This is a genomic window from Nonomuraea sp. NPDC005983, assembly GCF_040614375.1.
In the GTDB taxonomy this organism is placed as follows: domain Bacteria; phylum Actinomycetota; class Actinomycetes; order Streptosporangiales; family Streptosporangiaceae; genus Nonomuraea.
This window is the reverse complement of the sequence record NZ_JBEXUP010000005.1, coordinates 1-56,492: the sequence shown is the minus strand read 5'-3', so window position 1 is coordinate 56,492 and position 56,492 is coordinate 1. Positions and strand designations below refer to the sequence as shown.

The 56,492-nt window shown below is 71.3% G+C and carries 54 protein-coding genes (1 of these 54 running past the window's edge); 29 read left to right on the top strand and 25 right to left on the bottom strand.

From position 1 onward, the window contains the following. Positions 1-358, bottom strand: partial view of a hypothetical protein gene (locus ABZ297_RS04360; protein WP_355339195.1) — the beginning only. 362 nt of this gene lie to the left of the window's left edge; only the first 358 of its 720 coding nucleotides appear in the window; its start codon is at positions 356-358; its stop codon lies off the left edge, out of view. A gap of 132 nt (positions 359-490) precedes the next feature. On the opposite strand from ABZ297_RS04360, the gene ABZ297_RS04355 reads away from it, so the two are divergent. Beyond that, positions 491-1,972: an MFS transporter gene (locus ABZ297_RS04355; protein ID WP_355339192.1), complete on the top strand. Its 1,482-nt coding sequence runs from the start codon at positions 491-493 to the stop codon at positions 1,970-1,972. A 119-nt stretch (positions 1,973-2,091) separates the two neighbouring features. Here the strand turns inward: ABZ297_RS04355 and ABZ297_RS04350 are convergent, their stop codons facing one another. After that, positions 2,092-2,466: a helix-turn-helix domain-containing protein gene (locus ABZ297_RS04350; protein WP_355339189.1), complete on the bottom strand. Its 375-nt coding sequence runs from the start codon at positions 2,464-2,466 to the stop codon at positions 2,092-2,094. Positions 2,467-2,575: 109 nt separating this feature from the next. On the opposite strand from ABZ297_RS04350, the gene ABZ297_RS04345 reads away from it, so the two are divergent. From ABZ297_RS04345 to ABZ297_RS04335, 3 genes are all read left to right on the top strand, one after another. Further along, a complete protein-coding gene (locus tag ABZ297_RS04345; protein WP_355339186.1) occupies positions 2,576-4,072 on the top strand; it encodes an FAD-dependent monooxygenase in 1,497 nt (498 codons plus the stop codon). 400 nt (positions 4,073-4,472) lie between these two features. Then, entirely contained in the window at positions 4,473-6,596 is a 2,124-nt protein-coding gene (locus ABZ297_RS04340; RefSeq protein ID WP_355339183.1) for a transglycosylase domain-containing protein, read from the top strand. Between the two features lie 15 nt (positions 6,597-6,611). After that, positions 6,612-8,903 (top strand): xanthine dehydrogenase family protein molybdopterin-binding subunit, encoded by a 2,292-nt coding sequence (locus tag ABZ297_RS04335; protein WP_355339180.1) that lies wholly within the window; start codon positions 6,612-6,614, stop codon positions 8,901-8,903. Between the two features lie 34 nt (positions 8,904-8,937). On the opposite strand, the gene ABZ297_RS04330 is transcribed toward ABZ297_RS04335, so the two are convergent. Together ABZ297_RS04330 and ABZ297_RS04325 are read right to left on the bottom strand one after the other, a co-directional pair. Beyond that, positions 8,938-10,116, bottom strand: coding sequence for a glycosyltransferase family 4 protein (locus tag ABZ297_RS04330; RefSeq protein WP_355339177.1), 1,179 nt, complete (start codon positions 10,114-10,116; stop codon positions 8,938-8,940). After that, entirely contained in the window at positions 10,113-10,955 is an 843-nt protein-coding gene (locus ABZ297_RS04325; protein ID WP_355339174.1) for a sulfotransferase, read from the bottom strand. The genes ABZ297_RS04330 and ABZ297_RS04325 overlap by 4 nt, the downstream gene beginning before the upstream one ends. 138 nt (positions 10,956-11,093) lie before the next feature. Between ABZ297_RS04325 and ABZ297_RS04320 the strand changes: the two genes are divergently transcribed. Next, on the top strand, positions 11,094-12,572 hold the full coding sequence (locus ABZ297_RS04320; protein WP_355339171.1) for a glycosyltransferase 87 family protein: 1,479 nt from the start codon (positions 11,094-11,096) through the stop codon (positions 12,570-12,572). On the opposite strand, the gene ABZ297_RS04315 is transcribed toward ABZ297_RS04320, so the two are convergent. The 7 genes from ABZ297_RS04315 to ABZ297_RS04285 form a co-directional block, all read right to left on the bottom strand. Then, positions 12,505-12,918, bottom strand: a complete 414-nt coding sequence (locus ABZ297_RS04315) for a hypothetical protein (protein WP_355339169.1) — start codon at positions 12,916-12,918, stop codon at positions 12,505-12,507. The two genes, ABZ297_RS04320 and ABZ297_RS04315, sit on opposite strands and share 68 nt — an antisense overlap. 218 nt (positions 12,919-13,136) lie before the next feature. Next, a complete protein-coding gene (locus tag ABZ297_RS04310; RefSeq protein ID WP_355339166.1) occupies positions 13,137-15,917 on the bottom strand; it encodes a DUF5682 family protein in 2,781 nt (926 codons plus the stop codon). Beyond that, positions 15,914-17,029: an AAA family ATPase gene (locus ABZ297_RS04305; protein ID WP_355339163.1), complete on the bottom strand. Its 1,116-nt coding sequence runs from the start codon at positions 17,027-17,029 to the stop codon at positions 15,914-15,916. Before ABZ297_RS04305 ends, ABZ297_RS04310 begins: the two co-directional genes overlap by 4 nt. A 13-nt stretch (positions 17,030-17,042) precedes the next feature. Beyond that, entirely contained in the window at positions 17,043-18,353 is a 1,311-nt protein-coding gene (locus tag ABZ297_RS04300; protein ID WP_355339160.1) for a VWA domain-containing protein, read from the bottom strand. Next, a complete protein-coding gene (locus ABZ297_RS04295) occupies positions 18,350-19,738 on the bottom strand; it encodes a hypothetical protein (RefSeq protein ID WP_355339157.1) in 1,389 nt (462 codons plus the stop codon). Before ABZ297_RS04295 ends, ABZ297_RS04300 begins: the two co-directional genes overlap by 4 nt. Further along, complete coding sequence (locus tag ABZ297_RS04290; protein ID WP_355339154.1) at positions 19,738-20,229, bottom strand: hypothetical protein; 492 nt, start codon at positions 20,227-20,229, stop codon at positions 19,738-19,740. Before ABZ297_RS04290 ends, ABZ297_RS04295 begins: the two co-directional genes overlap by 1 nt. Positions 20,230-20,371: 142 nt before the next feature. Next, positions 20,372-20,581, bottom strand: coding sequence for a heavy-metal-associated domain-containing protein (locus ABZ297_RS04285; protein WP_355339151.1), 210 nt, complete (start codon positions 20,579-20,581; stop codon positions 20,372-20,374). A 242-nt stretch (positions 20,582-20,823) separates the two neighbouring features. Between ABZ297_RS04285 and ABZ297_RS04280 the strand changes: the two genes are divergently transcribed. The 6 genes from ABZ297_RS04280 (at position 20,824) to ABZ297_RS04255 (ending at position 27,260) form a co-directional block, all read left to right on the top strand. After that, entirely contained in the window at positions 20,824-21,195 is a 372-nt protein-coding gene (locus tag ABZ297_RS04280; protein WP_355339148.1) for a BlaI/MecI/CopY family transcriptional regulator, read from the top strand. 134 nt (positions 21,196-21,329) lie between these two features. Next, entirely contained in the window at positions 21,330-23,054 is a 1,725-nt protein-coding gene (locus ABZ297_RS04275; protein WP_355339145.1) for a VanW family protein, read from the top strand. Positions 23,055-23,079: 25 nt separating this feature from the next. Beyond that, a complete protein-coding gene (locus tag ABZ297_RS04270; protein ID WP_355339142.1) occupies positions 23,080-24,312 on the top strand; it encodes an alpha/beta fold hydrolase in 1,233 nt (410 codons plus the stop codon). A gap of 49 nt (positions 24,313-24,361) precedes the next feature. Next, a complete protein-coding gene (locus tag ABZ297_RS04265) occupies positions 24,362-24,736 on the top strand; it encodes a hypothetical protein (protein ID WP_355339139.1) in 375 nt (124 codons plus the stop codon). 75 nt (positions 24,737-24,811) lie between these two features. Next, positions 24,812-25,906 carry a PLP-dependent cysteine synthase family protein gene (locus ABZ297_RS04260; RefSeq protein ID WP_355339136.1) on the top strand — a complete coding sequence of 365 codons (1,095 nt, stop codon included), beginning with the start codon at positions 24,812-24,814 and terminating at the stop codon, positions 25,904-25,906. A gap of 88 nt (positions 25,907-25,994) precedes the next feature. Continuing rightward, positions 25,995-27,260, top strand: coding sequence for an MFS transporter (locus tag ABZ297_RS04255; protein WP_355339133.1), 1,266 nt, complete (start codon positions 25,995-25,997; stop codon positions 27,258-27,260). On the opposite strand, the gene ABZ297_RS04250 is transcribed toward ABZ297_RS04255, so the two are convergent. After that, complete coding sequence (locus ABZ297_RS04250) at positions 27,217-28,380, bottom strand: FAD-dependent monooxygenase (RefSeq protein WP_355339130.1); 1,164 nt, start codon at positions 28,378-28,380, stop codon at positions 27,217-27,219. The two genes, ABZ297_RS04255 and ABZ297_RS04250, sit on opposite strands and share 44 nt — an antisense overlap. A gap of 115 nt (positions 28,381-28,495) precedes the next feature. Here ABZ297_RS04250 and ABZ297_RS04245 point away from each other — a divergent pair, with 115 nt between their 5' ends. Continuing rightward, the gene (locus ABZ297_RS04245; RefSeq protein WP_355339127.1) at positions 28,496-29,092 is read left to right on the top strand and encodes a TetR/AcrR family transcriptional regulator; all 597 of its coding nucleotides are present in this window, start codon (positions 28,496-28,498) and stop codon (positions 29,090-29,092) included. A 192-nt stretch (positions 29,093-29,284) separates the two neighbouring features. Here ABZ297_RS04245 and ABZ297_RS04240 read toward each other — a convergent pair whose 3' ends face one another. The 5 genes from ABZ297_RS04240 to ABZ297_RS04220 all read right to left on the bottom strand — a co-directional run bounded on the left by ABZ297_RS04240 (position 29,285) and on the right by ABZ297_RS04220 (position 32,486). Beyond that, positions 29,285-29,911: a DUF305 domain-containing protein gene (locus ABZ297_RS04240; RefSeq protein ID WP_355339124.1), complete on the bottom strand. Its 627-nt coding sequence runs from the start codon at positions 29,909-29,911 to the stop codon at positions 29,285-29,287. A gap of 72 nt (positions 29,912-29,983) precedes the next feature. After that, positions 29,984-30,379, bottom strand: coding sequence for a hypothetical protein (locus ABZ297_RS04235; RefSeq protein WP_355339121.1), 396 nt, complete (start codon positions 30,377-30,379; stop codon positions 29,984-29,986). 101 nt (positions 30,380-30,480) lie between these two features. Then, entirely contained in the window at positions 30,481-31,023 is a 543-nt protein-coding gene (locus ABZ297_RS04230; RefSeq protein WP_355339118.1) for a carboxymuconolactone decarboxylase family protein, read from the bottom strand. A 75-nt stretch (positions 31,024-31,098) separates the two neighbouring features. Continuing rightward, a complete protein-coding gene (locus ABZ297_RS04225) occupies positions 31,099-32,298 on the bottom strand; it encodes an FAD-binding protein (RefSeq protein WP_355339115.1) in 1,200 nt (399 codons plus the stop codon). Continuing rightward, the gene (locus ABZ297_RS04220; protein WP_355339112.1) at positions 32,298-32,486 is read right to left on the bottom strand and encodes a Beta-galactosidase C-terminal domain; all 189 of its coding nucleotides are present in this window, start codon (positions 32,484-32,486) and stop codon (positions 32,298-32,300) included. The genes ABZ297_RS04225 and ABZ297_RS04220 overlap by 1 nt, the downstream gene beginning before the upstream one ends. Positions 32,487-32,638: 152 nt before the next feature. On the opposite strand from ABZ297_RS04220, the gene ABZ297_RS04215 reads away from it, so the two are divergent. The 3 genes from ABZ297_RS04215 (at position 32,639) to ABZ297_RS04205 (ending at position 34,997) form a co-directional block, all read left to right on the top strand. Further along, the gene (locus tag ABZ297_RS04215) at positions 32,639-33,433 is read left to right on the top strand and encodes a cupin domain-containing protein (protein ID WP_355339109.1); all 795 of its coding nucleotides are present in this window, start codon (positions 32,639-32,641) and stop codon (positions 33,431-33,433) included. Between the two features lie 117 nt (positions 33,434-33,550). After that, positions 33,551-33,868 carry an STAS domain-containing protein gene (locus tag ABZ297_RS04210; RefSeq protein WP_355339106.1) on the top strand — a complete coding sequence of 106 codons (318 nt, stop codon included), beginning with the start codon at positions 33,551-33,553 and terminating at the stop codon, positions 33,866-33,868. Positions 33,869-33,890: 22 nt separating this feature from the next. Beyond that, positions 33,891-34,997: a YbdK family carboxylate-amine ligase gene (locus tag ABZ297_RS04205; protein WP_355339103.1), complete on the top strand. Its 1,107-nt coding sequence runs from the start codon at positions 33,891-33,893 to the stop codon at positions 34,995-34,997. Positions 34,998-35,027: 30 nt separating this feature from the next. On the opposite strand, the gene ABZ297_RS04200 is transcribed toward ABZ297_RS04205, so the two are convergent. Then, positions 35,028-35,447, bottom strand: coding sequence for a CBS domain-containing protein (locus ABZ297_RS04200; protein WP_355339100.1), 420 nt, complete (start codon positions 35,445-35,447; stop codon positions 35,028-35,030). Between the two features lie 189 nt (positions 35,448-35,636). On the opposite strand from ABZ297_RS04200, the gene ABZ297_RS04195 reads away from it, so the two are divergent. Next, positions 35,637-35,885 carry a cell division protein SepF gene (locus tag ABZ297_RS04195; RefSeq protein WP_350811752.1) on the top strand — a complete coding sequence of 83 codons (249 nt, stop codon included), beginning with the start codon at positions 35,637-35,639 and terminating at the stop codon, positions 35,883-35,885. A gap of 440 nt (positions 35,886-36,325) precedes the next feature. Then, positions 36,326-38,818 carry a LuxR C-terminal-related transcriptional regulator gene (locus ABZ297_RS04190; RefSeq protein ID WP_355339096.1) on the top strand — a complete coding sequence of 831 codons (2,493 nt, stop codon included), beginning with the start codon at positions 36,326-36,328 and terminating at the stop codon, positions 38,816-38,818. Between the two features lie 12 nt (positions 38,819-38,830). Here ABZ297_RS04190 and ABZ297_RS04185 read toward each other — a convergent pair whose 3' ends face one another. Then, complete coding sequence (locus ABZ297_RS04185) at positions 38,831-39,088, bottom strand: hypothetical protein (protein WP_355339093.1); 258 nt, start codon at positions 39,086-39,088, stop codon at positions 38,831-38,833. Between the two features lie 183 nt (positions 39,089-39,271). Here ABZ297_RS04185 and ABZ297_RS04180 point away from each other — a divergent pair, with 183 nt between their 5' ends. After that, positions 39,272-39,655: an SHOCT domain-containing protein gene (locus tag ABZ297_RS04180; RefSeq protein WP_355339090.1), complete on the top strand. Its 384-nt coding sequence runs from the start codon at positions 39,272-39,274 to the stop codon at positions 39,653-39,655. Between the two features lie 100 nt (positions 39,656-39,755). Then, positions 39,756-40,352, top strand: coding sequence for a hypothetical protein (locus tag ABZ297_RS04175; RefSeq protein WP_355339087.1), 597 nt, complete (start codon positions 39,756-39,758; stop codon positions 40,350-40,352). 27 nt (positions 40,353-40,379) lie between these two features. On the opposite strand, the gene ABZ297_RS04170 is transcribed toward ABZ297_RS04175, so the two are convergent. Beyond that, on the bottom strand, positions 40,380-40,580 hold the full coding sequence (locus ABZ297_RS04170) for a hypothetical protein (protein ID WP_355339084.1): 201 nt from the start codon (positions 40,578-40,580) through the stop codon (positions 40,380-40,382). A gap of 42 nt (positions 40,581-40,622) precedes the next feature. On the opposite strand from ABZ297_RS04170, the gene ABZ297_RS04165 reads away from it, so the two are divergent. Next, positions 40,623-41,231: a copper resistance protein CopC gene (locus ABZ297_RS04165; protein ID WP_355339081.1), complete on the top strand. Its 609-nt coding sequence runs from the start codon at positions 40,623-40,625 to the stop codon at positions 41,229-41,231. Between the two features lie 383 nt (positions 41,232-41,614). Here ABZ297_RS04165 and ABZ297_RS04160 read toward each other — a convergent pair whose 3' ends face one another. The 4 genes from ABZ297_RS04160 to ABZ297_RS04145 form a co-directional block, all read right to left on the bottom strand. Continuing rightward, on the bottom strand, positions 41,615-42,394 hold the full coding sequence (locus ABZ297_RS04160) for an AfsR/SARP family transcriptional regulator (RefSeq protein WP_350811758.1): 780 nt from the start codon (positions 42,392-42,394) through the stop codon (positions 41,615-41,617). A 155-nt stretch (positions 42,395-42,549) separates the two neighbouring features. Next, a complete protein-coding gene (locus tag ABZ297_RS04155) occupies positions 42,550-43,752 on the bottom strand; it encodes a ketosynthase chain-length factor (protein ID WP_355339078.1) in 1,203 nt (400 codons plus the stop codon). Beyond that, a complete protein-coding gene (locus ABZ297_RS04150) occupies positions 43,749-45,011 on the bottom strand; it encodes a beta-ketoacyl-[acyl-carrier-protein] synthase family protein (RefSeq protein ID WP_355339075.1) in 1,263 nt (420 codons plus the stop codon). Before ABZ297_RS04150 ends, ABZ297_RS04155 begins: the two co-directional genes overlap by 4 nt. Continuing rightward, positions 45,008-45,421, bottom strand: coding sequence for a cupin domain-containing protein (locus ABZ297_RS04145; RefSeq protein WP_350811761.1), 414 nt, complete (start codon positions 45,419-45,421; stop codon positions 45,008-45,010). The genes ABZ297_RS04150 and ABZ297_RS04145 overlap by 4 nt, the downstream gene beginning before the upstream one ends. 80 nt (positions 45,422-45,501) lie before the next feature. On the opposite strand from ABZ297_RS04145, the gene ABZ297_RS04140 reads away from it, so the two are divergent. Both ABZ297_RS04140 and ABZ297_RS04135 read left to right on the top strand, forming a co-directional pair. Next, complete coding sequence (locus ABZ297_RS04140; RefSeq protein WP_355339071.1) at positions 45,502-46,650, top strand: sensor histidine kinase; 1,149 nt, start codon at positions 45,502-45,504, stop codon at positions 46,648-46,650. Beyond that, positions 46,647-47,312, top strand: a complete 666-nt coding sequence (locus tag ABZ297_RS04135) for a response regulator transcription factor (protein WP_350811763.1) — start codon at positions 46,647-46,649, stop codon at positions 47,310-47,312. The genes ABZ297_RS04140 and ABZ297_RS04135 overlap by 4 nt, the downstream gene beginning before the upstream one ends. Before the next feature lie 3 nt (positions 47,313-47,315). Here ABZ297_RS04135 and ABZ297_RS04130 read toward each other — a convergent pair whose 3' ends face one another. Beyond that, positions 47,316-48,497, bottom strand: coding sequence for a cytochrome P450 (locus ABZ297_RS04130; protein WP_355339068.1), 1,182 nt, complete (start codon positions 48,495-48,497; stop codon positions 47,316-47,318). A gap of 147 nt (positions 48,498-48,644) precedes the next feature. Here ABZ297_RS04130 and ABZ297_RS04125 point away from each other — a divergent pair, with 147 nt between their 5' ends. The 7 genes from ABZ297_RS04125 to ABZ297_RS04095 all read left to right on the top strand — a co-directional run. Beyond that, positions 48,645-50,153 (top strand): peptide MFS transporter, encoded by a 1,509-nt coding sequence (locus ABZ297_RS04125; protein ID WP_355339065.1) that lies wholly within the window; start codon positions 48,645-48,647, stop codon positions 50,151-50,153. Further along, positions 50,150-51,166: a methyltransferase gene (locus ABZ297_RS04120; protein ID WP_355339063.1), complete on the top strand. Its 1,017-nt coding sequence runs from the start codon at positions 50,150-50,152 to the stop codon at positions 51,164-51,166. Before ABZ297_RS04125 ends, ABZ297_RS04120 begins: the two co-directional genes overlap by 4 nt. Then, positions 51,163-52,638, top strand: a complete 1,476-nt coding sequence (locus ABZ297_RS04115) for an FAD-dependent monooxygenase (RefSeq protein ID WP_355339060.1) — start codon at positions 51,163-51,165, stop codon at positions 52,636-52,638. The genes ABZ297_RS04120 and ABZ297_RS04115 overlap by 4 nt, the downstream gene beginning before the upstream one ends. 82 nt (positions 52,639-52,720) lie before the next feature. Continuing rightward, complete coding sequence (locus ABZ297_RS04110) at positions 52,721-54,244, top strand: MFS transporter (protein ID WP_355339057.1); 1,524 nt, start codon at positions 52,721-52,723, stop codon at positions 54,242-54,244. Continuing rightward, positions 54,189-54,446, top strand: coding sequence for an acyl carrier protein (locus ABZ297_RS04105; protein ID WP_350811769.1), 258 nt, complete (start codon positions 54,189-54,191; stop codon positions 54,444-54,446). Before ABZ297_RS04110 ends, ABZ297_RS04105 begins: the two co-directional genes overlap by 56 nt. A 90-nt stretch (positions 54,447-54,536) precedes the next feature. Beyond that, complete coding sequence (locus ABZ297_RS04100) at positions 54,537-55,799, top strand: cytochrome ubiquinol oxidase subunit I (RefSeq protein WP_355339053.1); 1,263 nt, start codon at positions 54,537-54,539, stop codon at positions 55,797-55,799. 11 nt (positions 55,800-55,810) lie between these two features. Next, positions 55,811-56,492: cytochrome d ubiquinol oxidase subunit II (locus ABZ297_RS04095; RefSeq protein ID WP_355339050.1), on the top strand; the 682-nt coding region annotated here is incomplete at its 3' end.

Sequence of the window (56,492 nt, the reverse complement as noted above, 5' to 3'; positions counted from 1 at the left end):
GGCCGGTGGTCTCCGCGTGCAGGGCGTACAGGGCGTCGAGGAACGCCAGCGTGCGGGGGGTCGCGTGGAGCAGGCCGTCCGCGTCCTCCTCCAGGGTGCCCTGCGCCAGGTGGGCCTGGATCTCCGGCTCCAGGCCGGACGGGTCGGCGTAGCGGTAGAGGGTGGCCAGGCCGTGGCGGGTGATCGGGCGCAGCGGGAGCGTGCAGCGCAGGTCGATCAGGACTCCTGGCTCCAGGCCGGAGGCCGTGGCGAGGTCGGCGCCCGCCCGGCGGGCGGAGGCGTGCACGTTGACGTGTACCGCGTCGATGACCGGGGCGATCGAGGCCGCGAATAGCGACGCGTCCTGAAATTTCGGCATTGCGGGGCATTATGCCCGCGTCCGTAGGCGATCCGCAGCAAATCGTAAGCGTCCGGTTTCAGAGTGGGCTCAACCGTTTGCTCCCCTCCGGTGTTCTCTCACCGAACCGCCCCCTCGCCCAGGAGCCCTCTCATGCCCGTCACTGCCCCGCACCGCTGGTGGGCGCTGCCTGTGGTGCTGGTCGCGGTCTTCATGACCACCCTCGACTTCTTCATCGTGCACGTGGCCATCCCGTCGATCCGTGCCGACTTACCCGCCGGGGGTGCGGCCGTCCAGCTCACGATCGCCGGGTACGGGCTCGCCTACGCCGCCGGGCTGATCGTCTCGGGCAGGCTCGGTGACCTGTACGGGCCGCGCCGCGTCTTCGCGTCCGGGCTGGCGCTGTTCACCGTGGCGTCCGCCGCCTGCGGCGTGGCCCCGTCCGTCGAGGCGCTGGTGCCCGCCAGGGTGGCGCAGGGGGTCGCGGCGGCGCTGCTCGCGCCGCAGGTCCTCACTCTGCTCGGCGTCCTCTACCAGGGCGAGGACCGCGCCCGGGCGTTCCGCTGGTACGGCACCGCGGTCGGCCTGGCGGGGACGAGCGGGCAGATGCTCGGCGGCCTGCTCGTCAGCGCGGCCCCGGTGGAGCTGGGCTGGCGGGCCTGCTTCCTGATCAACGTGCCCATCGGAGCGGCGGCGCTCTGCCTGACAACCCGTCTCCTCCCCGTAACAGGCAGCGGCGACCCGGCATCGCACGGGCGAGGGTTGGATGTGGTGGGAGCGGTGCTGGTAGCGGCCGGGCTGGTGGCCGTGGTGCTGCCCCTGGCGCAGGGGCGCGAGGCGGGGTGGCCGTGGTGGGCGTGGGCGTGCCTGGCGGCGTCCGCGCCGACCCTGGCGGGGTTCGCGCGACGCCAGCGGCGCCTCGCCGCCGACGGGCGGGAGCCGCTGCTGGACCTGCGGCTGTTGCGGGAGCCGCGGTTCGTGGCGGGGCTGGTGGCGGTGGCGCTGCTGTTCGGCTGCTCGGCGGGGCTGTCGTTCGTCCTCGCGCTCTACCTGCAGGACGGGCTGGGGCTGTCGCCGCTCGCCGCCGGGGGCCTGTGCACGGCGCTGAACGCGGGGTTCTTCGTGGCCTCCCTGCGTGCGGGGAGGCGGCCGCCGGTGGTGGGCGCGGTGGCGCTGGTGATCGGGCTCGCGCTGCTCTGCCTCGCCTTCGGCGCGTCGCCGTACTGGCTGGTCGTCGGCTCGCTGGTGGCCGGGTTGCTGGTGGCTGGGGCGGGGATGGGGCTGGTCATGTCGCCACTGGTGTCGGACGCGCTGGCCGGGGTGCGTCCCGAGCTGGCCGGGGCGGCGGCGGGCGTACTCGGCACGGTGCAGGAAGCGGGTGGGGTGCTCGGGGCGACCGCGACCGGGGCGGTCTTCTTCGCGGCGCTCGACGGCGGCTGGCAGGCGGCGGCGCAGGCCGGGACGGCGGTGACGCTCGCATGCGCCCTGGGCGTGGCCGCGCTGACCCGCGCCAGTTCGCTGGGGCGAGGTCTCCGCCGTCGAGAGTGTGGCCAGGCAGGCGCTCGCCGCGGCCGACGAGAAGGCCAACGGGCTGACGCCGCCGTTGTTCACCCCCGGGTTGGCACATGCCGATGACAGGCCGCTCGCCTGATCGAGTTCCTGCTGACCGAGGCGGTCGCGGTGGCCTCGACCTTGCTGCCGGCGCCGTGCCGCTACCCCTCCGATCTGACCGACGCCCAACGGGTGAAGCGAGGTCAGGAAAGCGCGGCGCCGGCGTCGTGGGCCGCGCGCGCGGCGATCAGTTCGGACAGGTGCGCACTGGTCCACTCGCAGACAGCGGCCAGAGGGCGGAACAGCGTGCGGCCGAGGGGGGTGAGCTCGTACTCCACGCGGGGCGGGTTCTCGGCGTAGGCGGTGCGGGAGACCAGGCCGTCGCGCTCCATCGAACGCAGCGAGGCGGCGAGCGTCTTCGGCGTGATGCCCCGCAGCGGCACCAGGAGCTCCGAGAAGCGCCGGGGACCTCCGGCGAGACAAGCGATGATCTTCACGGTCCACTTGCCGCCGATCTGGATCGGCGGCCTGGCAGAGGCACACCCCGCGAACATGTCGGGATCCAACGGTCGGGTCACCGATCCATCGTAGGCAACTATCGTTGCGGAAACCGGCACCCCCGCTACTACCGTCTACGCAGTAGCCGGCGACTTCACCGCCGGCCTCCTGTCGAACGGAGCATCCGTGATGAACGTCGATGTGATCGTCGTCGGAGCCGGACCGACCGGGCTCATGCTCGCCGCCGAGCTGGGCCTCGCCGGAGTACGCGCCGTTGTCGTCGAACGGCTGACGCAGCGCAGCGGACAGTCCAAGGCGCTCGGCATCCAGCCCCGCTCCGCGGAGGTGCTCGAACTGCGAGGCCTCCTGGAACCGCTCATGGACCGGGCGGTCCAGCGGGTGGCCGGCGGGCACTTCGCCGGGGTGCGGCTGGACTTCACCGCCTGGGACACCCGGCACCCGTACGGGATCGGCATCCCTCAAGGGCGCGTCGAGGCGCTACTCGAGGAGCGGCTCGGCGAGCTGGGCGTCCAGATCCTGCGCGGGCACGAGGTGACCGCGCTGTCGCAGGATCCCGACAGGGTCGAGGCGACTCTGCTCGGGCCCAGGGGCGAGTCACGGCTCACGGCTCGTTTCCTCGTGGGCTGCGACGGCGGGCGCAGCACCGTCCGCGAGCTCCTGGGCATCGGATTTCCCGGCCTGGACGGGAAGCTGTCCTCGGTGGTCTGCGACATCACGATCTCCGACCCGGACGGCGCCGTGCCGGAGACCTGGAACCTGCCCGTCATGACGCCCGACAGGACCGGCAAGGGCTACATCGCTCCGATCGGCGACGGCGTCCACCGGTTCCTCTTCTACGGGGCCGAGCAGCAGGGACTGTCCCGCGACACCCCGATCACCGAGGAGGAGGTGGACCGGGCCCTGCGCAACGCGTTCGGACCGGGGGTTCGGGTCACGGGCATCCGGTGGGCCTCCCGGTTCACCGACGCCTCGCGGCAGGTCGAGCGGTACCGTCACGGGCGGATCCTGCTCGCCGGGGACGCCGCGCACATCCACTCGCCCATGGGTGGGCAGGGGATGAACCTCGGCCTGCAGGACGCGTTCAACCTGGGGTGGAAGCTCGCGGCGGAGATCGGCGGGTGGGCGCACGAGGGGCTGCTCGACACCTATCACACCGAACGGCATCCGGTCGCCGCGCGCGTCCTGGCCAACACCCGCGCCCAGGCCGTCCTCCTCGTCGATGACGAGGAGAACCTGGCCCTGCGCGACATCGTCGAGGAACTGCTGCGGGTGCCGGACGCCAACCGGATCGTCGCTGGGATGATCTCAGGGCTGGACATCCGCTACGACCTGCCCGGCCGCCCCCACCCACTGCTGGGGCGCCACGTCCCTGATCTCGACCTGATGACGCCCTTTGGGCCCGACCGTGTAGCGCGGCTGCTGCGCGACGGCCGCGGCCTGCTGCTGACGACCGCGGACAAGGCCGTGTTCGCCGAGGCCGCCGAGGCGTGGTCGGCCAGGATAGGCCGGGTGCATGTGAAGGGCGAACTCGGTGCGGACGCGGTGCTGGTACGGCCCGACGGTTATGTCTGCTGGGCTGGTTCCGCCGCCGACGTCTCCAGCCTGGCCGACGCCTTGGCACGGTGGGCGGGTGCCGCCGTGACCACCGTCAGATCGCGATCATAACTGGGTGCCGCCGATTACCCTCATTTCTCACCTTTTCCGTTTTTGCCGACGCCCAGTGCGGACAGCAGCGGCAAGTCGCTCTACGACAGTCGCCGGATGATGCTGCTGGGCGAGTTCGAGGACGTTCAGCAGGTTCTCCGAGAGCACGATCCTGACGGAGATCCAGCTCCACCCCGAGCGGGAAGAGGGGTTCAGCTGTGGTGACCTCGCCCGGCAGGAAGGGCAGGGCGGGTAGCCGGCGGCGACATGCCCCCTATCTGCGGCAATATCGGTTTTGATATCAATCACGGCTTCATATTGTCTTGGACATAATTGTGGGGTTGTGATCTGCTCTCCTGCGTATGTGTGACTGATTCCCGGGGGGGACACATTGGCGCGGGAACGCGGTATCAGCCCGAACTTGGCACGGCTCGCAGCGGCCGCGGTGGCGGCGGGAGTGCTCGCCGCAGCGGTCGCACTGCCGGCCGTGGGCGGCGCGGGAGCCGCGATCGTCTCCGCCACGGACGTCCTCGACCTCAAACCGGAGGACCTCCCCGAGCCGCCGCTCGCGGCGGAGACCGTCATCCAGGACGCCGACGGTAAGAAGATCGCCCAGTTCTACGAGCAGTACCGCAAGGTCGTCCCGCTCAACAAGGTCGCGCCCGTGATGAAGGACGCGATCATCTCGATCGAGGACGACCGCTTCTACCAGCACGGCGCGATCGACATCGAGGGCACGGCGCGGGCTCTGGTCAAGAACCTGGCCTCGGGCGGGGTGGCCCAGGGCGGTTCCAGCATCACCCAGCAGTACGTCAAGCAGGTGCTGTTCAACACGGCCGAGACCGACGCCGACAAGAACAAGGCGCTGGAGGCCAGCTACGCGCGCAAGCTCAAGGAGCTGCGCTACGCGATGGCGGTGGAGGAGAAGTACTCCAAGGACCAGATCCTGGAGAAGTACCTGAACATCGCCTACTTCGGGGCGTCCGCCAACGGCGTCGAGGCGGCGTCCCAGCGGTTCTTCGGCCGGTCGGCCGAGAAGCTCACCCTGTGGCAGGCCGCCACGCTCGCCGCGGCCGTGCAGTCGCCGAACAACACCGACCCGTCGGTGGGGGCGGCGCAGCGCAAGCGGCTCCTGGGCCGGCGCAACACGGTGCTGGACCGGATGGCCGAGCTCGGCAAGATCACACCCGCCCAGGCGGCCGAGGCCAAGGCCAAGAAGCTCGGCTACAAGAACACCCCGCTGCCGCCCGGCGGGTGCGAAGCCAGCAAATATCCGTACTTCTGCCTGTATGTGCGCTTCGAGATCCTGAACAACCCCGCCTTCGGCAAGACCAGAGGGGCCCGCGCCCAACTCCTCAGCCGCGGCGGCCTGACCGTCAGGACGACGCTCGACCTCGGCATGCAGAAGGCCGCGGAGGAGGCGATCAAGAAGCGGGTGTTCGCGTCCGACAACCCGGCGGCGGCGCAGGCGCTGGTCCAGCCCGGAACCGGGATGATCAAGGCGATGGCGGCGAGCCGTACGTACGGCGGCAACGCCAAGAAGAAGGAGATCTCCTACAACCTGGTGGCCGACAGCGCGCACGGCGGCGGCATCGGCTTCCAGGCGGGCTCCACGTTCAAGACGTTCACCCTGCTCACCGCGCTCAAGTCGGGCATGAAGGTCAGCGACGGGCTGACCGTGGGCTCCTCCTACCGCGCCGCCGGCTACGGCTCCTTCAAGGACTGCAAGGGCGGCCGGGTCGGCTCCCCCGAGCACACCGTCACCAACGACGAGGGCGGGGGCGGCTTCAAGTCGCTGCAGACGGGCACCTGGGGCTCGGTCAACACCTTCTTCGTCGCCCTGGAGGAGCGGGTCGGTCTGTGCGAGACCGTGAAGACCGCCAAGTCCCTGGGGATCAAGAAGCGGGGCGACGGCAAGCCGCTACAGGAGGTCGAGACGTTCACGCTCGGGGTCAACGAGATGGACCCCGTCACCGTGGCCAACGCCTACGCGGCGATCGCGGCGCGCGGGAAGTACTGCCAGCCGATGGCCATCACGCAGATCACCGACCCCACCGGCAAGGTGACCAAGTTCGAGCCCAAGTGCAACCAGGCGCTGGACCCGGAGGTGGCCGACGCGGCGGCGGACGTCCTGTCGGGCGTGTTCACCAAGGGCACCATGAGGGGCGTGGGCGGCATCGGACGGGACGCCGCCGGCAAGACCGGCACGACGGACGAGTACGCCACCGCCTGGTTCGCCGGTTTCACCCCCGACCTGGCCAGCGCCGTCAGCCTCGGCGACCCCCGCGGCTCGGTGACCTACAAGCTCACAAACGTCACCATCGGTGGCCAGTCCTACCCTCGCGTCCACGGAGCCGACATCTCCGGCCGGATCTGGAAGGACACCATGATCGGGGCACTGAAGGACGTCCCGCCCACGACCTTCCACCCGATCAACTCCGCCCGCTTCGGCGGCTGCGGCCAGAGCTGCCAGCCCCAGCAGCCGGCCCGCGACGAGAACAAGGAGCCGGACGTGCTGTTCGAACTGGATCCGCAGACCCGCTGAGCACACAATGAGCCCATGAGCGACGCGAGGCACGTGGGCTCCAGGACACCCCGCCGCGAAGACGCCCGGCTGCTGGCCGGGCAGGGGCGATACGTCGGCAACATCCGGCTCCCCGGCATGGCGCACGCGGTCGTGGTCCGCAGCCCTGTCGCCCACGGGCGGCTCACGGGCTGCGACACCAAGGCCGCGCGGGCGGCCGAGGGCGTGCTCGACGTCATCACGGTGAGCGACGCGGCCGCGATCCGGCTGCCGTGCGTCATGCTGGCGCCGGGGCAGCAGGAGACGTCCTATCCGGTGCTGGAGGAGACGGTCAGGTACGTCGGCCAGCCGGTGGCCGTCGTGGTCGCCACCACCCCGGAAGCCGCCAGGGACGCGGCCGACCTGCTCGACCTGGAGTTCGACGAGCTCACCGCCGTCATCGGGGTGGAACAGGCGCTCGACGGTCACGTGCTGCACCCCGACTGGGGCACCAACCTGGTCACCGACTTCGTCCTCGGCGACGCCGACTGCGACCAGGTGATCGCCGAGGCGGCGCAGGTCGTCGAGCTGACGTCCAGTTTCGGCAGGGCCTCGCCGTACCCGATCGAACCGCGCGGCGTCGTCGCGTCCTGGTTCGACGGCGAGCTGACGGTCCGGATCTCCACGCAGGCGCCGCACCACGTCCGCGACCACGCCGCCGACGCGCTCGGCCTGCCGCACGACCGGGTGCGGGTCATCGGGGGCGACGCGGGCGGCGGGTTCGGCGGCAAGGAGCACCTGTACCCGGACGAGTTGCTCGCCTGCCTGGCCGCGATCCGCCTGGGCCGCCCGGTGAGCTGGACGGAGTCGCCAGGCGATCGCCTGTTCGCCACGCTGCCCGCGCGGGCCGCCGTCCACCGTGCCAGGCTCGCGCTCGACGCCGACGGGCGGTTCCTGGCGTTGCACGCCGACATCCTGGCCGATCTCGGCGCGCGCCCGTCCAACGTGGGCATGTCGCCGTTCATCGTGACCGCCATGATGCTGCCGGGCCCGTACCGGTTCGACCGGGCAGGGGCACGGGTGCGCGGCGTCGTCACCACGACCACGCCGACCGGCTCCTACCGCGGCTTCGGCCAGCCGGAAGCCACCTGGACGAGGGAGCGGCTGATCGACGAGGCGGCCCGGCGGCTCGGGCTCGACCCGGTCGAGCTGCGGCTGCGCAACATGTACGGCCCCGACGAACTGCCCTGTTCGACGCGGACCTGGCAGCCGTACGACTCCGGCGACTACCCGCGGGCCCTGCGGACCCTGCGCGACCTGGTCACAGCCTCCGCAGCCGACGGCGACGGCCGCAGGCGCGGGGTCGGGTTCTCCTGCCACGTGGAGGCCACCGGGATGGGCGCGTCGATGGAGATGAAGGCGGCCGGGATCCAGGCGGGCGGCTTCGAGACCGCGGTGCTGCGGATGGAGCCCGACGCCTCGCTCGTGGTGTCGTCCGGGGTGGCCGTCATGGGGCAGGGCATCGAGACGGCCCTCGCGCAGATCGCCGCGGACCGGGTGGGGGTGCCGCTCGACCAGATACGGGTGGTGCTGGGCGACACGGCCGTCGCGCCGTACTCGTCGATCGGGTCCATCGCCAGCCGCTCGCTCGCGGTCGGCGGCGGCGCGCTCACCCAGGCCGCGGCGCGGCTGCGCGACAGGATCGTGGCCATCGCCGCCCACCAGCTGGAGGCCGCGCCGGACGACCTGGAGATCGTCGGCTCTGCCGTCCGCGTGAAGGGCGACCCGCAGTCGGCCAGGACGCTGCGCGACATCGCCACGTCGGCGTGGCGCGGCTGGGACCTGCCCGAGGGTGTCCCGCCGGGGCTGGAGGAACGCGTCTCCTACGACCCGACGGCCTACACCTACTCCTACGGCGCGCACGCCGCGGCCGTCGCCGTCGATCCGGAGACCGGGGCCGTCGAGGTCGAGGGGTACTGGGCCGTCAGCGACTCGGGGGTGCTGGTGAACCCCGCGATCGTGGAGGGCCAGCTCCGCGGCGCGATCGCGCAGGGGATCGGGATGGCACTGACCGAGGAGATCGTCTACACCGACGACGGGCAGCCGATCGTCGAGTACCTGCTGCCGACGACCCGCGAGGTGCCCGACATCCAGGTGATGCTGATGCAGACGCCGTCACCGATCACGCCGGGAGGCATGAAGGGCGCGGGCGAGGCCGGGACGATCGGGCCGCCCGCCGCCATCGGCAACGCCGTCGCCGCCGCCCTGCCGGAGATCGCCGACCGGATCGCCGGCACCCCGCTGACGCCGTCTCTCCTGTGGACCTGCCTTCGCGACCGCCCAGCCTGAAAGCTCCCGGCCTGACAGCTTCCGGCCTGACAGCTCAGCGGGCCGTCCAGTAGCTGTCGGAGACGTTCTCCCCGCTCAGCAGGTCGGCGAACAGGTCCTCCCAGAGCGGCATCACGATCTCGGGGACGTAGTCGTGGGCCGTCTCCGCGGCCGCGGCGCCCATCCGGAGCCGCAACCGCCGGTCGCCCATGAGCCGGTCCAGGGCGGCGGCCAGGCCGTCGACGTCCCTCGGCGGCACGAGCAGGCCGTCGGTGCCGTGGGTGAGGACGTCCGCGGGGCCCGTCGGGCAGTCGAAGGCGACGACCGGCAGCGCGTGGCTCATCGCCTCGATCATCGCCATCGGCAGCCCCTCGAAGCGGGAGCTGAGCGCGTAGACCGACGCCTCGGCCAGCTCCTTGTCGATCTGGTCGGTGCGTCCCGGCAGGTGGACGCGCCCGCCGAGGCCGTGCTGGGTGACCAGCCCGCGCAGCCGGTCGCCCGCCGGGCCCGAGCCGAGGATGCGCAGGCTCCACTCGGGATGCCCGCGCACGGCCTGCGCGAAGGCCGGGATGAGCAGGTCGAACCCCTTCTGCGGAACCAGCCTGCCCACCGCGACGACGACCGGCTTCTCCTGGAGGGACGGCTGCCGGTTCGACACGCGGACCGCGTTCGGGATCCGCACGACCGGCGTGTGCGGCACGAGCTGCCGGTACTCGGCCCGGTTCGTCTCCGTCAGCACCACGACGGCGTTGAAGCGTCCGTAGTGCCGGGCGATCTCGCTCCTGATGGTGTCGGGGTAGGCCGCCAGGTTCATGTGCTCCTGCGCCACCCGGACGACTCCCCGGCCGGCGCGGCGCGCGGAGATCAGGTTCAGCGCCGGGCGGGTCGTGACCAGGATGCCGTCCCGCAGCGAGGAGACGTAGTCCATCACGGCCCGCTCCACCCGCTCCGTGAAGTACCCGGCGGCGAACTCCCCGTACGGGACGATCTTGCCTCGGGCCCTGCGCCACACCTTGCGGGCCAGCGAGTCGGCCTTGACGCTGTCGCGCTGGTCCACCAGCGTGCTCAGGCGCACCCGCGGGTCGATGCCGAACTGCGGCTCGTCCCGCCGCCGGACCACGCTGACGATCTCCACCCGGTGACCGGCCCCCGCCATCGCGTTGGCCTGGTTGACGACCGTGCGGATGGTGCCGCCCATACCGTACGCGTGCAGCAGCAGATAGCGGATGATCATTCCAGGTACCCCCACGCCCGGCACATCGGTTTCAGCGTCTCGGGGACCAGGTCCGGGTCCGGCAGCTCGCGTCCTGGTTGCACGCGTCCCGAGCGGATCTTCTCCGTCCAGTCGCCGAGGCCCTTGCGCACCACGTCCGGCTCGCCGTACGTCAGCATCTCGGCCGCCCAGGGCACGCCGACGAACGCGCAGATCTCGCGCGTGACCTGCTCGGGGCCGGCGGTGAGGTCCTCGTAGCGGACGGTCAGTCCGGGCAGCGCCTTCCTCGCGCGCTGCACGGCCTTCATGTAGCGCAGCGCGTCGACCGCGGCCTCCTCCGGAGTGCGCCTGTCGGGGCTGGCCTCGGCCCACGACGCGGCGATCGAGGCCGGGTGACGGAGCAGGAAGACGAAGCGGGCATCCGGCCAGCAGGCGGCGATCCGCTCGTGGGCGAACGCGTTGGCCGGGGTCTTGTCCACGACGAACCGCTTGCCGCTGCGGACCAGCTCGCGGTGGAGCACCCGGTCCCACAGCAGGTGCTCCAGGTCGGACCTGGTGTGGCCCAGCTCCGCCATCGCCTTCTCGGCCAGCGAGGTCCCGAATCCCACGGTCAGCCGGCGGACGTGCAGCTCATGCGGGGCGTGCAGGTCGGGATGCGCGTTCAGCATCGCCCGCAGCAGGGTGGACCCCGACCGCACCGGCGACATCAGGAACACCGGCGCCGTCAGCAGCCGGTCGATCGCCGGCTCGACGGGCGGCCGGAACGGAACCTCTTCCGTCGCCTCTGCTTTTCCTACCGGTTTGACCTGGTACTTCGTGTACCTGGCCAGCGCTCTGTTGAGGGTGCGCTGCCATGTCATGCTCCGGCAGAGTACCCAGCGTTCCTGGGCATTCCCTGGCAGGACCGTCCAGCCTTCCTGGCAGCGCCCCTGCCGGCACTTCTTACGGAGTGCGAACGGCACCGGGATATCCGGCCTGTCCGGTGCCACGCTGGACGGATGAACCGCACCACCACGAGCGTCGCCGACCTGCCGCCCTCGCGCGCCGCCCGGGTTGCGGCACCGATGGTGGCGCTCGTGCTCGCCGCGCAGGCGGTCGTGCTCGCGATCGCCGTGGTCACCGGCGTGCGCTGGTGGTACGCCGCCGCGTGGGCGCTGTTCGCGGTGGCCGTCGTGACGCTGCGCCGGGTGGCCGCGCGGCACGTCGCGGGGCTGGTCGTCGCGGGTGGCATCGCGCTGGCCGCCACGGGGCTGCTCGCCCCGCCGAGCACCAGCACCGACTCCTACCGCTACGCGTGGGACGGACGGGTACAGTCCGCCGGCCTCTCCCCCTATGACCACGCCCCCTCGGACCCTGCCCTGGCCCCGCTGCGCGACGCCTGGCTCTTCCCCGGCTGCGCGCAGGGCCGCCTCTACCTGCTGCCCGACGGCGGCTGCACGAGGATCAACCGGCCGACCGTGCACACGATCTACCCGCCGCTGGCGGAGGTGTACTTCCTCGCGGTCCACCACCTCTCGCCCGACGGTGCGCGGCACAAGCCGCTCCAGGTGGGGGGCGCGCTGCTGGCGCTGGCGACCACCGGCGCGCTGCTGTTCGCGCTGCGCGGCAACGCCTGGCAGGCCGCGTGCTGGGCCTGGTGCCCGGCCGTGCCCATGGAGGCCGTGAACAACGCCCACGTGGACGTCCTCGGCGCGCTCTTCGTGGTGCTCGCGCTCGGCACCACCCGCTACCGGGGCGCGCTGCTGGGCGCGGCGATCGCCACCAAACTGCTACCGGCCGTCGCCCTGCCAGGACTGTTGTCGGGCGCGCTGGCACGCGCAGAACGCGCGGCGCCCTCGCGATCAGGGACGTCGACGCAGACGCCTGCGCCCGCCCGGCCGGGGGAGTCGCGGCGGGCGTTCGCTGTGGCGGCGTCGGCTGGGCTGCTCGTGGCCTTGGCCTACCTGCCGTACGTGCTCGCTTCGCACGCGTCCGTGCTGGGGTACCTGTCCGGGTACGTGGCGGAGGAGGGGTACGACGACGCGGGCGGCAACAGCCGCTACGCGCTGCTGCGCCTGCTGCTGCCCGATTCGTGGGCGCTGCCGGCCACCCTCGCCGTCCTGGGGGCGGCGCTGCTCCACGTCCTGCGGCACGGGGACGCGGACCGGCCGTGGCGCGGCGCCCTGCTGCTCACCGGCCTGGCGTTCCTGCTGCTCACCCCCGGCTACTCGTGGTACGCGCTGCTGCTCGTCGCCATCGTCGCGCTCGACGGCCGGTGGGAGTGGCTGGGCGTCGCCGCGGCGGGCGCGGCCTCGTACCTGAGCGGCGCGGGCACGCTCGCCTACGCGGGCGCGGCAGCAGCGGTGGTCATCGGAGCGTGGCTGCGCCACCGGGCCGGGCGCCCCGACGCGTACCGGCCCGGATCGGCCGCTACAGCGCCGCAGCCTCTCGCCCGTGGACGATCAGGGCGTACAGGACGAGTACGTCCACCGCGATGACCGCCAGCGACCACCATGGGTTGACGTCGATCCACAGGAGCTGGGTCATGGCGTTGATCGCGGCCAGCACGATCGCCACGATGCGCGCCCAGAGCTGCCCGGCGGTCAGCGCCACGCCCGCGATCACGAGCAGGATGCCGAAGATCAGGTGCACCCAGCCCCACCCGGTGAGGCTGAGGATCATCAGCTCCCCGGCTCCGGTGACGTACATGTGGTTGTTGAAGATCCCGTAGAGGCCGGTGATGGCGTTGAAGACACCACTCATGATCATCATGAGCCCGGCGAACCACACCCAACCGACCCAGCCCGTTACGTGCCGGGCCCCGTGCGGCGTTTCATAGGTCATCGCTAGCCTCCCCTAATGCCTTGCAGGGAGTCTGAGGCGAATCCAAGGTGGATAAACACCGCATTGCGCAATCATTCACACGCTTTGGGATGTCCAGTAGGACATCCTGATATAGCCGATAAGCAGTGAATACTCAGATTTAACGGCATTGTCCGGGTGAGTCCAGCGAGGACCGTGCCGTCACCCCGGCGGCACGGTCCTCGCTGGGACGCGTGGTTCTAGGCCCCGGACAGCAGCAGGGTCGCGACCGCGTCGGCGGTGTCCGGGTGGCGGGTCAGGAGGTCCGCCGCCGGGCCGCTGCCAGGTGGCGACGAGGGTTGCTGCCACTCGCCCTCACAGCCCAGCAGCGTCGCCACGGCGTCCAGGGTCGCCGGGTGGCCCGCCAGGAGTTCCGCCACCGGGCCCGACAAGGCGAGAGCCGGCGCGGACGGCTGCGCGGCCCGGCCCGCCCACGGCGGCACCCACGCGTCCACCGCCGCCAGGCCGGCCGGGAAGGTACGGCCGGCCTCGCGGACGAGCACCGGCACCAGCTCCGCCGCGTCCTTCCGCAGCATCGTGATCAGCTTGGGCAGCCACGGGAGCAGCACGTTGTCGGGCAGCCGGGCGAACGCCTTCGACAGCACCTCCACCACGAAGGGCGTCAGCGACGGAACCGACTCGAGCGACTGCACGAACCCGGTGATGTAGAGAGGGAACGACGGGACGACGAGCGGGTTGTCCAGCAGTTCCTCGCACCGCGCCCGCAGGTCCGCCTTCGACACGAGCCCGAGCTGCGACTGGGCGCCCCACAGCAGCGCGACCTTGGCGGGCGCCTCCGGGTGCGACTGCTGCACGGCGATCTCGAGCTGGGCGCGGTCGCAGCCGAGCGACAGCGCCAGGCTCTCCATGCTGAACAGGAACCCGAGCATCGCGCCCACCTGGCGGACGCCCGTCTCCTCGTCCAGGAAGGCGGTCGGCAGCAGGGTGCAGTAGTGCGCGTACCCCTCCTTGACGAACGCCTCGCACCACGCGGGCAGCACCGGCTCGGTGGCGCGGTAGTGGGCCAGCAGCCGGCGGATGCGGCGCAGCACCTCGGGCGCGTCGTCCACGGTGCGCTCGGCTGCCAGCAGGTCCACGGCCCGCGCGCCGAGCTCGTCGGTGAAGCGGCGGCTGCCCAGGTAGAGGATGGCGTCCTCGACCGCGCCGAGCGCCACCGACGCGGTGGCCTTGGGGTCCCACACGATCTTGCGCAGGCGCTGCTCCAGCACCTGTTCGATGGTGACGCCCTCGTAGCCGAGCTCGATGAGCGCCCGCTGGTCGCGGCCGAGCCACAGGTCCCAGCTCTCCTGGATGGCCCGCTCCCCCAGGCTGCGCGAGCCCATGATGGGTCGGACGGTGCCGTCCGGCAGCAGGAAGCGCAGCATCCACAGCAGCTGCGAGCAGGGCACCAGGTCCGGGTTGGCCTGCAGGTCGATCAGGGCCCGCTGGAGGGTCCGCTTCTGCAGGTCGAGCCCCAGCGGCTCCAGCCGGTCGTAGACGTCGCGGGCCAGCGGCGGCATGGCGTCGTAGCCGACCTGGCCGATCCGGTCGCCGCCGAGGAGGATCTCGCACAGGCGGCGCACGTCACGGCGTCCCGGGACGACGTCCTTCTCGATGCACGTGACGGCGGCGTCCTGGAAGTCGTACGGCGTCGGACGGGCCCGGCCGCGCACCCCCGCGAGCAGGATGGACGTCTCGAACACGGCGATGGCGTCGGCTGTGGAGGACAGGTAGCCGTTCTTGCGGGCCAGCCTGACGATGTCGACGCACCAGCCGAGCAGCTCGGCCTCGTCGAGGGCGTCCAGCGCGGGCGGGTTCGACAGGAAGCCGGTCAGCTTGTCGGTGACCTCGGCCTGCGGGACGGGCGCGGGCAGCCGCGCGGGCTTGGCGGACTTCTTCTGGCCGGCGAGCTCGAAGGGCTTGACGCGGCTGCGCGACAGCGCCTTCGTCCAGGTGGCCGCGGCGATCGACACCGAGCCGGACGCCAGCCCGAACTGGGCCTCGATCGCCGACTGGCTGGACGGGATGAGCCCGTACAGCCAGCGCGTGCCCGTCCGGGGGGTGATCTCGAAGGGGGCCTCGGAGGCCAGCCCGAACTGCTCGACGCGGCTGGCCGCGTGGAACGCGCCGCACACGTACAGGCACTGCGACGGGTCCGCGCCGGACGCGGCGAGGTGCTCGCGCATCCGGGTCCACATGTAGCGCTCGCGGTCCTCGTCCCTGTCGAGCTGGGCGCCGTCGGGACGCAGCCGCCTGAACAGGCTGCCGATCAGCACCATGACCTGCCGGTACGTCTCGTAGTCCGCACCGGCGAGCGGCTGCTCCACGTACTGGTCCCACCATTCGGACCAGTGCCTGACCTTGCCGTGGTGCAGCAGGTGCTCTTCCAGCTCGGCGAAGCGGGGCCGCAGGTCGCCGATCTCGACGCCCACGGAGTCGCCGTGCAGGGCGGCGTCCTCGCGCTGCTCCTCCTCCGGCTCCCCCTGCTCGGACTTCCCCTGCTCGGACGGCTCCTGCGGCAACCACTGGAAGACGTGGTCGGCCGAGCGGTCCACCAGCACCAGCTCGACGTCCGGCCGGTCGAGGGCGTAGGCGATGGCCTGGTACTCGGCCGACGCCTCGGTGATCGGCGCCACCACGCTGAGCGGCCCGGACCCCGACGGGAAGCCGTCGAGGTCGCTCGCGAACGCCTGCAACGCCACGGGCAGGCGGCAGTTGCGCAGCTCGGTCAGCAGGGGCTGCAGGTCCTCGCACAGCTCCAGGTAGATGACCTTGGGCTGCTTCTCCCGCAGCCTGCGCACCATGGCCAGCGCGGACGCCGGCGAGTGGTGGCAGACCGGGAAGATCTCCATCTCCTCCCGCAGCGCCCGGTCGACGTCGTCCACCAGGCCAGACAGGATGCCGGACAGCGCGTCGGGGTTGTCGGCGAAGGCGGCTGCGGCGTCGAGGAGCTGCTCGCGGAGGGCGCCGAACGGGCTCATGACAGCGTGGCGATCGCCTGGCGGCCACCCTCGAGGAAGTCCTGCCACGCGCCGCCGTCCTTCTTGCTGCGCGGCTCGACCACACCGTGCCAGTACTTGTTCAGGATGGCCAGGTCCTCGGGGCTGCGGCGAGCGAGCGAGCCCACGAGCGAGCTGCCGAGCGTCTCGGCGCTCAGGGTCCGGTCGCCGAAGAACTGGCTGTGCAGGATCGCGTCCTCCAGCACGCCGATCTGCTCCGCCGTGGACAGCGCGGACTCCAGCTTGTCGTCGTCGCTGGTGGCCGACGCGGCGGCGGCGCGCAGGTCGGCGAAGCTCTGCAGCAGGATGTCGAGCAGCGTGGGCGGCAGGTCCAGCTCGATCTGGTGCCTGCGCAGCAGCTCCGTGGTACGGAACCGGACGATCTCCGCCTCGCTCTTCTTGTTCGTCACCACCGGGATACGGACGAAGTTGAACCGCCGCTTCAGCGCCGAAGAGAGGTCGTTGACGCCGCGGTCACGGCTGTTGGCCGTGGCGATGATCGAGAACCCGGGCTGGGCGAAGACGATGTTGTCGTCGTCCAGTTCGGGGATGGACACGTACTTCTCGGACAGGATGGAGATCAGCGCGTCCTGCACGTCGCTGGTCGAGCGGGTCAGCTCCTCGAAGCGGCCGATCACGCCCTTCTCCATCGCCGTCATGATCGGCGAGGGGATCATCGACTCGCGCGACTGCCCCTTGGCGATCACCATGGAGACGTTCCACGAGTACTTGATGTGGTCCTCGGTGGTGCCCGCGGTGCCCTGGACGACCAGCGTCGAGTTGCGGCAGATGGCGGCGGCGAGCAGCTCGGCGAGCCAGCTCTTGCCGGTGCCCGGGTCGCCGATCAGCAGCAGGCCCCGGTCCGAGGCCAGGGTGACGATGCTGCGCTCGACGAAGCTGCGGTCGCCGAACCACTTCTGCGGGATCTCGCGGTCGAGCCCGTCGGAACGCTCGGAGCCGAGCACGAACAGCCGCACCATCCGAGGGCTGAGCCGCCAGGCGAACGGCTTGGGGCCCTCGTCGATCGACTCCAGCCAGTCGAGCTCTTCGGCGTACTTGACCTCGGCGGGCGCACGCAGCATCTCGTCGGACATTCTCGGGGTTCTCCTAGGTGAGGAAGTTCTTGAGCTCGAACACGAGTTTGCGGATGTGGCCCGACAGCACGGGGGTGCCCAGGTCCTTGAGCTTCTGACGGAACCACGGGTCCACGCTCTGCTGCCCGGAGCTGTTCACGGAGCCGACCGGGATGAACTTCACCCCGGACTTGTGCAGCGACTCGAAGTCGGTGATCAGCGACCGGTCGTCGTAGAAGTCGGAGATCCACACCATGACGGTGTTGCGCGGTTCGGCGATCTTGGGCCGGGCCATGGCCATCGCGACGGGGCCGTGGGTGCCGCCGCCGAGCGTCGTGCGCAGCAGCACCTCGAACGGGTCGTGCACCCAGGGCGTCAGGTCGAGCGCGCGGGTGTCGTACGCGACCAGGTGGACGTCCACCTTGGGCAGGCCCGCGAAGATCGACGCCAGGATGGTGCAGTTCACCATCGCGTCCACCATCGAGCCCGACTGGTCGACCACCACGATGAGCCGCTGTGGCGTGGTCTTGCGCGCGGTCTGCTTGTAGAACAGCTTGTCCACGTAGAGCCGCTGGTCTTCGGGGCTCCAGTTGGTGAGGTTCTTCCAGATCGTGCGGTCGAGGTCGAGGTTGCGGTACACCCGCTTCGGCGGCACCGACCTGTCGATGGCGCCCACCGTGGTCTTCTCGACCTGGGTGCGCAGGACCTCCGCGACCTGGTCCACGTACTTGCGGATCAGCGCCTTGGCGTTGGCCAGCGCGACACCCGAGAGGTTGGACTTGTCGCGCAGCAGCTGCTCGATGAGCGACATGCTCGGCGTGAGCTGCCTGGCCAGCGCCGGGTCGGCGAGCACCTCGCGCAGGCGCATGCGCTTGACGAGGTCGCCCTCCAGGCCCGACAGGACGCCCGCCACCTCGCCCATGCCCGGCTCGGACCCGATCTGGCCGGGCCGGCAGCCGAGCGCCTGCTCGAACCAGCCCGCGTCCTGCTTCCAGCGCGCCAGGTCGGTGGCGGTGACGGTGCCCGTCCCGGTCGAGAAGACGTTGAGCAGCAGCTTCGACACCAGGGCCGCCCGGCGGACCCGCTCGCTCGGGTCCTCGTCCTCGTCCTCCTTGGGGACCATCAGGTCGCGCAGCTCGGGGCCCAGGTCGGGGAAGCGCTGGACCAGGTTGTCCACCGACACCGACGGGTCGAGCAGCGCGGGCGGCAGCCCGAGGTCGTCGACGACGGCCACGCTGGACGCCTCCAGCGAAGGCTGCTCGTCGCCCTCGAACAGCCGCGACAGCAGGCGCCAGTAGAGAACCTGGCGCCGGTTCTCGTCGGCGCCGATCGGGGAGTCGCTCATTTCCGCAGCAGCCGTCCCGCTCGCTCGCGCAGCACGGCCACCGGGTCACCGAGTCGCGCGCCCGCCTTGAGCACCTTCTGGTCGGTGGGGCCGAGCGCCCAGTCGCCGGTGTGCGCCACGACCGGCTTCTTCTTGACCGTGGCCTGCACCGCGAGGGGCCGTACCGACCACCGGCCGGCGTCCCAGCGCAGCAGCCCGAGGCAGGCCGTGGAGGCCGCCACCAGCTCCGGCGTGAGCGGGCCGCAGGACGGGAGGCGGTCCACCTCGACGGCGAGCGCGTTCCCGTCGAGCACGAACTCGTCGCCGGTCACCGTGTAGCCCTCCAGCAGGACGGGCTCCGCGATGCGCACCGGATGGCGTTCCAGGGGCGGTGCCGCGGGAGCCGACGCCCCTGCGAGCTGGACCCTGGCGGTCGCGAACGGGTCGGCGGGCTCGCCCGCGGTCGCCCGGTCGTCGTGCCACACCAGGTCGCCGCTGCCGAGCAGGGGCATGTCGGTGATGTCCAGGCTGCGGTGCTCCGCGAGCGCCCCCAGCAGGACGGGGACCCCGCGCAGCAGCTGCCAGAGGAACGGGCCGACGACCGTGTCGACCTTGGTGGCGGCGACGCTCGTCCGCACCAGCCGGGACGGCTCGCCGCCCGCGGGTTCCAGGATGGCGTGGACCTGCGCCTGCATCGCGGTGGCGTGCTCGTGGACGTCCACACCGAGGATCAGCAGCCGTCCCGACACCGTGTGGGTGGCCTCGCCGGGCCAGCTGCCCGCCTGGGACAGCAGCAGGGCGCGCGCCCACAGGTCCGCCCAACGGCGGGCGGGCAGCCGGTCCATGGTCGCGACCGGCGCCGACGCCCGCAGCTCGGCCGCCAGGCCGTCGAGCAGCACCGCCAGCCGGCGCAGGCTCGGCTCGGCCAGCAGCGCCTCGACCGTCTGGCTGGACGCGGAGACCAGGTCGTGGTCGACGCCGCGCCATCCGGCGATGGCCAGCTCGGTCAGCCAGGACCTGCTGCCGACGAGCAGGTTCTCCGGCACGGCCGCCAGCGGGCCCGGCTCCTCCCAGGTGGCCCTGGAACGTCCGAGCGCGGCGTCGAGACGGGCGAGCAGGGCGTCGTGCACCGCGCCGAACAGGGCGGTACGCGCTCCGGCCAACGCCGTCAGGTGCTCGTCGGCGATCGAGCCGGCGGCGACCTTCTCCGCCGCCTCGGCCACCCGCGCGGCGAGCGGCGTGGCCCCTACCGAGCCGGCCAGCGCCGCCAGCGCGGCGGCCCGCTCCTCGCTGAGCCGGGCGAGCCCGTTCGCGAGGGCGTCGTCGAAGCCCGTCACCAGGTCAAGCGCGTCCTCGACTCCCGGCGGGGCGCCGTCGAGCAGTTCCGCGAGCTGTACGCCGAGCATCAACGGACCGCCCCCATGGCCGGGAACCAGTGCATCTCCGCCAGGGGGGCGGCTGTGTCGGGCAGCTCCAGATAGGCCAGGTGGCGCAGGAACCGGCTGAACACGACGGCCGCCGGGGTGGGCTCGTGCTGCCCGTCCAGGCTCCGCACCAGGTTTCCGCCCTCCTCCACCTCCACGTGCAGGTAGCGGGCCACGCGCTCCAGGCCGTACTGGACGACGGCCTCGTCCACGAGCGCCTGCAGGTGCTTGCAGGGCGAGCCGTACAGCCCGCCGCACGGCCTGTTGTTGTTGGTGCTGCAGTTGAAGCCGTGGGTTCCGGCGGTGATCGACGAGACGTAGACACGACTGATGTCCGACCCGCTCGACACGACGCCCTGCAACCGCCCGTCGGCAAGCTCGACGAAGGGAACCTTCGCCAGCTTGCGCGGCTGCACGGGGGAGACCACCCGTACCACGCTGCACTGCTCCAACGCGGCTGTGTCCGCGTTCACGCCTTTCGACCTCCAGCCCCACGGCTCGCGGACGCTGGTGGCATCAACGCGAACGGCCGATACATGATCCGGCAATGTACCCCATGTGATCCCGAATCGTGGCCTTTTCAAGATCAGGGCTACACCTTCGCCGGAGTGCTCATCAGGGGGTGACCACCTCGTAGCCCGCCTCCTCGACGGCCGCCGCGATCGCGGCGTCATCCAGGGCGCCCTCGCCGGTCACCGTGACCAGGCCGGTCGCGAGGTCGACCTCGACGCCGGCGACACCGGGAACCTGGCCGACCTCCTCGGTGACCGAGCTGACGCAGTGGCCGCAGGTCATGCCCTTGACGGTGTAGGTGCTGGTGGTCATATCGGATTCTCCTTAACAGACGAGCCTGGGCGACCCCTTGGGAGCGGGCCACCTCGAAACACTATACCCCCCCACCGTATTCGTGTGCCGGCATCTCATGGAGGCACGCCGGCGGCCCGCCACCCAACGCGGCCCCGTAGTCGGCGACGACCCCCTCCTCGCTCGGACGTCCCGCTTCTTGGCCCGGCACCTACGAGCGCGAGTAGCATGAAAGTCGGTCACAGACGGGAGGCACGCGGACGATGCGCACGTTGGGCGACCTGGAATCGGCGATCATGGACAGGATGTGGTCCTACCACCGGCCGGCCTCCGTCAGGGACGTGCTGGAAGATCTGCGCAAGGAGCGCCAGATCGCCTACACCACCGTGATGACCGTGATGGACAAGCTCTACAAGAAGGGCCTGCTGAAGCGGCAACCGGCCGGCAAGGCGTACGTGTACGAGTCGGTGGGAAGCAAGGAGTCCTACACCGCCCAGCTGATGCGCGAGACGCTGGCGAGCGGCGGCAACCAGGCGGCCACGCTGGTGCACTTCCTGGAGCGGCTGACCCCCGAGGAGGCCGCCGCGCTCGAATCCGCCCTCCGGGTGTACCCGCCGGGCGGTCGCAGCGCCTGACGGTCGCCCTCGCCCCCCTATCGCGCATAGTTGACCACCACTTCCGTTCGCCGCATGCAGACGGGCGGATACGCTCTACCCGTACGACAGCCGCTCAGAGCGCGCGGATAACCGCTGATCAGGGGCGGAGCTGGATGCCGCACACACACGAACAACCGACCACTAGCGCCGGGCGTCCCTCACGCTCCCGGCGCCCTCCACGCTCCCGGCGGGCCCGGCCGGCCATCCTCCTCGCCGCCGTCCTCGTCGTCGCCGGGTCGGCGTACGCCGTGCCCGCCGTCGCCCTCGCCGGCGACGTTCCCCCGGGCACCCGCGTCGACGGGTCCGACATCGGCGGCCTGTCACCGTCCGAGGCCCGGTCGCGGCTGGAAGGCGACCTCGGCAAGCGGGCGGCCACCCCGCTCGCGCTCGTCGCGGCGGGCCGGACGGTCCGGCTGAACCCCGCCGAGCTGGGGCTGGCCTTCGACGCGAAGGCGACCGTCGATGCCGCACTCGACGGCGCCACGACCCCGGCCGGGATCGTCCGCTCGCTCTTCGGCAGCCGCGACCTCCAGCCGAAGCTCGCCGTGGACGAGCAGCGCCTCACCGCCAGGCTCGCCGACCTGGCCCGCGACATCGACACCAAGCCGCGCGAGGGCGGCGTCCGCTTCCGCGGGCTCGAACCGGAGGCGGTGCGGCCCAGGCCGGGCCGCGCCCTCGACCGCGACGGCGCGGCCAGAGCCGTGCGCGAGGCCTTCGCGGGAAAGCGCGGGAAAGTCGCCCTGACGGTGCGTCCGCTACCGCCCACGGTCTCCGCCGCCGAGGTCCAGCGGGTGGCCGCGACGGCCCGGACAGCGGTCGCCTCGCCGCTGACCCTGACCAGCGGCGGCAGGAAGACCGTGCTGTCCAGAGACCAGCTCGCCGCCGGGCTCCGCTTCACCGCCGACGGCCAGGGCGGGCTGCGGCCGTCCTACGACGCCAAGCAGGTCGCGTCCGCCCTGGAGAAGGCGCTGGTCGACGCCGGGCAGCGGCCGAAGGACGCGTCTTTCAAGATCGTCAACGGCAGGCCGCGGGTCGTCGCCGCCCGCGCGGGGCGCGGGATCGACGTCAAGGCCCTCGGCGAGGCGGTCGCCGCCGCCGTCGCGGCGGGAACCCGCAGCGTGGACGTGCCGACGACCCGGACCCAGCCCCGCGTGACCACCCAGGCGGCCACCAAGCTCGGCGTCAAGGAGAAGGTCAGCTCGTTCACCACCCACTACCCCTGCTGCGCCCCCAGGGTGACCAACATCCACACCATCGCCGACCTCGTCGACGGCTACGTGGTCAAGCCCGGCGAGACGTTCTCGCTCAACGGCGTGGTGGGCAAGCGCGACAAGGAACGCGGCTTCGTCGAGGCACCGATGATCCTCAACAACCGGTTCGTCGACGACGTCGGCGGAGGCGTCTCGCAGTTCACCACCACCATGTTCAACGCGGTGTTCTTCGGCGGCTTCCAGGACGTGCAGCACACGCCGCACCAGTACTACATCTCCCGGTACCCGGCCGGGCGGGAGTCGACGGTGTCCTACCCGCAGCCGGACTTCCGCTGGCGCAACGACTCCCCCTACGGCGTGCTGATCAAGACCTCGTACACGGACACCTCGGTCACCGTCGACTTCTGGAGCACCAAGCGCTACGACATCGAGTCGCAGAGCTCGCCCCGCTACCAGGTCAAACCCATCGAAACCATCACCGAGACCGGCAAGGAGTGCATCCCGATGGGCGGCGCCGAAGGGTTCACCATCGACGTCTGGCGCATCTTCAAACAGGACGGCGAGGTCCTCCGCAAGCAGCAGTTCCACACCGTCTACGCCCCCGAACCCCGCCTCACCTGCACATGACGTCGGCGACGTAGGCTCTTCCGTCGTGAACGACAGTCAGCGAGTGACGTTCCCCGGTTCCACAGGCGCTCCCCTGGCGGGCAGGCTGGAGCTGCCCGACGGGCCGCCCAGGGCGGTCGCGCTCTTCGCGCACTGCTTCTCGTGCGGCAAGGACGTCCATGCCGCCTCCCACATCGCCCGCGAGCTGGCCAGGCTCGGCATCGCCGTGCTCCGCTTCGACTTCACCGGGCTCGGCCAGTCCGGCGGCGACTTCGGCAACACCGACTTCACGTCCAACGTCGAGGACCTGGTGCACGCGGCCGGCTACCTGCGCGACACCCTCGCCGCACCGACGCTCCTAGTGGGGCACTCGTTCGGCGGCGCCGCGGTCCTGGCCGCCGCCCAGCGGATCCCCGAGTCGCGGGCGGTCGTCACCATCGGCGCCCCCGCCGACCCGTCGCACGTGGCCGGGCTGCTGGCGAGCGCGCGCGAGGAGATCGAGACGGCGGGGGAGGCGAAGGTGACCCTCGCCGGCCGGACGTTCCGGGTCGCCCGCGCCTTCCTCGCCGACATCGCCTTCCAGCCGCAGCAGGAACGCATCGCCACCCTCGGGCGGGCGCTGCTCGTCATGCACGCCCCGACCGACGCCGTCGTCGGCATCGACAACGCCAGGAGCATCTTCGACGCGGCACGCCATCCGAAGTCGTTCGTCGCCTTGGACGGCGCCGACCACCTGCTCACCGACGACGGACAGTCGGTGTACGCCGCCGGGATGATCGCGGCCTGGGCGAGCCGCTACCTCGACACGCCACCCCTCCCTGTCACGGAGGACGGAAGCGTGGAGGTGCGCGAGACCGGCCGTTACACCCAGCGGATCACCGCGGGCCGGCACGGGCTGACCGCGGACGAACCGGTCGACGTCGGCGGCGCCGACAAGGGACCCACCCCGTACGATCTCCTCCTCTCGGCCCTCGGCGCCTGCACCTCGATGACCATCCGCATGTACGCCGAGCGCAAGCAGTGGCCGCTGCGGAACGTGTCCGTCAGGCTGCGTCACAGCAGGGTCCACGCCCGCGACTGCGCCAACTGCGAGACCAAGGTCGGGCTGCTCGACCGCATCACGCGGGAGATCCACCTCGACGGCCCGCTGACAGACGACCAGCGCCGCCGCCTCATGGAGATCGCCGACAAGTGCCCCGTGCACCGCACCCTCACCTCGGAGGTCGTCATCGAGACCACGGAGGTGGCGAGCCGGCCGCACGATCATTCGATCGTCTGATTACCCACCGCTGACACATGGCGCACAGACAGTGAGATAGCGTGCTGTCGTGCTCGCTCGCCCGTCCCGCTCTCCGCGTCGTGTGCGGGGGCGGTTGTGGCTGGGCGTGCTCGCCGTCATCGCCGCGTTCCACCTGCTGCTGTGCGGCTTCGGGCCGCACGCCCACGACTCCGTCCCGTCCGTGCCGCAGGCGCACTCCGCCGCGCAGGGCGCCGCTGATCACGGGACACACGGCCACCAGCACTCGACGTCGTGCGAGAAGCCCTTCACCCAGCCCCCGTCGCAGCTGCTCCAGGGCCTGCCCGGCAGCGGCCGGCGAGCCTCGGCGGCTCCGGAAGGCACCGAGGGCGGCGCGCCGCCTTCGCGAACCGGTTCTCTCTCGGGCGGGCCCCTGCTCGCCGCGCTCTGCGTGTCACGGGTGTAGTCGCGCCCGGCGTGTGCCGATCCGGCCGCGCCTGCCGCTCATCCATGCGCAGTCGACAGTGCGAGGACCACCATCATGAACACCAGCCATCGGCGCCAGCCTGCCCGGGTATGGGCCGCGACCCACCGCACCGGCCTTGCCGGACTTGTCGGCAACACACCCGTGTTGCGAATCCCGGAGCTGTGGGGTGACAGCGAACGCGGCTTCTGGGCCAAACTCGAGGGCCGCAATCCCGGAGGCATCAAGGACCGGCCCGGCCTCTACATGATCCGCCAGGCCCGGTGCCGCGGTGAGCTGCGTCCCGGTGAGCCGATCATCGAGTCCACCAGCGGCACGCTCGGCCTCGGGATCGCCCTGGCCGGGATCGTCTACCGGCATCCGGTCATCCTGGTCAGCGATCCGGGCATGGAGCCGCTGATGCACCGCCTGCTCGGCGCGTACGGCGCCCGCGTGGAGACCGTGACGCGGCCGCACCCCGACGGGGGCTGGCAGGAGGCGCGGCGGGAACGGGTCCGCCGGCTCAGGCAGGAGCATCCGAACGCGTACTGCCCCGACCAGTACCACAACCCCGACAACGTCAGCGCCTACGACCCGCTGGCCCGAGAGCTGGCCAGGCAGCTCGGCCACGTCGACGTCCTGGTCTGCAGCGTGGGCACCGGCGGGCACAGCGCGGGCGTCTACCGGACACTCAGACGGCTCTGCCCAGGAGTGCGCCTGGTGGGGGTGGACACGATCGGGTCCACGATCTTCGGCCAGCCCGCCCGGTCGCGCCTGATGCGCGGGCTGGGCAGCAGCATCTACCCGGGCAACGTCGCCTACGACAGCTTCAGCGAGGTGCACTGGGTGGCCCCGGCCGAGGCGGTGTGGGCCTGCCGCCGCCTCGCCGCGCGACGGTACGCGACCGGCGGCTGGAGCGTGGGCGCGGTCGCGCTCGTCGCCTCCTGGCTGGCCCGGACCGAGCCCGCGGGCACCGGCATCGCGGCGATCTTCCCCGACGGCCCGCAGCGGTACTTCGACACGGTCTTCAGCGACGTCTACTGCGCCGAGCGCGGTCTGCTCGGCCGCGAACCGGCGCCGGAACCCGACGTCATCGGCCATCCGGCAGAGGCCGAGGCGCTGCGCTGGACCCGCTGCGCCAAGGTCGTCGCCCCGGCGGGAGCGGGCCGATGACGGCCACGACCGGGAGAGACCGACCGACGCGGGCCACCGTCGCGGGAGCGGGCCGACCGGCGCGGGCCGGCGTCGCGGGAGCGGGCCGGTGAAGGGCACGCTCGCGCAGGTGCGGTCGTTCAACCGGCCGGTACGGCTGCTCCTGGTCAACCAGCTCACCATCAACGTCGGCTTCTACATGCTGATGCCGTACCTGGCCACGTACCTGACCGGCGACCTCGGCCTGGCTACGTGGCTGGCGGGGCTGGTCCTCGGCGTGCGGAACCTCAGCCAGCAGGGCATGTTCCTGCTCGGTGGCAGCCTGGCCGACAGGATCGGCTACAAGCCGATGATCCTGGCCGGGCTGCTCCTGCGGACGGTGGGGTTCGCCCTGCTCGGGCTGGTCCAGGCGGTGCCCGCGCTGATCGCCGCGTCCGTGCTGACCGGGCTGGCCGGGGCGCTGTTCAACCCGGCGGCCCGCGCCTACCTCGCGCAGGAGGCCGGGGAGCGCAAGATCGAGGCGTTCGCCGTCTTCAACGTCTTCTACCAGAGCGGCATCCTCGTCGGCCCGCTCATCGGCCTGCTGTTGCAGGCCGCGGCCTTCCAGATCACCTGTCTCGTCGCGGCCGGGCTGTTCGCCGTGCTGGCGCTCGCCCAGGCCCGGGCGCTGCCCGCACGCCCCGGCGGACGAGCGGGCGCGCCGGGCGGCATCCTCCGCGACTGGCGGCAGGTGCTGGCAGACCGCCCTTTCCTGCTGTTCTCCGTGGCGATGATCGGCTCCTACGTCCTCAACTTCCAGGTCTACCTCGGCCTGCCGATCGAGGTGCGCCGGGCGAGCGGCGGAGAGCTCGGCGTCGCGCTGCTGTTCGCGCTGTCAGGGGCGATGGCGGCCTTCGGTCAGGTGCGCGTCACCGCGTGGGTGAAGGAGCGCTGGAGCCCCGGGCAGGCCATGGTGCGCGGACTGGCGCTGATGGGAGCTGCTTTCCTGCCTCTGGCCGTCCCGCTCTCGCCGGCGGGTGCGCTGGCCGCCGTGCTGGTCACCACCGCCCTGCTGACCCTGGGCACGATGATCGTCTACCCGTTCGAGATGGCCACGATCGCCCGCTTCAGCGGCGACGAGCTCGTCGGCACCTACTACGGCTTCTACAACACCGTGTCGGGGATCGGCATCGCGGCGGGGAACCTCGCCACCGGCGCCGCCCTCGACGCCGGTCGCTCGCTCGGGCTGCCCGGCCTGCCGTGGTGGATGCTGGCGGGCCTGGGCTGGGCGTGCGCGGCAGCCGTCCTCGCGTTGAACCGCACCCGGCCCGCTCCTACCGGGCGTGGGAGTACTACCGGGTGTGGAAGTCGAGGTGGTGGCCGAGCCAGCGGGTGACCGGCGGGACGGTGGCCAGGCGTAGCGGCAGGTCGCGCAGGATGAGTTCGAGCCGGTTGCGCGGGGCGTGGACGCCGGTGTTGCTGCGGCCCTTGAGCTGGCGTTCGGTCACCTCCGTGCGCAGCCCGGCCTCCCACGCGCGCAGCGCGGCGGGCAGGTCGTCCGGGTGGCGTTCGAGCTCCGTGCCGAGCAGGTCGGCGCCGCCGACGGCCAGCGACGTGCCGTAACCGGCGAAGAGGGTGACGCACCAGGCGGAGTCACCGAGCAGCACCACGCGCCCCTCGCTCCATCGGTCGGCGACGATCTGGCTGACGCTGTCGAAGTAGACGGCCTCCTCCCGCATGGCGGCGATCAGCTCGGGCGCCGCCCAGCGGAGACCGGGGTAGGCCTGTTCCAGGGCCTTCCTGGGGCCCTTGGCGAGCTCGGCGTCGGGGTCGGCGGTGCTGTAGGTGAAGAACGCGGCGGCACGGCCTGCCCCGAGGTCGGCGATGGTGAAGGTGCGCCCTACGGCCGTGACCGTGGTGAAGGCGCGCTGCCGCGCCCCGGCGGGGAGGCGGTCCAGGGTGAAGGCGGCGACCACGTGGTTCAGGTCGACCCGGAAGCGGCTCTCCTGGCCGAAGACGAGCTCGCGCACCGTGGAGTGCAGGCCGTCCGCGCCCACGAGCAGGTCGGCCCGCTCCGTCGTGCCGTCGGCGAGCGTGACGTCCACTCCCCCTTCGTCCTGCGCGACGGCGGTGACCGTGGTGCCTAAGCGGATCTCCACCGTGCCGGCCACGGCCTCGTACAGCGCGGCCTCGATGTCGCCGCGCAGCACGGTGAGGCCGCGGTCGCCGAGCAGCCGCCGCACGGTGTCGGCCGGGACGGTGAAGCGGGGGCGTCCGTCGGCTGTGACGTAGGCGAGGTCGAAGGCGGCGAGGCCGTGCTTGCTGATCGCGGGCAGGACGCCCATGCGCTCCGCGGCGGCGTGCCCGAGCCCGGAGAAGACGACCGCGTAGCCGCCCTCCCTGCGCGCCGGGGCGCGTTCGACGACGATCGGCGTCCAGCCGATCCGCTGGAGGCGTAGCGCCGCGGCCAAACCCGCGATGCCCGCGCCGACGATGATCACTCGTTTGGCGGTCATGCTCGTGAGTCCTTTCTGCGGAAGGCCATGAAGGCGGAGACGCCTTCAGAATGAGCACTCGCTCATACAGTATGAGCGTGTGTTCATTCTGGCAAGGCGGGTAAGGTGGGTGACCATGTCTCCGCGTGGCGTCGCGATCCCCGAAGTACGGCAGCAGCTCTTCGACGCGGCCGAGCGCGTGCTGCTGCGCGAGGGGCCGTCCGGGCTGAGCGGGCGGGCGATCACCCGCGAGGCCGGGGTCGCGACCGGGCTGCTCTACAACCACTTCCCCGACCTCGACGAGTTCCTGGCCGAACTGCTGCTCGACCGGGCCCGCAAGGTGACGGCGAGCCTGTCCGGTCTGCCTGGCCGGGCGGGCACGTCCACGGTGGTCGACAACCTGATGTCCGCCGTCGAGACGCTGTTCTCCGGCAACGTGCTCGCACTGGCCGGGCTCGCCCTGGCCAGGCCGGCGATCGTGGCGGGCCTCGGGCGGGCAGTGGGCGACGGCACGCTGACGATGGACGCGGGCGAGCGCCTGTTCGCCGCCTATCTGGAGGCCGAGCGCACCCAGGGCCGGATCTCCGAGGGCGCCGACACCGCGTCCCTCGCCCTGGCGCTCGTCGGCGCGGCCCACCAGCTCCTGCTGACACGCGGCCCACACGCTCCGGACCTGCGCGAACGCATGCACCAGGTAACGGTCACCCTGATCGCCGGCGTCAGCCGCCCCTGACGGCCCCTCGCGCCCCGCGATGACCGCCTGCGGCTCGCCGAACCTCGCGGGGCGGACCCGCGAGGAGAGCTGCTCGCAGCGGACAGCCCCGCGCTGGTGACGGTGTGGGCGCTTCCACCGCCTCGGGCTTACCAGGCCGAGCCGGTCGGCGCCCCGGGCACCGGCCGGCTCGGCCAACTCATGCGTGGCGTGTCAGAGGCGCTTGAGCAGGTCCTGCATCTGCTGGACCTCGGCTTGCTGGCCCGTCTCGATGGCCTTGGCCAGGTCCTTGGCCTCGGCGTCGGAGCCCTGCGCCTGCTCGGTCCTGGCCATGTCGATCGCGCCGTTGTGGTGCGCGATCATCAGCTGGGCGAACTGCTTGTCGAACGCGGCGCCCTTGGCCGCCTCGAGCTTCTTCATGTCCTCCTCGGACATGATCCCGGGCATGCCGTGGCCCATCCCGCCGGACGGCTCCTCCTTGCCCCAGGACTTCAGCCAGCCTCGCATGGTCTGGATCTCAGGGTCCTGTGCCGCCTTGATCTTCGCGGCGAGGTCCTTGATCTCCTTGTCGGACGCCCGCGTCGCGGCCAGGTCGGCCATCTCGACCGCCTGCTGGTGATGCGGGATCATCATCTGCGCGAACATCACGTCCGCGTCGTTGAACGTGGCACTGCTCGGCGCGCTGCTCGGCTGGGAGCTGGCCGGGGCGCTACTCGACATGGTGGTGGACATGTCGCGCCCGCTCGTGGAGTCGGCGCTGCCTCCGCAGGCCGTCAGGAGTGCCAGCGCGCTCGTGGTGAGGCCGGCGAGCGCGAGCTTGCGGAGTCGGGTCGTACCCATCGTGGTTGGTCTCTCTTTCGATGCCGCGTTTCAGGTCACCGTCCGCGGACGCGTGGTCCGCGAGGCGGCGGCCTATATGCGCAGCAGCGACAGGCGGGCCAGCCGTACGGAGGTCGGTGGCGGCCTGGCGACCCTGGCCAGGCCCGCGATCGCGGCGGACACCCCCGCCGGCGCCCTCCGCACCAGCGCCGCGCTCGCGATCAGCGCGAGGATCAGCAGCGGCACCAGCACGGCGAGGCAGACCGAGGTCGGGTCGAACCCGGGCATCTCATCGTTGAACGCTTGCGCGATCACTGACGCCCCGACAGCGGCGGGCTGCCACGGGTTCACGACGTGAGCCTCCGCGCGAGGCTGCTGCGCAGGCACGAGGGCCGCGTTTGAGGGACGCTCGTGCATCGCCGCGGCGGCCGAGTGGGCCGAGGAGACGTGCCCGAGGGTGTGCATGCCGCACACGCCGAGTACGAGCATGACGAGTAGGACGAAGTGCCCGGCACTCAGCTCACGAGTGCGATCGGACCTGCCCATTCTCCTCAGAACCCCCGACGACGTGTGTCCGTACCCGAAGAATCCTATGAGGAGGCATCGTAGGTCGTTGAGTCGGCCGCTCGCAGCCCTGCCAGCAGGTTGAAGGCGCCGGTCAGCAGGTTGAGCGTGACGAGACCGACGAGCTCGGCGATGACCCGGTCGCTCCAGCCGTGCGCCCGGAGGCCCGCGACGTCCTCGTCGGTGATCGAGGACGGCTCGGCGAGCACGCGCACGGCCACGGCGATGAGCGCCGCTTCCCGCGCGTCGGCGGAGGTTCCCTGCCGGGCGAGGGCGATGTCGCTCTCGCTGAGCCCTGCCGCGCGCCCCGCTTCGGTGTGCGCCTGAAGGCAGCGACCGCAACCGATCCACTCCTGCAGGGCGAGCGAGATCTTCTCGCTGAGCGCGCGGGGCAGTTTGATCCGTTTCATGGCCCGCGAGAGGTCGAGGTAGCCCTGGAGCAGCGCGGGCGAGTGGGCCATGGTGGAGACCATCTCGCCCACGCCGCCGCTCCTGCCGATGATGTCGTTCAGCAGTTCGCGGAACTTCTCGGGCGCGTCAGCGGGGTCGAGTGCGGTCAGGCGCGGCATGTGTCCTCCCTTGCTTTCCCGCATACCCTACCCCCCTACAGCATGAGGTGGAGCAGCGACGCCGAGGCCGCCGGTTCAGGCCAGGTGGGCGTGGAGGAAGTCGTTGGTGAACTTGCCGGCCGGGTCGTAGCGGCGGGTGAGGGCCGCGAAGCCGGCCAGCCGCTCGTACGCGGGCGTCCTGGTGAAGAGCTTCCCCCAGTGCGGCCGGGCCCCGTACGGCGCCAGCCGCTCCTCGACCAGCCGGATCACGGGCAGCACGGCGCCGGTGTCCTTCAGCCAGGTGAAGTGGAAGGCGGCGGAGTCCTGGCCGTAGCTCGGGCTCAGCCAGAGCCGGTCGGCGTCGACGGTGCGGAGCTCGCACACCTGCAGGACGGCCGCGATCCGGTCGCCGACCTCGACCAGCGCGCCGATCGCCTCCGTCGCCGACGCCCGGGGCACCATGAACTCCGACTGCAGCTCCTCCCCGTTGCTGGGGACGAACCCCGGCCGGAAGTGCGGCAGCCGCTCGTACCACGGCCCGGGCACGCCTCCCTGCTCGGTGCAGCTCGACGCGGACATGCCCGGCACGGGGTGACGCGGCCCTGACGCCGGTTCCGCCCCGAACCAAGTCCCCTCCGCGACAGGTTCCGTGGCCTTGACCCACACCTGGTCGATCGTGTCCGCGCGCCAGCCGGTGAACAGGCTCACGCTGTAGGCGGCGGACATGACGTCCTCGAACCGCCCGTCCAGCGCGAGGTGCTCGTACACGTGCTGCCGCACCTCGAAGGCGGGCACCAGGTCGAGGATCAGGCTGACGACGGCGCCCAGCGCCCCCAGCGACACCACCGCTCCGTCGAACCCGTCGTCGCCCCTGCGCAGGGTGACGAGGTCGCCGTCGGCGGTGACCAGTTCGATGGCCGACACGGCGGTGGCCAGGCTGGTGGTGCCGGAGCCGTGCGTCCCGGTGGCGACGGCTCCGGCGATCGAGATGTGCGGCAGCGAGGCCAGGTTGTGCAGGGCGAACCCGGCGGCGTGCAACCGCGGCCCGATCTCGGCGTAGCGCGTGGCCGCCGAGACCCGGACCGTCCGCGCGGCGCCGTCGATCTCCATCTCGGACGGCAGCGCGTCCAGCGAGAGCATCGTCGCGGCGTCGGCGAGCCGGTTGAAGGAGTGCCCGCTGCCGAGCACCCGCATCTTGTCGCTCCTGGTCACGACGGCGCGCAGCTCGTCCAGGGTGGTCGGTCGCAGCACCTCGCCGGCCAGGAACTCGACGTTCCCGGCCCAGTTCGTCGCCATCACCGCGCCCTCTGGATCACCACGACGAGGGGCGCGAGCTCGATCTCTCCGGCGACCGCCCTGCCGGTGAGCAGGTCCGTGCCCTCGCCGGCGACGGGCACCGTCGCGCTCAGCTCGGCGCTGTGGTTGAGCGGGAACGTGTAGTCGTGCCGGCCGTCGCCGCGGACCGACCGCATGAAGTTGGTCATGACCGGAATATCACCGCGAAACGAGCGGACCATGTCGCGTTGCAACACGTCGGTCGTCGCCGCATGATGGCGGCGCCAACCCACCCCAGCGGCTCGACCGGCACCCGGATCGAACTCGCCACCTCTCTCATCGTTAGGGGAAGCACGACGTGATGCGCGAACTGAACGAGGTCCCGGCCTTCCCAGGAGGCACTTCCGTCACCCGGCTGTCCGTCTACGCGGGCGCGTGCTCCGACGGGCTGCAGGGCGGCACGCCGCACATGCACACCGCCTCCACCGAGGCGTACGTCGTCATCGGCGGCCGGGGGGCGCTGCAGACCCTCGACATGAACGGCCTGCGCGAGACGGAGCTGGCCGCCGGATCGACGGTCTGGTTCACCCCCGGCACCATCCATCGCGCGATCAACCGCGGCGGGCTGGAGGTGGTCGTGGTGATGCAGAACGCCGGGCTGCCCGAGGCCGGCGACGCGGTCATGACGTTCCCTCCGGAGATCGTCGGCGACGCCGCGCGCTACCGCGAGGCCGCACTCCTGCCGGCCGGCGCGTCCGACGACGTGCTGGACGCGGCGGCCCGCCGGCGGCGTGACCTGGCCGTCGAGGGGTTCCTGGGGCTCGCCAGGAGTGCGGGCGAGGGCGATCTCGGCCCGCTCCAGCGCTTCTACGACAGCGCGGTCTCGCTGGTGCGTCCCGCCGTCGCGGGCTGGCGCCAGACGTGGGAGAAGACGGTCGCCCAGGAGACCCGCCACACCGCGGCCGTGCTCGACGCGCTGGAGCGCGGCGACGGGCAGCACCTCCGGCGTGGCGCGCTCCTGGAGTCGCCGCATAGCGCCGAGGCCCGCTGGGGCATGTGCGGCCGCCTGCGGACGCACGACGTCGCCCATCCCGTGGTGCACTCTTCGCTCGACCTGGGGGAATCGTCACCAGATGGAGGCATTCGCCCAACATAATCACGCTTATGGCAATTGACTGGAAATTGACGATTTTTGTGTCGATCCCTCCTTGCCGCTCACTCAGGCCGCAGTACATGCTGAAGCGAGACTTGTGCTGCGATCGGAGTGACAGCAGTGAACTTTGGTCTGCGCACGAAAACGGCGAGCCATGATGTCACGATCGCTGTCCGCGGCGAGGTCGACATCGCCAGCGAGCCGGAGCTGTGCGCCTGTTTGACGTCGGCCCTCGCCAGGCCGGGCACGTCGCTCGTCCTCGACCTCGGCGAGGTCACCTTCATGGACGCCCGCGGCCTGTCTGCGCTGGTCAGCGCCCGCTGCCTGGCCGAGCGGTCGTGCGGAACGGTGTGCCTGGCCAATGTCCCGCCCACCGTCACCCGGTTGCTGAAGATGACCGACCTCGACTCGGCCTTCACCATGATTGTGCAGCGATGATTTCTCGGAATTAAGTGACCCGATGTCCGCTTCGCCATTCGCCGAGGCGTCGGCTCACTCCCACGGTGAACTGCTCACTCTGGGAGTAGAAGAGGAGTTTCTCCTGCTGGACGCGGTCACCGGCGAAGTTGCCCCTGTAGCCCCCCAAGTACTGACCCTCCTCAGTGGTGAACCCGGCATCAAACACGAGTTCATGCGCTACCAGCTGGAAACCACCAGCGGCATCTGCACCACTCTGGACGAGGTCTACCGCGACATCACCCGGCTGCGCGAGATCGCCGCGGACGCCACGGCGCAGCTCGGCTACCTCCTGGTGGCGTCCGGGGTCGTCCCGCTGAGCGTGCCCGGCCTGTCGGCGCTCACCGACGACCCGCGCTACGACGAGCTGGCCCGGCGCTACCCGCTCCAGGCGGCGGGGTGCGGCACGTGCGCGTGCCACGTGCACATCGGCATCCCCTCGCGTGAACTCGGCGTGCAGGTGCTGGCCCGGCTCCGGCCCTGGCTGGCCACCCTGCTGGCACTCACCGCCAACTCCCCCATCGCGGACGGCCGCGACACCTCGTGGTCGAGCTGGCGCTACCGGCGCTGGCGCCAATGGCCGTCGGCGGTGCCGCCACGCGCCTGGCGCGACGTCCGCGCCTACGACGCCGCCGTGCACAACTTCATCCGCGGCGGCCGGGCCCTGGACGAACGCGGCATCTACTTCCACGCCCGCCTGTCTCCCCGCTACCCCACGGTGGAGGTGCGGATCATGGACGCCTGCCTCACCTCCGAGGACACGCTGCTGGCCGTCGCCCTCGTCCGAGGGCTCGTCGCCGCCGCGCTGGACGAGGCGCGCAAGGGCCTGCCCGTCGAACACTGCGGCAGGATCGCGGCCGGGCTCGCGTCCGCCGCCCACCACGGCCTCGACGGCGAGGTCAAAGACCCGCACACCGGATGCGCCCTGCGCCAGCGCGACCTGACGAACGCCCTGCTGAACCGCATCACCGACGCCGAGCCGGTGGCCCAGCTGCTGGACCGGCTGCACGCGCACGGCACCGGCGCCGCGCGGCAGCGCGCCATGTGGTCCAAGGCGGCGGAGCTGCGGGAGTTCACCCGGCTGCTGGCCGAGGCCACCCGAGCACGCTGACGAGCGGCTCCCCCTTTTCGGGTTCGAGGATCACGGGCTGGCGCAGATCATCTCCACGAAGTGGCCTACCGTCTCCTCGGGCAGATGCTTGGCCAGGTCGGCCTCGCTGATCAGGCCGACGAGCCGGTGGTTCTCTATGACCGGCAGGCGGCGGATCTTGTGCTCCTCCATCGCGACGAGCACCTGCTGGATGTCCGCGCTCCCGTCGACGGTGACCGGCTTGCCCTGGGCCAGGTCGGCCGCGGTCATCAACGCGGGATCGCCTCCGGCGGCGACGCACTTGAGCACGATGTCCCGGTCGGTGATGATGCCGTGCAGCCGGTCGTCGTCGCCGCAGATCGGCAGCGCGCCCACGTCCAGCTCGCGCATGCGCTGAGCGGCGAACATGAGGCTCTGGTGCTCACCGATGCACTCGACTCCCGCGTGCATGATTTCCCGTGCGGTGGTCACGATGATCTCCCCCTTCGAGCGAACTCGTCCCTTTCCACGCTGCCCCCGGGCAGGACGGCGAGCTAGGGCCGAAGGTCCTCACCCTCACCACCCGCCAGAGCCCCCACCTCCTGTCAGCGACGCCCCCGCCGGCCCTGGACGATGCTGATAACGGCTTGACGTTCATCAAGGGCTGTGGAGACTGATGCCATGATCAAGACCCTGTGCCCCGAGAACTACAACGAGGCGATCTACGTGGGGCACTTCTTCCGTACGGGCACCCCCGTGGTCATGGACCTCACCAAGCTGCCCGACAGTGAGGCCAAGCAGTTCGTGGACTTCGCGGCAGGCCTGGTGTTCGGCAGGCGCGGGAACATGGACCGCCTGTCGCCGAAGGTGTTCTTGCTGATGCCGTCCGGGATGTCCGCCCCGTCACCGGACGCCGACGAGGTGCGGTAGGCGACGGCGCTCAGCCGCGACCTGTCACGGAGATCCCCAGCAGGCCCTCAGTCGTCCCCACTTGGGCGTCCAGCGAGTTGAGTGCCGAGACGATCCGCGCGGCGCACGCCGTTTGTGTCAAATGTTCGATTAGCGCCGTTCTCCTGCGGGAATGGGGAGGGGACACGGGCTGTCGAACAGCACGTTAGGGGGGAGCAGGGCCGTGGACGGTTCCGGCGGCGACCCGCCGGATCGGCCGCCCGTCTCCGGGCACAGGTCCGCGCGGGAGGCCCCTCGGCCTTGCGGAACGCGTGTTCGGTCACGGAGTCGCCCAACCGGGTGAGCAGTTCCGGCGCGGTTCCGCGCCGAACGGTACGGTTCCGCCTCTGCCGGACTGGGCCATCCTGCGCCCCCGGCTGCTCGGACGTCTCCGCAAGGGCTCCCGTGGCCCCCTCACCGTGGTGACCGGCCCCCCGGGCTCGGGAAAGACCGTGACGGTCAACTCGTGGGCGGTCACCGAGACGCGCCCGTGCGTCCCCATCGTCTGGATGTCCGGCGACCGGACGCCGAGCACGCTGGACGGGCTGTGCGCCGGTCTGGCGGCGTGCCTGCCGCGTGCCGGCGTCGAGACCGGCACGGAGCAAGCGCGACCGGCGGACCTCACCTCGCTCCTGTCCGCGCTGGACACCCCCGTGGTCCTGGTGCTGGACGACTTCCGCCCCGAACCGGGCGCCGCGCTCGGCGACTTCGTCACCTACCTGCTGAAGCACGCCGGGCCCGGGCTCCGCATCGTCATCACGGGCCGCAGCGACCCCCCGATACCGCTGCGCCGTTACGCGCTGGCCGGTCAGCTCACCGAGATCCGGGCCGGTGACCTGGCGTTCAGCGAGCACGAGATCGCCGCGGTGCTGGCCCAGCACGGCGTCCGGCTCGGCCCGGCGTCGCTGCGGGCCCTCAGCGAGCGGACCGAAGGGTGGGCGGCCGGGGTGCGCCTCGCCGCGATGTCGATGGAGTCCCATCCCGACCCCGACGCGTTCGTCGAGGAGTTCGCCGGCGACGACCACGCGGTCGTCAGCTACCTCGTGGAGGAGGTGCTCGACGCCCAGCCGGCCGAGCTACGGCGCCTTCTGCTGTCGACCGGCGTCGTCGACCGCGTCAACGCCGAGCTGGCCGCGGAGCTGGCCGGTGACGAGGCCGGCCGTCACTTCACCGCGCTGGTCAGGCAGAACGCCTTCGTCGTGCCGCTGGGGCACGGCTGGTACCGCTACCACACGATGATCCGCGAGGCGTTCCGGCTCGTCCTCCGTCACGAGTCGCCCGCGGAGGCGTCCGAGCTGAACCGGCGGGCCGCGGCCTGGTTCGCCCGCGCGGGTCACCTGACCGAGGCGGTGCGGCAGGCCGCGGGTGGCGGGGACTGGCGGTACGCGTCCCGGCTGGTCGTCGACCGGCTCGCGATCGGACGGGTGCTCGGCCTGCGTCCGGCGGACCCGCTGGCAGACCTGCTCCGCGACCTGCCGTCCGACGTGGTGTTCGGCGCGCGCGAGCCGGACCCGGCCATCGTCGCCGCCGCCGCGAGCCTCGCCAGAGGCGACGACCGGGCAGCCGCGACCGCGCTCCAGCACGCCGAACGGGTCCTTGAGCACACCCCCGGCGAGCAGACGCACGCGCGACTGTGCGCCGCGCTCGTCCGCCTGGCCCGGTGCCGCTCCGCGGACTGCGCAGGGAACGGCGACCGGGCGGTGCCCGCGCTCCTGCTCGGCTTCCCGGAGCGGCTGCTGCACGACCATCCGGAGCTGCACGCGCTGCTGCTCTCCTCGCGTGCCGCTGCCCTCCTGCGCGATGGACGGCTGCGGGAGGCCGCGCGGCTCTTCGACGCGGCCCTCGCCGCGGCCACGGAGGCGGGCGGCGACTTCCAGCGCAGGTCCTGCCTGGGGCATCTGGCGCTCGTGGAGGCGCTGCTCGGCGGGTTCGCGCCGGCCGCCGAGCTCACTGGCCGGGCCGCGCAGCTCCCCGAGGTGTCGACGTCCCCCGCCGGGAGACGGGTCGCGGCGGCGCATCTGGCGGGCGCCTGGGTGCGGCTCGAACGCTACGAGCTCAAGGCGGCCCGCGACGAGCTGGACAGGGCCGCGCAGGCACTGCGGGAGTGCCCTGACACCTTGATGTCCATGGTGTACCAGCTGGTCGGCGCACGCGTGGAGATCGCGCGGGGCCGTCCGGATCGGGCCCTGGAACTGCTCGACACGACCGGTGCCGCCGTGCCGCGGTTGCCGTGGCTCGAACGCAGGTTGAGGCTGGTGGCCGCGGAAGCCCACCTGGCGCGGGGCGCCGCGGACGCCGCACGGATCGCCGCCCAACGGGCCGGAGGAACCGGAACACCCGGCTCGGCGGTGGCGCTGGCACGCGCCGAGCTGTGCCGCGGCCGGCCCGCCACCGCCGCGGGCATGGTCCGCCACGCCCTGGCCGAGTCGGTGGACGCGCCGGTCGATGTGCGCGTAGAAGCCTGGCTGTTCAACGCCTTCCTCTGCTACTCCGGTGCCGAGAAGAGCGCGTCGAACGGTCGCCGGTCCCTCGGACGGGCGCTGCGCCTCGCCGAGCGCGAGCAGATCCGGCTGCCGTTCGCGCTGTCCGGGGAGTGGCTGCGCGCGGTGCTGCGGCACGACCCGGAGCTGGCGCGCCCGTTCCACAGGCTCCTCGACCCGCTGCACCTCGGCGACGGACCGGCGGGCACCGACGGGACGGAGATCGTCGCCGCCGTCGAGAGGCTCAGCGCGCGCGAGCTGGACGTGCTGCGACTGCTCGCCCGGATGATGAGCACCGAGGAGATCGCCGACGACCTGTGCCTGTCGGTCAACACGATCAAGACGCACCTGAGGAGCATCTACCAGAAACTGGGAGTGACCCGCAGGACCGAGGCCGTGCGGCGGGCCCGGCACCTGTCGCTCCTCGGAGACTGAGGCCCCTCCCGGTCAACGCGGCAGGTCGCGCGGGAACCGGCGCACCTCGACGAGCTCCAGGCCGAGGGCCTGAATCCGCTCCAGGACGCTGTACAGGGCCGCTTGGTCGAGATCCGCGCCCCAGACGACCGTCTCGACCGGGTTCACGGTGACGGCGAGCCCCCCGAAAGCGTCCCGGAACGACGCGCTGACGCGGCCCCGGATTCTGATCTCGTAGCCGTGGCACTGCGGGGGGTGGGTCGTCGACCTGCGCCCTGGCGCTGAGGTCATCTGTCCTCCCTGGATCGAGTCACCGGCTCCCTCACCGGCGACAGTACGGGGATCCGGGCGGGGAAAACTCGCCCGCCGCGGGTGATCCCCCGCTGCTCGCGCGGCCGGACGATGAAGCTCCAGAACCGCGGGGTCGCGGCCGTGCCGACCGGCACGACGCGACACACGACGACAGGAGCGACCATGGACTATCCGCTGCTGAACGTCCTCCTGACCATGATGTGGTTCTTCCTCTGGGTGGTCTGGTTCATGCTGCTCTTCCGCGTCATCGCCGACATCTTCCACGACGACTCGATGGGCGGCTGGGCCAAGGCCGGCTGGACGATCTTCGCCATCATCCTGCCGTTCCTCGGCGTCCTCATCTACCTGATCGTGCGAGGCAAGCAGATGGGCGAGCGGGAGATCGCCTGGGCCCGCGGGAGCGAAGCCCGCTACTACGCGGCCGCCGGTGAGGTCACCCGGCCCACCGATCAGGCCGACCAGCTCACCCGACTCGCCGAGCTCAAGAACCACGGCGACCTCACCCAGGAGGAGTACGAGCGCGCCAAGGCCAAGGTCCTCGTCTAGCCGGACGGAGCACCCCTCGGCACCGGCACGTCGCCAGGGCTGCTCGCAGGCGCGTGTGCCGTCTCGTGAGGCCGGTGGCGGACTCTGGCACGATGGCGGGGTGCACGTTGGCCGTCCTGCCGTACGCGCGCTGCGCGCCGCAGCGTTCACGGCCATCTGCGTCCTGGCCTCGGCGACGCTGCACGTGCTGGTCGGCGGTGCCGCGATAGGGACCGGCACGCTGGCCGCGGCGGTGGCGGCGACCTGGGCCGGCGCGTACTGCCTGGGCGGTCGCCAGCGCGGCTGGCCGGAGCTGCTGGCCCTGTGCGGGCTGTCACAGTACGGCCTGCACCAGCTGTTCGGTGCCCAGGAGTACCCCGCTGCCGCCCTGATGATCCCCGTGTCGAGCGAGCCGGTCGGTCACCAGCACGGCATCGGGCCGGGCATGGTGCTGATCCACCTGGTGGTGGCGCTCTGTTCGAGCTGGTGGCTGGTGCGCGGCGAAGTGGCGCTGGCGGCGCTGCTGCACCTGAGCGCCGCGCGGGTGGCCGGCGTCCGGGCCCTGCTGTCGGCCATGCCGGCCGTGCCGGCCGCCCTGTCCGCCGGCGAGCGTCCCCGCCTGCCGCTGGTCCGGACGGGGACCGCGCGCCGCGTCCCCGCCCTGCTGGCTCCGGTCATCTCGCGCCGAGGGCCGCCCCCACGCCTCGCCCGCGGCTGAGACAGTGCGCGGGCCCCGCAAGGCCTCTTACTCCTGCGCCTGCTCCCACCATGTGAACGCGCCCCCGGACGCGCCGACGATCGCCACACCAACCGGCAGCCCGCGGCGGCGCTGGCCGCGCTGACCACAGCCGCCCGCCTCAGCGCCGGGCGCGAACAACGTCAAGAGCGGCCCTGCGCTGACGACGCACAGCGCGGCCGACGGCGTGGCGGACAGGCATCTCCTCATCACCCGGCATACCGCCGGGCCCGACAATCTTCGGAGTCCCCCTTGACTCGCTTGCCCACCTTCATCCGCCGAGCCGCCGCGTCGGCCGTCGGCGCCGCCCTCGTGGTGCTGATGACCGCCCCCGCCGCGCTGGCACACGACCGTCTCAAGGACAGCTCGCCCGCCAACAACGCCAAACTGGCGCATCTGGAGACGATTGAGCTCGAGTTCACGTCCCGCATGACCCTGCCCACCGTCGTCCTCGACGGTCCGAACGGTAAGCAGGTCCCGCTCGACAAGCCGCGCAGCGAGGGCAGCAAGGTGTTCGCCAGGCCGTCCGAGGCGCTGGAGCCGGGCCGCTACCGGATCGCCTGGCGGGTGGTCTCGTCCGACGGCCATCCCATCGACGGCGAGATCTCCTTCACCATCACCGCCCCGGCCCCCTCACCGTCCCCCAGCCCCAGCACGACGGCCACGGCACCGGCCACCGCCTCCAGCACCGCTGACGCGGAACCCGCGTCGCAACCCGCGGAGTCGCCCTCATCGGCCGCGGCCACCCAGAGCGCCGACAGTTCCGGCGTGCCCGGATGGCTGTGGATCGCCCTGGCGGTGCTTGTCGCCGCCGGAGCAGCCGTGCTGCTGGCAGCCCGCCGCAAGCGCGACTCCAGCTGAAAGACCGCGCCGCAGCGGCCGGCCGGTCCGCAGCGCACAACCCGGCCGGACGGGCTGCCGAGGCGCCAGTCCGGCCGGGCCGGAGCGGATCATCGCCTGAATCCCGCCTCGACGAGCCGCTCCCGGCGCTCCTTCGACCGGGGTCTCCGCATGGCTCGCCAGCACGGGGGGCATCGCTGCTCTACAAACCACCGCGTCGCTCAGGCCGCCCGAGGATGAAATGGATTCCTGGTGGAGGGCGGCTGACGTGGTCTTGGACCCGCCTCGCTGGTGGAAACTGAGCTTGTACGAGACCGGCGCGACAAGCCTGCGGGAGATCGCGGTCGAGATCGGGCCGAACCGGCGAACCGTCACCAAGTACCTGATAGGCCGCCGGTGCCGAGTTAGGCTTTCAGACGGGGGACACGGACCGGCTGGTTCGACAGGACTTCGTGTTGAAGGCGCTGCAGCTGGGTCGAGGGTTCCAGGCCGAGTTCCGTGTGGAGGGTGGATCGGATTTCCTGGTAGGCCAGCAAGGCGTCACTTCGGCGACCGGCGTGATTCAATGCGGAAATCAGCTGCTCGTGCAGCCATTCATTGAATGGGTACTCCGCTATCAGTTCGCGCAGCTCGCCGATGAGTTCCACGTGCCGGCCCAATTGACCGTCCGCCTGAATGTGGAGTTCGATGGCGCGCAGGCGTTGTTCCATCAGGCTTTGCGCGTGCGTCGCCAGAATGGCGCCTTGTGGGACATTCGCCAGTGGTAAGTCGGTCCACAAATTCAGCGCTTGGTTCAATATTGGCGCCGCCTCTGCGGGGCGGCCTTGCCCCAGGTGGGTGCGGCCCTGGGTGACGAGGGCGTCGAACTTATCGGCGTCCAGGGCGCCGGGCGGGAGGCGCAGCATGTAGCCGGGCCACTTGGTGACGAGGACCTCCTCGTCGGCGCCGGAGCGGTCGCGGTCGATCAGCTTGCGTACCTGGTAGATGTAGGTCTGGGTGGTGGTGACCGCCGTTCTGGCGGGGTTGTCGCCCCACAGCTCCTCTACCAGGGTCTCGATCGGGACGACGCGGTTGGCGCGCAGCAGGAGCAGCGCCAGCACGCGCAGGACTTTGGGCGGCGTGGGTGTGCATACGCGGCCGTTATCAAGGACTTCCAGTGCCCCCAGCACTTTGAACTCCAGCATTTTTTACCTACCCCGTTGAATTTTACCTACCCCGTTGAGTGCGGATCGAAGCGCATGGTGATGGACGAGGGCAAGCCCCCGCCCATCTTCGATTTGGTATGGGAGTTTGACTCAGAATAAACAGACTCGGCAAGAAATGGCAACGGGTCCCAGAATCACGCGACGAGGACCAGTGCGGCGTTGAAGCCGCCGAATCCGCGAGCCACCACCAGGGCTGTGCGCACGGGCCGTTCGCGTGGTTGGCCGAGGACGAGGTCGAGACCGAGAGAGCGCACGGGGTCCGTCGTCCCCACTGTCTGCGGAATCACACCGTCCCGCATGCTCAGCAACGCGGTGGCGACGTCCAAGGCGGCGCCTCCCGCATAAAGGCGGCCGGTCATGGTTTTGGGCGCTGTTACCGGCACTTTGTGGTGACCGAAAATGGACACCAAAGCCTCCGCCTCCAGGCGGTCGGCTGACGGCAGGCCCATGGCGTCGGCGAAGACGACGTCGATCTCGTCAGGTCGCACCCCCGCGTCCGCGAGGGCGAGGGCGATGGCGCGGGCGAGCGTGGGTGGGCGGTTGCGCTCCACCGGCGGGTCGAAGGTGGCGGCGTACCCCGCAATGTGGCCATAAGTCGGGCGGGATGGGGCCGGGTCCTTCTCAACGACGAACATCGCGCCGCCTTCTCCCGGCACGTAGCCACACGCCTCCGTGTCGAACGGGACGTAGGCGCGGGCCGGGTCGTGACGCGTGCTCAGGCCCCTGCTCGACAGCTGAGCCACCAGGCCGTACGGGCACAGCGACGCGTCGGTGCCACCGACCAGTGCCAGGCGCGCCCCTGAGCGCATCATCCGGCGGGCCTGGCCGACGGCGTCCAGTCCGCCCGCCTGCTCGGTCGCGATGGCCGCGCACGGACCCCGCATGCCGTTGCGGATGGAGATCTGGCCCGTCGAGGCCGCGTAGAACCAGGCGATCGACTGGTAGGCGCCCACGTGGTCCGGGCCCTTGCCCCAGAGGCCCGTCATCTCCTTCTGGCCGAACTCGGTCCCGCCGGACGAGCTGGCGGTGACGACCGTCATCTCGTACTCGGGGAGCGAAGCCGGCGAGACTCCGGCATCCACAAGCGCGTTGTCAGCGGCCACCAGCCCCATGTGCGTCCAGTGGTCGGTCTGGGTGGTGATCCTGCTGGGCAGGTGGTCGCGCGCGGTGAAGCCGCGCACCTCACCGGCCAGCCGCACCGGGTAGGAAGCGGGGTCGAACCTGGTGATCGGGCCGATACCGCTGCGGCCGGAGAGCGTGGCCGCCCAGTACTCCTCCGTAGTGGCGCCGTTCGGCGCGACCACGCCGAGGCCCGTGACGCCGAACCGATCCCTCACGAATCTCCCTTCTCGTGCTTGGCGAGCACCATGGCGGTCTGGAACCCCCCGAACCCGCTGCCGACGCTCAGCACCACGTCGGTCTCGTGGTCGCGCGCGGTCAGCGGCACGTAGTCCAGGTCGCACTCGGGATCGGGGTGGTGCAGATTCGCCGTGGGCGGGACGATCTGGTGCTCGATCGCGAGGGCGGAGGCGGCGACCTCGATGGCGCCGATCGCGCCGAGCGAGTGTCCGACCATCGACTTGATCGAGCTGACCGGCACGTCGTAGGCGTGCGGTCCGAGGCTGCGCTTGAAGGCGGCGGTCTCGTGCCGGTCGTTCTGCTTGGTTCCCGAGCCGTGGGCGTTGATGTAGTCCACGTCGGTCGGGTCGAGTCCGGCCTCGTCCAGGGCGACGGTGATGGCCTCGGCCATCTCCCTGCCGTCGGGCTTGAGGCCGGTCATGTGGAAGGCGTTGCTGCGCGCCGCATATCCCGAAATTTCGGCGTAAATATGTGCGCCGCGCGCCCGTGCCGCCTCCAACTCCTCCAACACGAGTACGGCGGCGCCCTCCCCCAGCACGAACCCGGACCGCGTCCGGTCAAAAGGCCGGGACGCGGCAGACGGATCACTGGTGTCAGCCGTCGTTGCCTTGATGGCATCGAAACAGGCGACGGTGATCGGCGAGACCGGCGCGTCGGTAGCCCCGGCGACCGCCACGTCCACCGTCCCCTCGGCCACCAGCTGTGCCCCGTACCCGACGGCATCCAGCCCAGACGTGCACCCGTTGGACACGAGCTGCACCGGCCCCTCGGCCCCACTCTCCCAGGCGACCTCGACGGCCAGCGTGCTGGGCACCATGTGCCCGTACAGGTGCGGCACGCCGTACTCATGATCGAGCAGCCACCGCTTGCCGGCGTCGCTGAGCACGACGTACTCCTCCTCCAAGCTGACCGTGCACCCAACGGCGCTGCCGAGGCTGACCCCGATCCGGCTGGGGTCGACCCCGTCGATCCCGCTGTCGGCGAGCGCCTCGCGGGCACTGACGACGGCGAATTGCGCGGCACGGTCCATTCTGCGCACCTGGCGGGCGGTGAGCCCGGCTGCGGCGGGGTCGAAGTCGACCTCGGCGGCCAGCGGCGAACGAAAGGCGCCGGCGTCGAACGCCTGGATGAGCCGGGTGGCCGAGCGCCCGGCGGTGAGCATCTCCCACGTGGCCTTGGTACCCACGCCGCCCGGCGTGACCATGCCGATCCCGGTGATGACGACGCGGCGTCTCACAGCCGCGCTCCGCCGACCTGAGGCGAGGACTCGTGCGCGTGCGGCAGCTCCTCGGTGTCGACGTGGCCGAGTTCGGGCCGGGGCGCGAGCGGGCTGAGGTGGAAGACCGCCTCGCCCTCCTCGGTATCGGTGTTGACCAGGCGATGCCGGGCGCCGATCGGCACCATGAGCGCGTCGCCGGGGCCGAGCTCCACGTGTTCGTCCTCGACATGCATGGTCAGCGTGCCGCGTACGACGTAGAGGAACTCCTCCGAGTGCGGATGGTAGTGCTCGGCGACGTACTCGCCGGGCTTGAGCGTGAGCACGCCCATGAAGCCCGAGGTGCTCTGCACGGTTTTCGGGCTGAGCAGGACCCGGATGTCGCCGCCTCTACGCCGGTTGGGGACGACCTCGCTAGCGGTGATCTTCATGTCCGCAACCCTGCCAAAGGGTGTTGGTGCGGGCTTCCAGGCTCCGTCGAGAGGCGCTGAAGGGGACTTACAGTGTCGGTATGATCCGCCGAATCCCGAAGGACGCCATGCTGGTGGCGGGGGTCATCGCGATCACCCTGGGCGGCACCGTCCTCATCTCCAGCGAGTCGCCGCCCGGTCCGCTGCCGCTGTGGCTGGGCTTCGTCCTGCTCGCCGTGACGTCGTTGCCCCTGCTGGTCCGGCAGACCAGGCCGGTGGCGACGGTCGTGGCCGTGGTAACAGGTGCACTGCTCTACCAGGCTCTCGACTTCCCGGGTGGCGCTTCGACGATTCCACCGGCGATCGCGTTGTTCACCGCGTTGACCGTTGGCTACCGCGTCCTGGCGGTCTCCGCGACGCTGGTGTGGGTGGCGGGGACGCTGGCGCTGGGCTGGGTCGGCACGCGACCGCCGGGCGTGCAGGGCACGATCTGGTTCGTGACCAGCCTGGTGGCGATCATCATCTTGGGTGAGATGTCCCGCCACCGCCGCGAGCAGCTGATCGCCGAGCGCGAGCGGGTGACGCAGGCCGAGCGCGCCCGCGAGGAGGAGGCCAAGCGCCGGGTCACCGAGGAGCGGCTGCGCATCGCCCGCGAGCTGCACGACCTGCTGGCCCACAGCATCTCGGTGATCAACTTGCAGGCGGGCGTCTCGGAGCACCTCATCGACCGCGACCCCGAGCAGGCGCGCCGGGCGCTCGGCGACATCCGCCGGGTGAGCAAGGAGGTCCTGGTCGAGCTGCGCGGCGCGCTCGGGGTGCTGCGCGACGCGGGCGAGGGCGAGGAGCCGCTCGCGCCCACCCCAGGCATGGACCGTCTTCCCGAGCTGGTACGGCGGGCGAAGACGGGCGGCATCGAGGTGGTGCTCGACCTGCCGGAGGACAGCCAGGAGCTGCCCAAGAGCGTCGATCTCGCCGTTTACCGTATCGTGCAAGAGGCGTTGACCAATATCATCAAGCACGCCCGAGCCGCCCGCGCCGAGGTGTCGATCCGCAGGGAGGCGGGCGACTTGCTGATCGAGGTGCGCGACGACGGCGTCGGCTGGGAAGAGGGGACGTCGGGGGAGGGGAACGGCCTGGTGGGCATGCGCGAGCGGGCGATGTCGCTGAACGGCTCCTTCGCTGCGGGTCTGGCCCCCGAGGGCGGCTTCCGAGTGGAGGCCAGGCTGCCCGTAAGGGGGCTGGCGGCGTGATCAAGGTGGTGCTGGCCGACGATCAGCCGCTGATCAGGGCGGGCCTGCGCGCGCTGCTCCACTTCGAGCCGGACATCGAGGTGGTGGGCGAGGCCGACAACGGCCGCCACGCCGTGGAGCTGGCCACAACCCTCAAACCGGACATCGTCCTGATGGACGTGCGCATGCCGGACATGGACGGCATCGAGGCCACCCGCCGTATCGCCGAGACCCCCCGCCTGGACGGCGTGCGCGTGGTCATCCTGACCACGTTCGAGCTGGACGAGTACGTCTTCAAGAGCCTGCGCGCCGGCGCCAGCGGCTTCCTCGTCAAGGACACCGAGCCGGCGATGCTGCTGCAGGCGATCCGGGTGGTGGTCGAGGGCGACGCGCTGCTGACCCCCGGCGTGACCAGGCGCCTCATCGACGAGTACGCCGCCAAGTCCACCGACGACCGCCCGACCCCCGAGCTGGACGTGCTGACCGACCGCGAACGCGAGGTGGTGGCGCTGGTCGCGGCGGGCCTGTCCAACAAGGAGATCGCCGAGCGCATGGTCGTCAGCCCGGCGACCGCGAAGACGCACGTCAGCCGGGCCATGGTCAAGCTCGGGGCGCGCGACCGGGCCCAGCTCGTGGTGATCGCTTTCGAGTCCGGCTTGGTCACGCCCCGCAAACGGCGCTGAGCCTCACCACGTCACGGGCAGCTCGGGCAGGCCGCGGATGAGATGCCCGCCCTGCGCACGCAGCTCCTCCACAGGTACGGCCGGCCGTACGGAAGGCAGCCCCCGCAGCAGCCCGGCCACGGCCAGCTCCAGCTCCATCCGGGCCAGGCGCGCCCCCAGGCAGTAGTGCATCCCGTGCCCGAAGGTCAGGTGCGGATTGTCCGCGCGCCCGATGTCGAAGACGTCGGGGTCGTGGAAGACGCTTGGGTCCCGGTTGGCCGCCGAGATGGCCGGGAGCAACGCCTCACCCGCCGTGATGGTGACATTTCCGAGTTTGACGTCTTCGGTGGCCACCCGGAGCAACCCGCCACCCGTGGTCAGCGCGTTGTACCGCAGCAGCTCGTCCACCGCGGACGGCAGCAACCCGGGATCGGCGCGCAACCGCTCCAGCTCGGCCGGATGCCGGAAGAGGACCAGGAACGACAGCGCGATCTCGCTGGCCGTGCTGAGGAACCCGCCGGTCAGCACCGTAGCGCCCAGCATGACCAGCTCCTCCTCGCTGAGCCGGTCACCCGAGTCGCGCATCTCGATGAGCTCGCTGACGAGGTCGTCACGCGGCTTTGAACGCCGTGAAGCGATCAGCCCGGACAGGTACTCCTTCAGCTCCGCCCGCGTGGCCGCCACCTTCTCCGGCGGGTACTGCGTGAGGCTGAGCAGGATGTCCACGAACCCGGCGATCGTGTCCCGGTCGCTCGCGGGCACCCCGAGCAGCTCGCAGATGACCGTGATCGGCAGCCGCCTGGCGAACGTCGAGACCAGGTCGGCGGGCGGCCCCGCCTCCTTCAGCGCGGCCACGAGCAGGTCCACCTCACGCTCGATGACCGGCCGCAACGCCGCGGTCCTGCGGTTGTTGAAGGCCGGTGACACCAGCCGCCGCAGCCGCGTGTGCTCGGGCGGATCCATGCTGAACATCGAGTTCGGATCCGGCGGGATGGGCTGCAGGCGGGGCGCGCCGGGCAGCGTCGTGGCCGCGCGGCTGAAGCGCTGGTCGCCCATCACCGTCTTGTTGTCGTCGTAGGTGGTGACCAGCCAGGCGGTGTCACCGGTCGGGAAGGTCACCTTGCTGACCGGCTCCTCCCGCCTGAGCTGGTCGAACTCGGGCGCCGGCTCGCCGGGCACTCGGGGGACGAAGGGGAATCTGCGCATGCCCCAGCCATACCGGGCCGCCGTCGAGCGCGTGTTGAGCGGCGCTGGAGACGACTCGGGCACCAAGACGCCACAAACCCGGCACAAGATCCGGGTGCCAGCATCGCTGCCGACGGACCGGCCTCCGAGCGACGGGAGTAGATGCCCATGGCGCCTTCGCTGCTTCCCTGGCGGCAGCCGCGCTGGTTCAGCACGCTGTTCATGACCGACCTGTGGGAGCGATTCAGCTTCTTCGGGATGATGGCCATCCTCTTCCTCTACGCCACCAGCCCCGGCGGGCTCGCCATGCCGCCGGGCAGCGCGGGCGCGCTGGTCGGCCTGTACATCTCGCTCACGTTCGTGGCGTCGGTGCCCGGCGGCTGGCTGGGCGACCGGGTCTTCGGGCCGCAGCGCGCGGTCCTGACTGGCGCGGTGCTCATCGCCTGCGGCCACCTGACGCTGGTGATCCCGGTTGAGCCGACGTTCTACCTCGGCATCGCGCTGATCGCCGCGGGCACCGGCCTGCTCAAGCCCAACCTGTCGGCTCTGCTCGGCGCGTTCTACCCACCCGGGCAGGCGGCCGAGCGGGAGGCGGCCTTCTCCGTGTTCTTCGTCAGCATCCAGCTCGGCGCGCTGCTCGCGCCCCTGGTCACCGGCTTCGTCGGGGAGAGCGTGGACTGGCACCTCGGCTTCGGCACCGCAGCGGTCGGCATGGGCGTCGGCATCGCCGTCTTCGCCCGGGGGCGCAAGCACCTGGGGGAGATCGGCCGCACGCCCAGCCATCCCGCGGACCCGGCCACGCTCCGGCGCCTGCGGCTCTGGGGTTCGGTCGTGAGCGCCGTCGTGGCGGCGGGGTTGATCGCCGCCGCCCTCAACGGCGTGCTGCGGGTCGAGCTGCTCGTGGCCGTGGTGGGTCTGCTGGTGCTCGTCGCGCCGCTGCCGTGCTCACGGGTGATCAGCAAGGGGGCGTCGGCGGAGGAGAGGGTACGGCTGCGCGCCTACGCCTGGGTCTTCTTCACCACGATCGTGCTGTTCCTGCTCGTCAGCCAGAGCAACTCGGTGCTCAACCACTTCGCCGCGGTCTCGACCGACCGGCAGGTGGGCTCCTTCCTGATCCCGGCCAGCTGGTTCAACTCGTTGCACCCGTTGTTCGTGCTGCTGGTCGCGCCGGTGCTGGCCCGGGTGTGGAGCGGGCCGGCGGGGCGACTGACCGTACCGGTGAAGCTGGCGGCGGGGCTGGTGATCGCGGCCGTCAGCTTCCTGCTCATGGTCTTCGCCGTGCAGAGCCCGGCGGCCTCGCCGCTGTGGCTGGTAGCGGTCTACCTGACGCTGTCGACCGGCGAGCTGATCATCGGCACGGTCGGGCTCGGGGTGACCGCCCAGGTCGCGCCGCCCGGAGCCACCAGCCAGCTCATGGGCCTGTGGTGGCTGGCCGGCGCGGTGGGCGCCGTCATCGGCGGCCAGCTCGCCCGTCTCGCCATGCCGGGCGCGGGCCCAGGCGCCGGCGGCGAGCAAGGCCCTGCCACGGCCGAGCCCCTGTACTTCCTCGCGCTCACGATCCTGCCCCTTCTGGTCGCGGCCGTGCTCGTGCTGGCCCGCGCCCGCATCGCCGCCCGGCTGCGTCCGGGCCCCAAGAATCCGTCCTTCCAGCTCACCACCGATGGAGGTCCCCAATGACCAGCGAGATGACCGCGCCTGCCGTCAGCGCAGAGCCGCTGTGGCGGCTGGGCACGGCCTACTTCAGCCGCAAGACGGTGCTGACCGCGGCCGAGTTCGGCGTCTTCACCACCCTGTCCGGCGCGCCCGCCTCGGCCGACGAGCTGGCCGAGCGGCTGGAGCTGCACCCGCGCGGCGCCCGCGACTTCTTCGACACGCTCGTCGCGCTCGGCATGCTGACCCGCGAGGGCGAGCTCTACCACAACACGCCGCTGGCCGAGCACTACCTCAACGCCGAGCGCGCCTCCTACGTGGGCGCCTTCCTCAGCACCGCCGACGCCCGCTGGGACAAGCTCGTCGACGCGCTGAAGACCGGCGATCCGCAGAACCGGTGGGGCGCGGGCGCGCAGATGTTCACCGAGCAGTACCGCACCACCGCGGCCTGGCGGAACTTCACCGCCGGCATGGACTACCTCAACGGCATGATCGGCCCGGTGCTCGCCGAGGCGTTCGACTGGTCCACGGTGCGCTCGTTCGTGGACGTCGGCGGCGCGCGCGGCAACCTGGCCGCCGCCATCCTGCGGGCGCACCCGGACATCGAGGCGGGCGTTCTCGATCTACCGGACGTCGCGCCGGTCTTCGAGGAGCACATGGCCGAGCTCGGCCTCACCGGGAAGATCACCTTCCACCCGGGCAACTTCTTCGAGAACCCGATGCCGGACGCGCAGGCGCTGGTGATGAGCCACGTCCTGCACGACTGGGGAGTGGAGGAACGCGAGCAGCTCGTGGCCGCCGCCTACCGGGCGCTGCCCTCCGGCGGCATCCTGCTCATCGTCGACCCGATGATCGACGACGACCGTCAGGGCCCGGCCGGGGCGCTGCTGACCAGCCTCAACATGCTCATGGTCACCCCGCACGGCTCGGAGTACACGCGGGCCGACTGCCGCTCGTGGCTGGAGAGGGCCGGGTTCACCGGCTTGACCGAGACCGACCTCGGCACCCACAACACCCTCATCACCGCCCGCAAGTCATGACCGAGACCGAGGTTCTGATCGTCGGCGGCGGCGTGGTCGGCCTGTCGGCCGCCGCCCTCCTGTCCTGGCACGGCGTCTCCTGCCGGCTGGTCGAGCGCCGCGCCGACCTGTCCATCCATCCCCGGGCCCGCGGCTTCAACCCACGCGCGGTCGAGTTGCTGCGGCAGATCGGCCTGGAGCCCGAGGTGCTGAAGGCCAGCGAAGGCTTCGCCGGGCACACGATGCGCGCCCGCGTAGAGAGCCTGACCGGCAAGGAGCTCTTCCGCGCCGACCTACCCACCGCCACCGACCTCGACCGGCTCAGCCCCTCGCCGTGGGCGCTGTGCAGCCAGGACCGGCTGGAGCCGCTGCTGCGCGCGCACGCCGCCAAGCTGGGCGCGGACCTGGCCTTCGGCGTCGAGCTGACCGCCTTCGAGCAGGACGCCGACGGCGTCACCGCCACCGTGCGCAGCCGCGCCGACGGCTCGACCGAGCGCATCAGGGCCACGTACCTGATCGGCGCCGACGGCGTGCGCAGCCGGGTCAGGCAGCGGCTGGGCATCGCGCTCAAGGGCACGCCCGCGCTGCTGCGCCAGCTCAGCATCGTCTTCAAGGCCGACCTGCGCGAGCACCTCGGCGATCGTCGCTTCGCCATCTGCCAGGTGGTCAACGACACCGTCGAGGGGTTGCTCGTCCACGACGACACGCTCACGCAGGGCACGCTCTACATCCAGTACGACCCGGCCAAGGGGCAGAACTCGGCCGACTACCCGTGGCCGCGCTGCGAGCAACTGGTCAGGGCGGCTATCGGCGTGCCCGATCTGCCGGTGCGGATCCTCGACACCCAGTCGTGGGAGCTGTCCGCGCTGACCGCGACCGGGTACGGCGAGGGCCGCGTGTTCCTCGCCGGGGACGCGGTGCACGTGATGCCGCCGGTCGGCGGCTTCGGGGCCAGCACCGGGATCCAGGACGCGCACAACCTGGCCTGGAAGCTGGCGTACGTGCTGCGCGGGAAGGCCGGGGTGGAACTGCTGGACAGCTACGAGGCCGAGCGGGCGCCGGTGGCGGAGTTCACCGTGGAGCAGTGTCTGAAGCGGGTGACCTCGGGGACCGGGTTCGGTCGCCCGCCGGCGGACGCCGGGCTGGTGGACGATCTGACGCTCACGCTGGGGTTCCGCTACACGGCGGGGGATCCGTCCACGCCGTCGGGGGAGCCGGGGACCAGGGCGCCGCATGTGCCGCTGGCTGACGGCAGATCGACGCTGGACCTGTTCGGGCGGGAGATGTGCCTGCTGGCGGGTGCAGGGTGGCGCGCAGCCGTACCGGATGTGGAGACGCACGTCATGACCGAGCCCGAGTGGGCGGCGCGTTACGGCGTGAGCGATGACGGCGCGGTGCTGGTCAGGCCCGACGGAATCGTGGCCTGGCGTGGAAACGCCCCCGCGGAGCTGCCAGGCGTGCTCGCGCGGGCCCTGTGCCGGGACACGGGGTGAATGGCGTGATCATGCGCTTCTTGGAGGAGATCGCCAGATCCGGCGTCTTCTGGATCTGGACACCGGTGCCGGAGGACGAGAAGTGAGCCGCCAGAGCGTGGCGCTGCCGCTGGTCGCGGTCGCGCTGGCACAGTTCCTGGCGATGGTGGACCTCAACATCACCGCCACCGCCCTGCCCGCCATCGTCGGCGAGTTCGGCCGGCTCGACCTGTTCGCCTGGGTCACCACCGGCGCCGTGCTCGCCTCCACCGTCACCACCCCGCTCTACGGCAAGCTCAGTGACGTCCTCGGCCGCAAGCAGGTGTTCATCCTGGCGCTGGGCCTGCTGACCGCCGGGTCCGTGCTGTGCGCCCTGGCCCAGTCGATGCCCCAGCTCGTGCTCTTCCGCATCGTGCAAGGCGTCGGCGCGGGCGGCCTGATGGTCTCGGCGATGGCCATCTACGCCGAGCTGCTCACCCCCGAGCAGCGCATGCGCTCGCAGATCTGGTTCGCCACCACGCTGAACGCCTCGGCGGCGATCAGTCCCTTCCTGGGCGGCGTCATCACCGACTGGATCGGCTGGCGCTGGACGTTCTGGCTGAGCGTGCCGGTCGCGCTGCTCGCGGTCGCGCTGCTCGCCGGGACCAAGCTGCTGCCGCGGCCCGGCGCGCCGGGCCGCATCGACTACCTGGGCGCGGCGCTGCTCGGCGGCGTCTGCACCTGCCTGGTGCTGGTCAGCAGTTGGGCCGGGGTGACCCACGCGTGGGGCTCGCCGGTCATCGTCGGCCTCGGCGCGGCGGCAGCGGTGCTGGTGATCGCCTGGCTGCGGGTGGAGCGCCGTGCCGAGCAGCCGATCATCCCGCTGCGGTTGTTCCGCGACCCGGTGCTCGTCGTGGCCAACGCGCAGGGCTTCGTCACCGGCCTGACGATGTTCGCCGCGGTCACGTTCCTGCCGCTGCTCATGGTGGCGCGCGGCGAGACGGCCACCGGCGCCGGGCTGGCGCTGATCCCGCTGACGGCGGGCTCGCTGATCGTCTCGCTGGGCGGCAGCCCGCTCATGGCGCGCGCCGGGCGGCCGCAGGTGTTCGCCGTGCTCGGCGGCCTCCTGCTGGTCGGCGGGCTGGCCGGGCTGGCGGTGACGAGCGGGCAGGCCATGACGGTCTGCGCGATCGTCTTCGGCATCGGGCTGGCGTTGATCTTCCAGGTCTACTCGGTGGCGGTCATGAACCACGCGCCCCGCCGCGACCTGGGCTCGGCGATCGGGCTGCAGTCGCTCAGCCGCCAGCTCGGCGGCACGCTGGGGCTGGCCGCGCTCAGCAGCGTCTTCCGCTCGCGGCTGGCCGAGGAGCTGACCGCCCGCGTGCCCGAGCACCTGCGAGCCCAGGCCACCGCCGCCGCGGGCGACCCGGAGACGGTCAGCGCCCTGCCCGAGACGCTGCGCGCGGCGGTCACCGGCGGCTACGGCGCGGCACTCACGCTCACCCTGCTCATCGCCGCCGCCTGTGCGGCCGCCGGGCTGCTCGCTGCCCTCCTGCTGCGACTTACACCACCACCGTTGAAAGGGAGCGACCATGATCGTGTTCACACTGGACGACCTGCGGCGCATCATGAGGGAGGCGGCCGGTGAAGGAGAGTCCGTCGACCTGGACGGCGACATCCTCGACACGCCCTTCGCCGACCTGGACTACGACTCGCTGGCCGTACTGGAGATGACCGTGCGCGTCGAGCGCGAGTTCGGCGTCAAACTGGGCGACGACGAGGTCGGTGGCGTCAAGCTGCCGCGCGAGTTCATCGAGCTCGTCAACGACCGCCTACAGCCGGGGGAGTAGACCAACCGCCCGACTGCGTCCGCTGGCGTAGGCGGGCACCCTCCCGCCGGCGGACGCCCCTTCCGACCTGGACTGACAGGCTGGTGAACCATGGACAACCTGCTGGTGTCGAGGCTGCAGTTCGCGACGACCACCTCGATCCACTTCCTCTTCGTCACGCTGACGCTGGGGCTGGTGTTGTTCGTCGCGGGCATGCAGACCGCGTACACGATCACCGGGAACCCGGTCTATCGCCGCATGACGAAGTTCTGGGGCAAGATCTACGTGGTCAACTACGCGGTCGGCATCGTCACGGGCCTCGTGATGGAGTTCCAGTTCGGGCTGAACTGGAGCGGGCTGTCGAAGGTGACGGGCAACGTCTTCGGCGTGCCGCTGGCCCTGGAGACGCTCATCGCCTTCTTCGCCGAGGCCACCTTCCTCGGCATGTGGATCTTCGGCTGGGACCGCATCCGCAGGAGCGTCCATCTGGCGCTGATCTGGCTGGTGGCGCTCACCGCCTACGCCTCGACGTTCTGGATCATGGTGGCCAACGCGTTCCTGCACCACCCTGTGGGCTTCGAGATGCGCGGCGACCAGGCCTATCTCACCGACTTCTCCGCGCTGCTGACCAACAGCAGCCTCATCAACACGCTCCTGCACGTGCTCTCCGCCGCCGTGCTGGCCGGTGGGCTGTTCGTGGCGGGCGTGAGCGCGTGGCACTTCATCAAGCGCACGCAGGAGGTGGACCTCTTCCGCCGCTCGATGCGCTGGGGGCTGATCGTCGCCCCGATCGGCGCGTTCTCGATCATCCACTGGGGCTTCCTGCAGGAGGTGGTGATCGAGCAGACGCAGCCGGCCAAGCTGGCGCAGATGTATCAGGAGCCGGACCGGATCGCCGCCGCGCAGCAGGCCATGGCCCAGCAGTTCGGGCCCGGTGACTGGGCGCCGCCGTCGTGGATCGCGGTGCCGTACCAGATCATGATGAACAGTGCGTTCGTGATGGCGCTCATCCTGCTCATCTGCCTGATCCTGCTGATCCGCAACTGGGTGGTGCGGCTGCGCGTGCCGCTGTATGTGCTGGTGGTCATGGTGCCGCTGCCGTTCGTGGCGGTGATCGCCGGCTGGCTGGTGCGCGAGGTCGGCCGCCAGCCGTGGACCGTCTACGGCCTGCTCACCACCGAGAACGCCGTCTCCGACCTCCCGGCCGCCGTCGTGCTGCTGTCCTTCGTCGGGTTCACGCTGGTGCTCGGCACGCTGGCGGTCGTGGACTACATGCTGATCGCGCGTTTCATCCGCAAAGGCCCGGACGATGAGCTGTTCGGCTCCACCCTCGAGCGCGCTGCCGCTGAGCGACCGGCCGCCCACAGCTTCTGAAGGAGAAGATCATGGACCTCCTCTGGCCGATCCTGCTGGGCCTGCTGTTCGCCGGATACTTCGTGGTGGACGGCTTCGACATCGGCTCGGGCCTGCTGCTGCGCCGCCTGGGCCGCTCCGAATACGAACGGCGCGCCGTGCTGACCTCCATCGGCCCGTTCTTCCTCGGCAACGAGGTGTGGCTGGTCGCCGTCGGCGGCGTGCTGGCCGGAGCCTTCCCGCTGATGAAGGATCACCTGCTGGGCGGGCTCTACCTGCTGATCGTGGCCGGGCTGCTCATCTGGGTGGTGCGTGACGCGGCCATCTGGTTCCGCAGCCGCCGCCCGTCGCCGCGCTGGCGCTCCGGCTGGGACGCGGTACTCGGAGGCTCCAGCGGGGTGTTCGCGGTCTTCTGGGGGCTCCTGGTCGGCGCGCTGCTGACCGGCCCGCCGCCGCTGACCGACCGCTGGCTCACGGCCGGGATCAACGCGGCCGTGTGGGCGGTGGCGATGGTGCTGGTCTTCACCACCCACGGCGCCGTCTTCCTGGCCGTCCGCCTGCCCGCCGACCTGGCCGTCCGCGCCGCCGCCACGGCCACGCGGTTGTCGCGGCCCGCCGCCGGACTGCTCGCGCTCGCCGCGCTCGCCCAAGTGCTCCTGTCCGGCGCGAGCCTGACCGCCGGGGCGCCCATGGTCGCGCTTGGCCTGCTCGCCG

Coding starts and splice junctions, on each gene's coding strand:
- ABZ297_RS04215 (WP_355339109.1), top strand. CDS start 32,639: ATGCGCGAACTGAACGAGGTCCCGGCCTTCCCAGGAGGCACTTCCGTC.
- ABZ297_RS04100 (WP_355339053.1), top strand. CDS start 54,537: ATGGACAACCTGCTGGTGTCGAGGCTGCAGTTCGCGACGACCACCTCG.
- ABZ297_RS04125 (WP_355339065.1), top strand. CDS start 48,645: ATGGCGCCTTCGCTGCTTCCCTGGCGGCAGCCGCGCTGGTTCAGCACG.
- ABZ297_RS04105 (WP_350811769.1), top strand. CDS start 54,189: ATGATCGTGTTCACACTGGACGACCTGCGGCGCATCATGAGGGAGGCG.
- ABZ297_RS04225 (WP_355339115.1), bottom strand. CDS start 32,298: ATGGCGACGAACTGGGCCGGGAACGTCGAGTTCCTGGCCGGCGAGGTG.
- ABZ297_RS04130 (WP_355339068.1), bottom strand. CDS start 48,497: ATGCGCAGATTCCCCTTCGTCCCCCGAGTGCCCGGCGAGCCGGCGCCC.
- ABZ297_RS04115 (WP_355339060.1), top strand. CDS start 51,163: ATGACCGAGACCGAGGTTCTGATCGTCGGCGGCGGCGTGGTCGGCCTG.
- ABZ297_RS04170 (WP_355339084.1), bottom strand. CDS start 40,580: ATGAGGAGATGCCTGTCCGCCACGCCGTCGGCCGCGCTGTGCGTCGTC.
- ABZ297_RS04295 (WP_355339157.1), bottom strand. CDS start 19,738: ATGCTCGGCGTACAGCTCGCGGAACTGCTCGACGGCGCCCCGCCGGGA.
- ABZ297_RS04335 (WP_355339180.1), top strand. CDS start 6,612: ATGAGCGACGCGAGGCACGTGGGCTCCAGGACACCCCGCCGCGAAGAC.
- ABZ297_RS04120 (WP_355339063.1), top strand. CDS start 50,150: ATGACCAGCGAGATGACCGCGCCTGCCGTCAGCGCAGAGCCGCTGTGG.
- ABZ297_RS04160 (WP_350811758.1), bottom strand. CDS start 42,394: ATGCTGGAGTTCAAAGTGCTGGGGGCACTGGAAGTCCTTGATAACGGC.
- ABZ297_RS04180 (WP_355339090.1), top strand. CDS start 39,272: ATGGACTATCCGCTGCTGAACGTCCTCCTGACCATGATGTGGTTCTTC.
- ABZ297_RS04220 (WP_355339112.1), bottom strand. CDS start 32,486: ATGACCAACTTCATGCGGTCGGTCCGCGGCGACGGCCGGCACGACTAC.
- ABZ297_RS04250 (WP_355339130.1), bottom strand. CDS start 28,380: ATGACCGCCAAACGAGTGATCATCGTCGGCGCGGGCATCGCGGGTTTG.
- ABZ297_RS04300 (WP_355339160.1), bottom strand. CDS start 18,353: ATGAGCGACTCCCCGATCGGCGCCGACGAGAACCGGCGCCAGGTTCTC.
- ABZ297_RS04280 (WP_355339148.1), top strand. CDS start 20,824: ATGCGCACGTTGGGCGACCTGGAATCGGCGATCATGGACAGGATGTGG.
- ABZ297_RS04195 (WP_350811752.1), top strand. CDS start 35,637: ATGATCAAGACCCTGTGCCCCGAGAACTACAACGAGGCGATCTACGTG.
- ABZ297_RS04285 (WP_355339151.1), bottom strand. CDS start 20,581: ATGACCACCAGCACCTACACCGTCAAGGGCATGACCTGCGGCCACTGC.
- ABZ297_RS04320 (WP_355339171.1), top strand. CDS start 11,094: ATGAACCGCACCACCACGAGCGTCGCCGACCTGCCGCCCTCGCGCGCC.
- ABZ297_RS04260 (WP_355339136.1), top strand. CDS start 24,812: ATGAACACCAGCCATCGGCGCCAGCCTGCCCGGGTATGGGCCGCGACC.
- ABZ297_RS04305 (WP_355339163.1), bottom strand. CDS start 17,029: ATGTCCGACGAGATGCTGCGTGCGCCCGCCGAGGTCAAGTACGCCGAA.
- ABZ297_RS04315 (WP_355339169.1), bottom strand. CDS start 12,918: ATGACCTATGAAACGCCGCACGGGGCCCGGCACGTAACGGGCTGGGTC.
- ABZ297_RS04310 (WP_355339166.1), bottom strand. CDS start 15,917: ATGAGCCCGTTCGGCGCCCTCCGCGAGCAGCTCCTCGACGCCGCAGCC.
- ABZ297_RS04245 (WP_355339127.1), top strand. CDS start 28,496: ATGTCTCCGCGTGGCGTCGCGATCCCCGAAGTACGGCAGCAGCTCTTC.
- ABZ297_RS04185 (WP_355339093.1), bottom strand. CDS start 39,088: ATGACCTCAGCGCCAGGGCGCAGGTCGACGACCCACCCCCCGCAGTGC.
- ABZ297_RS04230 (WP_355339118.1), bottom strand. CDS start 31,023: ATGCCGCGCCTGACCGCACTCGACCCCGCTGACGCGCCCGAGAAGTTC.
- ABZ297_RS04275 (WP_355339145.1), top strand. CDS start 21,330: ATGCCGCACACACACGAACAACCGACCACTAGCGCCGGGCGTCCCTCA.
- ABZ297_RS04205 (WP_355339103.1), top strand. CDS start 33,891: ATGTCCGCTTCGCCATTCGCCGAGGCGTCGGCTCACTCCCACGGTGAA.
- ABZ297_RS04355 (WP_355339192.1), top strand. CDS start 491: ATGCCCGTCACTGCCCCGCACCGCTGGTGGGCGCTGCCTGTGGTGCTG.
- ABZ297_RS04240 (WP_355339124.1), bottom strand. CDS start 29,911: ATGGGTACGACCCGACTCCGCAAGCTCGCGCTCGCCGGCCTCACCACG.
- ABZ297_RS04345 (WP_355339186.1), top strand. CDS start 2,576: ATGAACGTCGATGTGATCGTCGTCGGAGCCGGACCGACCGGGCTCATG.
- ABZ297_RS04235 (WP_355339121.1), bottom strand. CDS start 30,379: ATGCTCGTACTCGGCGTGTGCGGCATGCACACCCTCGGGCACGTCTCC.
- ABZ297_RS04145 (WP_350811761.1), bottom strand. CDS start 45,421: ATGAAGATCACCGCTAGCGAGGTCGTCCCCAACCGGCGTAGAGGCGGC.
- ABZ297_RS04325 (WP_355339174.1), bottom strand. CDS start 10,955: ATGACATGGCAGCGCACCCTCAACAGAGCGCTGGCCAGGTACACGAAG.
- ABZ297_RS04330 (WP_355339177.1), bottom strand. CDS start 10,116: ATGATCATCCGCTATCTGCTGCTGCACGCGTACGGTATGGGCGGCACC.
- ABZ297_RS04140 (WP_355339071.1), top strand. CDS start 45,502: ATGATCCGCCGAATCCCGAAGGACGCCATGCTGGTGGCGGGGGTCATC.